This is a genomic window from Scytonema sp. PRP1, from assembly GCF_036697665.2.
Taxonomy (GTDB): Bacteria; Cyanobacteriota; Cyanobacteriia; order Cyanobacteriales; family Nostocaceae; genus Kalymmatonema; species Kalymmatonema gypsitolerans.
Genome location: NZ_JBAHYJ020000071.1, coordinates 1 through 45,423, shown reverse-complemented (window position 1 = coordinate 45,423; position 45,423 = coordinate 1). Strand labels below are relative to the sequence as shown.

General features: G+C 42.8%; 35 protein-coding genes and 2 pseudogenes. 14 read left to right on the top strand and 23 right to left on the bottom strand.

The features are described from left to right. Nucleotides 1–9: 9 nt before the first annotated feature. The 4 genes from V5G28_RS15475 to V5G28_RS15460 form a co-directional block, all read right to left on the bottom strand. Entirely contained in the window at nt 10–1,344 is a 1,335-nt protein-coding gene (locus tag V5G28_RS15475) for a phthiocerol/phthiodiolone dimycocerosyl transferase family protein (RefSeq protein WP_332997127.1), read from the bottom strand. Between the two features lie 366 nt (nt 1,345–1,710). Further along, on the bottom strand, nt 1,711–3,582 hold the full coding sequence (locus V5G28_RS15470; RefSeq protein ID WP_336230863.1) for a hypothetical protein: 1,872 nt from the start codon (nt 3,580–3,582) through the stop codon (nt 1,711–1,713). A gap of 258 nt (nt 3,583–3,840) precedes the next feature. Further along, on the bottom strand, nt 3,841–4,146 hold the full coding sequence (locus V5G28_RS15465; RefSeq protein WP_332997126.1) for an acyl carrier protein: 306 nt from the start codon (nt 4,144–4,146) through the stop codon (nt 3,841–3,843). Between the two features lie 702 nt (nt 4,147–4,848). Next, the gene (locus V5G28_RS15460; RefSeq protein WP_332997124.1) at nt 4,849–5,715 is read right to left on the bottom strand and encodes a TetR/AcrR family transcriptional regulator; all 867 of its coding nucleotides are present in this window, start codon (nt 5,713–5,715) and stop codon (nt 4,849–4,851) included. 174 nt (nt 5,716–5,889) lie between these two features. On the opposite strand from V5G28_RS15460, the gene V5G28_RS15455 reads away from it, so the two are divergent. Together V5G28_RS15455 and devC are read left to right on the top strand one after the other, a co-directional pair. Beyond that, on the top strand, nt 5,890–7,224 hold the full coding sequence (locus tag V5G28_RS15455) for an ABC exporter membrane fusion protein (RefSeq protein ID WP_332997122.1): 1,335 nt from the start codon (nt 5,890–5,892) through the stop codon (nt 7,222–7,224). Further along, nucleotides 7,221–8,396: an ABC transporter permease DevC gene (devC, locus tag V5G28_RS15450; RefSeq protein ID WP_332997121.1), complete on the top strand. Its 1,176-nt coding sequence runs from the start codon at nt 7,221–7,223 to the stop codon at nt 8,394–8,396. The genes V5G28_RS15455 and devC overlap by 4 nt, the downstream gene beginning before the upstream one ends. A 73-nt stretch (nt 8,397–8,469) precedes the next feature. On the opposite strand, the gene V5G28_RS15445 is transcribed toward devC, so the two are convergent. Further along, nucleotides 8,470–8,967 (bottom strand): hypothetical protein, encoded by a 498-nt coding sequence (locus V5G28_RS15445; protein WP_332997119.1) that lies wholly within the window; start codon nt 8,965–8,967, stop codon nt 8,470–8,472. A gap of 35 nt (nt 8,968–9,002) precedes the next feature. Further along, entirely contained in the window at nt 9,003–9,848 is an 846-nt protein-coding gene (locus tag V5G28_RS15440; RefSeq protein WP_332997116.1) for a fatty acid desaturase family protein, read from the bottom strand. 248 nt (nt 9,849–10,096) lie between these two features. On the opposite strand from V5G28_RS15440, the gene V5G28_RS15435 reads away from it, so the two are divergent. The 3 genes and pseudogenes from V5G28_RS15435 (at nt 10,097) to V5G28_RS15425 (ending at nt 12,545) form a co-directional block, all read left to right on the top strand. Further along, nucleotides 10,097–11,020, top strand: a complete 924-nt coding sequence (locus V5G28_RS15435) for a ribonuclease D (protein ID WP_332997114.1) — start codon at nt 10,097–10,099, stop codon at nt 11,018–11,020. A gap of 163 nt (nt 11,021–11,183) precedes the next feature. Further along, nucleotides 11,184–11,986: pseudogene (locus V5G28_RS15430) on the top strand (tetratricopeptide repeat protein). Between the two features lie 118 nt (nt 11,987–12,104). Then, on the top strand, nt 12,105–12,545 hold the full coding sequence (locus V5G28_RS15425; protein WP_096564272.1) for a VOC family protein: 441 nt from the start codon (nt 12,105–12,107) through the stop codon (nt 12,543–12,545). 43 nt (nt 12,546–12,588) lie between these two features. On the opposite strand, the gene V5G28_RS15420 is transcribed toward V5G28_RS15425, so the two are convergent. Further along, nucleotides 12,589–13,587: a CPBP family intramembrane glutamic endopeptidase gene (locus V5G28_RS15420; protein WP_332997112.1), complete on the bottom strand. Its 999-nt coding sequence runs from the start codon at nt 13,585–13,587 to the stop codon at nt 12,589–12,591. Between the two features lie 40 nt (nt 13,588–13,627). After that, on the bottom strand, nt 13,628–13,924 hold the full coding sequence (locus V5G28_RS15415; RefSeq protein WP_332997110.1) for a hypothetical protein: 297 nt from the start codon (nt 13,922–13,924) through the stop codon (nt 13,628–13,630). A 166-nt stretch (nt 13,925–14,090) separates the two neighbouring features. Between V5G28_RS15415 and V5G28_RS15410 the strand changes: the two genes are divergently transcribed. From V5G28_RS15410 to V5G28_RS15395, 4 genes are all read left to right on the top strand, one after another. Continuing rightward, nucleotides 14,091–15,260, top strand: a complete 1,170-nt coding sequence (locus V5G28_RS15410; protein WP_332997108.1) for a sensor histidine kinase — start codon at nt 14,091–14,093, stop codon at nt 15,258–15,260. Further along, nucleotides 15,257–15,892, top strand: a complete 636-nt coding sequence (locus V5G28_RS15405) for a response regulator transcription factor (protein ID WP_332997106.1) — start codon at nt 15,257–15,259, stop codon at nt 15,890–15,892. The genes V5G28_RS15410 and V5G28_RS15405 overlap by 4 nt, the downstream gene beginning before the upstream one ends. A 687-nt stretch (nt 15,893–16,579) precedes the next feature. Further along, a complete protein-coding gene (locus V5G28_RS15400) occupies nt 16,580–18,631 on the top strand; it encodes an alkaline phosphatase family protein (protein ID WP_332997104.1) in 2,052 nt (683 codons plus the stop codon). A 63-nt stretch (nt 18,632–18,694) separates the two neighbouring features. Further along, nucleotides 18,695–20,950, top strand: a complete 2,256-nt coding sequence (locus tag V5G28_RS15395; protein ID WP_332997102.1) for an alkaline phosphatase family protein — start codon at nt 18,695–18,697, stop codon at nt 20,948–20,950. A 362-nt stretch (nt 20,951–21,312) separates the two neighbouring features. Here V5G28_RS15395 and V5G28_RS15390 read toward each other — a convergent pair whose 3' ends face one another. The 6 genes from V5G28_RS15390 to V5G28_RS15365 are packed head-to-tail and all read right to left on the bottom strand — an operon-like array spanning nt 21,313 to nt 25,844. Continuing rightward, the gene (locus V5G28_RS15390) at nt 21,313–21,990 is read right to left on the bottom strand and encodes a cytochrome c oxidase subunit 3 (protein WP_336230861.1); all 678 of its coding nucleotides are present in this window, start codon (nt 21,988–21,990) and stop codon (nt 21,313–21,315) included. Between the two features lie 25 nt (nt 21,991–22,015). After that, nucleotides 22,016–23,686 carry a cytochrome c oxidase subunit I gene (ctaD, locus tag V5G28_RS15385; protein WP_332997100.1) on the bottom strand — a complete coding sequence of 557 codons (1,671 nt, stop codon included), beginning with the start codon at nt 23,684–23,686 and terminating at the stop codon, nt 22,016–22,018. A 31-nt stretch (nt 23,687–23,717) separates the two neighbouring features. After that, the gene (locus V5G28_RS15380; protein ID WP_332997098.1) at nt 23,718–24,521 is read right to left on the bottom strand and encodes a cytochrome c oxidase subunit II; all 804 of its coding nucleotides are present in this window, start codon (nt 24,519–24,521) and stop codon (nt 23,718–23,720) included. A 25-nt stretch (nt 24,522–24,546) separates the two neighbouring features. Then, the gene (locus V5G28_RS15375; RefSeq protein ID WP_096564282.1) at nt 24,547–25,152 is read right to left on the bottom strand and encodes a DUF2231 domain-containing protein; all 606 of its coding nucleotides are present in this window, start codon (nt 25,150–25,152) and stop codon (nt 24,547–24,549) included. After that, on the bottom strand, nt 25,149–25,643 hold the full coding sequence (locus tag V5G28_RS15370; protein WP_332997095.1) for a DUF2231 domain-containing protein: 495 nt from the start codon (nt 25,641–25,643) through the stop codon (nt 25,149–25,151). Before V5G28_RS15370 ends, V5G28_RS15375 begins: the two co-directional genes overlap by 4 nt. A gap of 24 nt (nt 25,644–25,667) precedes the next feature. Next, on the bottom strand, nt 25,668–25,844 hold the full coding sequence (locus tag V5G28_RS15365) for a hypothetical protein (protein ID WP_158054653.1): 177 nt from the start codon (nt 25,842–25,844) through the stop codon (nt 25,668–25,670). A gap of 664 nt (nt 25,845–26,508) precedes the next feature. On the opposite strand from V5G28_RS15365, the gene V5G28_RS15360 reads away from it, so the two are divergent. Next, nucleotides 26,509–28,353, top strand: a complete 1,845-nt coding sequence (locus V5G28_RS15360) for a glycoside hydrolase family 15 protein (protein WP_332997094.1) — start codon at nt 26,509–26,511, stop codon at nt 28,351–28,353. A gap of 42 nt (nt 28,354–28,395) precedes the next feature. On the opposite strand, the gene V5G28_RS15355 is transcribed toward V5G28_RS15360, so the two are convergent. The 7 genes and pseudogenes from V5G28_RS15355 to V5G28_RS15325 all read right to left on the bottom strand — a co-directional run. Continuing rightward, complete coding sequence (locus V5G28_RS15355; protein WP_096564285.1) at nt 28,396–29,769, bottom strand: NAD(P)/FAD-dependent oxidoreductase; 1,374 nt, start codon at nt 29,767–29,769, stop codon at nt 28,396–28,398. Nucleotides 29,770–29,826: 57 nt separating this feature from the next. Beyond that, complete coding sequence (locus V5G28_RS15350; RefSeq protein ID WP_332997091.1) at nt 29,827–30,078, bottom strand: hypothetical protein; 252 nt, start codon at nt 30,076–30,078, stop codon at nt 29,827–29,829. 559 nt (nt 30,079–30,637) lie between these two features. Continuing rightward, nucleotides 30,638–33,229, bottom strand: a complete 2,592-nt coding sequence (locus tag V5G28_RS15345) for a chloride channel protein (protein ID WP_332997089.1) — start codon at nt 33,227–33,229, stop codon at nt 30,638–30,640. A 115-nt stretch (nt 33,230–33,344) separates the two neighbouring features. Further along, complete coding sequence (gene rppB, locus V5G28_RS15340; RefSeq protein ID WP_332997087.1) at nt 33,345–34,694, bottom strand: two-component system sensor histidine kinase RppB; 1,350 nt, start codon at nt 34,692–34,694, stop codon at nt 33,345–33,347. Nucleotides 34,695–34,722: 28 nt separating this feature from the next. After that, nucleotides 34,723–35,412 (bottom strand): two-component system response regulator RppA, encoded by a 690-nt coding sequence (gene rppA / locus V5G28_RS15335; RefSeq protein WP_073631987.1) that lies wholly within the window; start codon nt 35,410–35,412, stop codon nt 34,723–34,725. Between the two features lie 366 nt (nt 35,413–35,778). Next, nucleotides 35,779–36,072 carry a hypothetical protein gene (locus V5G28_RS15330; RefSeq protein WP_332997083.1) on the bottom strand — a complete coding sequence of 98 codons (294 nt, stop codon included), beginning with the start codon at nt 36,070–36,072 and terminating at the stop codon, nt 35,779–35,781. 3 nt (nt 36,073–36,075) lie between these two features. Next, nucleotides 36,076–36,279 (bottom strand): annotated as a pseudogene (locus tag V5G28_RS15325) (zinc ribbon domain-containing protein); the annotation flags it as partial. A gap of 17 nt (nt 36,280–36,296) precedes the next feature. Here V5G28_RS15325 and V5G28_RS15320 point away from each other — a divergent pair. From V5G28_RS15320 to V5G28_RS15305, 4 genes are all read left to right on the top strand, one after another. Beyond that, on the top strand, nt 36,297–37,418 hold the full coding sequence (locus tag V5G28_RS15320; RefSeq protein WP_332997081.1) for a VMAP-C domain-containing protein: 1,122 nt from the start codon (nt 36,297–36,299) through the stop codon (nt 37,416–37,418). Between the two features lie 3 nt (nt 37,419–37,421). Next, nucleotides 37,422–38,570 (top strand): AAA family ATPase, encoded by a 1,149-nt coding sequence (locus tag V5G28_RS15315; protein ID WP_332997079.1) that lies wholly within the window; start codon nt 37,422–37,424, stop codon nt 38,568–38,570. Next, the gene (locus tag V5G28_RS15310; protein ID WP_332997077.1) at nt 38,567–41,452 is read left to right on the top strand and encodes a formylglycine-generating enzyme family protein; all 2,886 of its coding nucleotides are present in this window, start codon (nt 38,567–38,569) and stop codon (nt 41,450–41,452) included. Before V5G28_RS15315 ends, V5G28_RS15310 begins: the two co-directional genes overlap by 4 nt. A gap of 243 nt (nt 41,453–41,695) precedes the next feature. After that, entirely contained in the window at nt 41,696–42,532 is an 837-nt protein-coding gene (locus V5G28_RS15305; RefSeq protein WP_332997075.1) for a formylglycine-generating enzyme family protein, read from the top strand. 73 nt (nt 42,533–42,605) lie between these two features. On the opposite strand, the gene V5G28_RS15300 is transcribed toward V5G28_RS15305, so the two are convergent. Then, nucleotides 42,606–44,480 carry a VWA domain-containing protein gene (locus V5G28_RS15300; RefSeq protein WP_332997073.1) on the bottom strand — a complete coding sequence of 625 codons (1,875 nt, stop codon included), beginning with the start codon at nt 44,478–44,480 and terminating at the stop codon, nt 42,606–42,608. After that, nucleotides 44,477–45,160: a vWA domain-containing protein gene (locus V5G28_RS15295; protein ID WP_332997071.1), complete on the bottom strand. Its 684-nt coding sequence runs from the start codon at nt 45,158–45,160 to the stop codon at nt 44,477–44,479. Before V5G28_RS15295 ends, V5G28_RS15300 begins: the two co-directional genes overlap by 4 nt. Nucleotides 45,161–45,423: the final 263 nt, after the last annotated feature.

Here is a 45,423-nt window from a genome sequence, read left to right as displayed (position 1 = left end):
GGGAATGGGTTACTTGTGAATTGGGGTGAAAACAACATTGAAATCGCAAACCTCAATAATACAGGACACGACGTTGTTCACAAGAGTCTCCATAGTATCCTGACTGATTGAAGGCAGAGAAAAAACAAAATTTAACAGCATTTTTCCTTGAAAAGTTGAGGCGTTTGTAGCGAAAACACCTGCATACAAAGAATTAGAGCCAAGGTAGCTGATTTCTTCTAGTTCAAATGCTCCGTAAACGTTGGGGATGTTGACTTTGCCAATATTAGAGACAGATACAGTGGCAGAGACTTCGTTCGGGACGGCGAGAAAAAACTTGATGAAATCCTTGGACATCAATATCATCTTAAAGATATCGTTGTGCTTTGTAACAGCTTCAAGGTGTTGTTTCACATCCCGAGCTAATTCCCAGAAAGATGTATTGGTATGTATAGTGTGAAATCCCAAAATAGATGATGCTAACACACCCATATGCTCATCGGTGATTGCAGGTTCTAGGCGTTTCCTCAAATCAAAATATGACAGGCAACTCACTCGTACATCTTTTCTCTTACCTTTAGCTATTTTTCTCGCTACAGTAAACAACAGTGCAGCGCACAAAGCACTCTGCACTGTCGTATTTTCCTGCCTGCAACGATTTACCAGCTGTTGAGTCAACTCTGGATCAAGCTGTCTGTGAACCATGCCACAAGTACGCTTCGCAAGGGGTGCATACTTTTCAAAACCTAGTGTTTCCGGTCGATTCCAGATTTTCTGAAACCCAAGCCGTAAAAACAGGAACACGCCACTTATCCTACCACTGAAACTTTTTGTCCATTTGGGTAGTAGTTCTTCAATTGGTGGAAGCGCGTCTAAGCTAGCAACTGGATTCATTACCTCGCCGGACACAATTTTATGACAGTACTCTAATATTTCTGAGTGAAGCCGGACGCATGATAACGCGTCCGAAACCCCGTGGTGTACTGTTGTAATCAGGTAACTGACATGGTCTTCGCTTAAGATATGAACAAGCACTGCTCGCAGCAGATTTTTGCTACTATCAATTTCCTCGTTTAGCTCTTCATGAACGACTTCTTGCCACTGCCAATTGTCTAATTTGTTCACAACACGCAAAGAAATCTTTGCTGTTCCTTCAGTTTGAAAGCGGAGGCTATTAAGAGAACCAACAATCCGAGAATTAAGACGAGGGTGACGATGCTGGATTAGATCTAGAGCCTGTCTGACAACTTCTTCACTTAGAGGTCCTTTGATCCGACTAATAGTGATTACATTCCAGGTTTTAGCACAGCGATTTAAGGTTTCCATCGCTTGCTCGACGCGTCCCAGTTTTCTGTTGGCAATCATGATTAGTTGCGATTCCACATTCAAATCAACTTTACTTAGGACGCATCAGAAAGCAAATTTATATTCCTGACTTTTCACGTCATGTGGAAAAGTCCACAAAAAATCTAACTTTCTTTCCCCAACATTCAAAGTCTCTCTCCTTGTAGGAGAGAGAAATAGAAGCGAGGTTTTCCAGATACCGTGAAAACTAAGAGGATGTTTTAAAAGTCCTACTGTCGGTAGCAAAGTGTTCTAGATCCCCCTAAATCCCCCTTAAAAAGGGGGACTTTGATTCCGGTTCCCCCCTTGGAAAGGGGGGCTAGGGGGGATCAATAAGTGCCAAAAATCACAGCCAACCACTTTTTAAACAACCTCTAAGATTTATATTCAACTATCAGCTATCTTTGTCTTAAGAGAAGCAAAATGTTTTCCACCTAGTTCTATTTCTCCTTTTTCACACCCAGTCTTCACTCTTTCTACGAGATATTCCAAATCAGAAGCTATGATATTCGTTCCATGATCCGGTTCTATCAAACTGGCTAAGGAAATATTCCCACCATGTTGATTTACCAAGTTATAAATACTCAAAAAATTGAAGACTCCAGATTCATAGGTTCCACAAGGCACTGAAGGATTGTTAACTCCAGCATAATGTTCATTCATCTGAAACCACTCAGCTGTTGGGTATCCGTGAAAATGGATCATTGGCAGACCATTTCTCATTAAGTTTGGTGCATACAAAGCTGCGGACATAGCTATTCCCAGCATTACATAGACATCATAGGAAGGCTTGATATCTACGACTTGAGAATCAACTAAGAGCGGTAACTGTAGCAATAACCTGTCTGTCAAACCAATTCTAACTATGTCACTTTCAAGACTCAAGTTAGTTTTATTTGACCCAGAACGAGCACTTAAAATCCAAATATCGGGAATCTGCTTAAATTTATATTCTGTTCCTATCTTAGTTTTTAAATAACGTCTACCTATCGAATTTTTGCGGACTTCATCAATACTGAATCCTTCAACAGGATATAGATTTTTCCACTCCCGTTCAGTTATCTCAATTTGTCCAACGTAATGTGGTGGCTCTGCATACGCAACAAAGCCATAAGAAACACCTGTTCTGCCATTTACAATGACGTTAACGATATCTCTATAGGACTTTCTTTTAATCACCTCGCTTAGCTTTGAACCAGAAGGAAAGAGATTGGTTTCTGCAAGCTTATTACCTAAGGTAACTAATTTTTGTGCATAAGTTGATTGCAGAGAGTCGAATTCTTCTATTTGAAATTTGCTCAATGGCAAAGGTAATATGGGAACGTAGACCTTGGGAATGAGTGAATTTAAAACAAAACTATCTATCTCATTTATAGAAAATACGGAATCTGAAAGATTCATATTCAGAATTGAAAAATGTGAATGAGACACTCCAATCACAATTTCTGAAAATGTCCTGATGAGAGTATTCAACCCAATCTTTATCTTCTGTTGATAGGGAGTTTCGGAATTAACAAACTCTTTATCTAATTCCGTGAGTACAATAACCTGAGTATTTGTCGGATCTTCAATGTATTTAGCTGCACAATCTTCAGCCCAACCGATTAACTGAGCAATTCTCGTTACCGAGATTTTTTGCCCCTTCACAATAAAACGAGAATAGATTTGATACAGCTTTTCTGCTAAATTTTTCTTAAATCGACTTATTAAAGAAGGTGGTCTATCTACATCAATGACAGCATTTACCCCAGATTTCACCACCCTGTTTTTGATGGTTTTCTTCCAGTTAAGAAACGGGATATTGATTTTATAATGAAACTCTGTTATAGCTTTTTCCCACGGTAAAACTTTCACCCCATATGAGTGCAGTTTCAGTTCTAGTTCTTCTCTAAATCTGAGAATTTCTTCATTTTTGTATCTATTTGGCACAGGTCTAAAGGTGACAGTTAGCCTTTGAGCCATCAGTCTAGGATCGATAATCGGTTGCTTACACTCTAGATTTAATTTATCGCCTATTTCCCCAATTAAACGACCGATTGTTTGCAGACTGAGATCATTATCCCGCGATATGGGATGAGAACTAATGGCAACATTACCCTGACGTAAAAATGCCATAATTTCCGGCTTGTTTGCAGCTATTTCTGCCTGTAGATCTGGCGTTAATATTCCTTTGGGAGAACGGATCTTGAGTTTGTCATTCTCAACCCAGATCTGTACAGACTGTTGCCTGAGAGTTGCCAAAATTTCGGATGTATTCATAGTTTTTTGCAATCTCTTTAAAAACAACTGCAGCGTTTACATTTCAAGACTTATAGCAGTCCTATTTGATTTATGAAAATTATTAACCGCCAAGACGCCAAGGACGCCAAGAAAAGAGAAGAGAGAATTTCACGAATCATTTAGGATTGCGTATATGTACCAAATACTAGAAAATCGGTTTCTTCGTAGGTAGCTGATTGCTAAACCTACGATTTTTGCTCTTAACCGAGTTTCTTTGCGTAAAAACAACTGCAAACTTTAAATTTGAAAAAGTTCTGTCTCCGAACCACCAAATTCTTCGGCTAAACGCTGGGAAAGTGATTCAATAGTGGGGTAATGCCACACCAGCAGGGGAGATAACTGAAATCCGAGCAATTTCTCCACTTTACTAGCAATAATCATCACCTGGGCTGAATCCAAACCGTAGCTGTCGAAAGGCTCTTGAATGTTTATCTCTGCTGGTTGCAGTCCTAGTAACTCAGCAAAAAAAGACGCCAGCCATACTTGAAGGTCTTTTGCGGTATAAGAAGGTTGTGGAGTTGAAGCGGGATTGGATAAACTCATAGAGATTCGTAAAATTTAGAAGGAACTCGGTGATATTAGTCTTTTGTCAAACAGGGAAAAGCCAAATCGCGCACTCAATTTTCTTCCCATAATGCTTTAAGCCCATTCGCAACTTTCAAGATTGACACACATAGGAGAAAGCGCATAACCCTTTGCTTGTAAGCATTTTCAATTTCGTCTCGACTAAGCTGACACACATAGGGGTCTAGCAATCTGATTTTAAGTTGAGAAAGGTGCAGCAACCTTGAAAATAGGCAGTTTTAAGTAGTAGAGGAAGCTAATCTGATAACCCTTCACTAAAGATAATTTCCTCAAAATTCAAATATATTTCCGCCTAGTTAGGTTGCCAAATTGGCAGAAATCAGGCTCTTGACGAAACGGCTGGGTAAATTTGCCATGCCTACGCAAGCAGAAAGTCTTCCACCTTTTCTCACCATGTATATACAAAAAAGTCAGACAATGACAGATGTAAATAGGGCTGGTTGGAATCGAACCAAGCAGACACTCGAATTTGTCATGTATATACAATTTTGCACAAGTGCATTGGTGTGAACAATCACGTTCAAACGTTTACCCCACCCCGGTTTTGTGTAAGCTGGGGTGGGGTGAAGCGAAAATTATGGGCAAGCATAAGGGCATATGATGTAACCTAATGACAAGGTTTTCAGCTTCAGTTGACACAGATGACCTCTTCCTTGCTCCTCAGGTTAATCCTTGATTGCGAGCAATGATTTCGATCACCTCACTGCGGGTGAGTTGATTTTTAGCGGCGATCGCAGCTAATTTTTCCCAAGCTGTATCTGTGAGTCTCATAGATCTTAAACGTTTCGGCTCAGAATCGTAGTCTCGCTCAAATTTACCTGAATCCTTACGGTTGCGCCGAGGAGATTTTTGCTTTGTGCCTGAGTACTGATCTGCGCTTATATGTTTTACACTCTGATTAATAGTCTGATTAATAGTTAACAAGTAAATCAAGTTGTCAACCAGGCGATCGCGCTCCATTGGTAGAATATCATTGCTATGCAGTACTTCCTGAATCAGGATGAAATGTACTAACGTTCCCATAAACACTCGCGCCGCAACTTCTGGATCAGGTAGGTTGAGTTCCGTACGAGACGCAAGAAATTGACACAAATCCTCCAAAAATGATTTTTCAAGGTTAAGAACAAAGGCTCGCGCTAACTCCGGAAAACGTTCAGACTCACCAATTATCAAGCGAATTAATCCTAACACCTGTTTGTCAGCTATAGAGTTATCTAGCATACAGAACGCTAAATGGCGCAGGATTGTAGATGCTTCACCTTGCATCAATTGTGCTTTTTGGGGGTTAAATACTGCGTAATACTTGGATACAATCAATTGCTGTATGAGAGCAGTAAACAGTCCTTCCTTGTCTTGAAAGTGATTGTAGACGGTTGTTTTAGACACACCTGCTGCTGCTGTTACCTGATCCATAGTTGTAGCAGCATACCCATGTGCCAGAAACTCTTGCATTGCACCTGCCAGAATGGCATCCACTTTTTCTTCTGATGGCTTACGATCTAGATTATTTGTTTGTGTCTTTCTCATTTTTCGGTTCTTCTACTTTTACCAGGTTATAGCTATAAGGTTGGCTGTAGGGACACAACCATCCTTTCCTAACACCGGTGTATGACACCAAGCACTGGGGTGAAAATCTTTCTTGACATAATTGTACTGTACCGTCTAGTTTAGAATAAAGAAACTAAACTGTATAGTTTATTTATGTCCCAATTGAATCAGGAGGCACCTTATGTGCGCGATGCAACAGCTAACGGTTCTGCATCCTTTAAGCATAGCCGTCGCCCACTGATGATACTGGCAATTGCTACAGCTTTTGTTGTTGCTGGGCTGACAACTTACAGATTCTGGCGATTACAGTCACAGCAATCTAGTGTGACGCAAACATCTAAGCTTAGCATCCCCAAAGTCACAAAAGTGGTTGCTTTAGGAAGACTAGAGCCACAGGGAGAAATCATTAAAGTTTCCGCTCCAACATCGAGTCAAGAGAATCGAGTTGAGCAATTGTTAGTCAAGGAGGGGCAAGAGGTAAAAGCAGGGCAAGTGATTGCCATTCTTGATAGCAAAGACCGTCTTCAAGCTGCTGTCATGAAAGCACAAGAACAAGTGAGAGTCAAGCAAGCAAACCTCAAGAAAGTACAAGCAGGTGCAAAACGCGGTGAAATTGCCGCGCAACAAGCTCAAGTTGAGCGCTTGAAGGCACAGTGGCAAGGTGACAAGACAGCGCAAGCAGAAGCGATCGCCCGACTGAAAGCGCAGTGGGAAGGCGACAAGATAGCGCAACAGGCAACCATGAGAAAACTAAGAGCCCAACTCAACAATGCTCAAGCCGAATACAAGCGCTATCAGCAGTTATATTCTCAAGGTGCAATTTCTCTATCTTCATTTGATAGTAAGCGCCTGAGTTTAGATACTGCAACACAGGAAGTTAGAGAAGCTGAAGCAGTCCTTAGTCGTATTGATGGTACAAGTAGCAGGCAAATCAGCGAGGCTCAAGCTGTTCTTGCACGGATGAACGCGACTGGTAGCAAACAACTGGGCGAGGCTCAAGCGACACTCGAAAAGATAGCTGAGGTGCGCCCAGTGGATGTGGAAGTAGCAAAAGCAGAAGTTGATGATGCGATCGCCGAAGTGAATCAGGCTAAGAAAAATCTGGAACAGACTTACGTGCGATCGCCTCAAGACGGACAAGTATTGGATATACATACACGTGCTGGTGAAGTGGTATCAAGTAATGGCATCGTTGAAATTGGGCAAACCAGCCAAATGTATGTGGTTGCAGAAGTTTACCAAAGTGATATTAGTAAAGTCCGTTCAGGACAGCAGGTGCGGATAACTAGCGATGCTTTACCAGATGAGTTGCAAGGAACAGTTGATCGCATAGGCTTACAGGTGCGTCGTCAGAGTGTCGTCAACACTGACCCTAGTACCAATATTGATGCCAGAGTGGTTGAAGTTCATGTCCGATTAAATACAGCATCAAACCAAAAAGCTGCTCAGTTAACCAATTTGCAGGTTAAGGCAATGATTAAATTATGATTGGATTTATACAACAGTTACAGCGGCGAACACCTCTGGGATGGCTGCAACTAAATCATGAAAAAAGTCGTTTGTTGGTAGCATTGTCAGGTATTGCCTTTGCCGATGTTCTGATATTCATGCAGCTTGGCTTTCAAAACGCACTCTATGACAGTAATACTCGCCTCAACAGAGTTTTGCATACAGATATTGTTTTAATCAGTCCCAAAGCTCGTAATATCCAAAATTTGTCTACATTTTCGCGGCGGCGGCTGTACCAAGCATCCTCCATATCAGGAGTGAAATCTGCAGAAGGACTGTATCTAAGTATGATCACCTGGAAAAATCCCCAAACCCGTAGCGAAACATCAATTCAAGTTATTGGGGTTAATCCTGACCAACCAGCTTTTCAGTTACCAGAAGTGAACCAACAGTTAGATAAGATTAAGCTGCCGGATACTTTGCTATTTGACCATGATTCTAAAGGAGATTATAAACAGACAATTGCCCAAATTGAACAAGGTAAAACTGTTACCACTGAAATAGAAAACCACACCATCACTCTCGGTGGCTTATTCAAATTGGGAACTTCCTTTGGGGCTGATGGTAACTTGATTACCAGCGATCAGAATTTCTTACGGCTCTTTCCTGGACGGCAAGCAGCCAGTATTAATTTGGGTATGATTTATCTTGAACCAGGATATGACCCGAAGCAAGTTGCAACAGCATTACGAACCTACTTACCTGATGATGTCAAAGTTCTCACCCATGAGGAATTTATCCAGTTTGAGGAAAACTACTGGCAGAAAGAAAGCCCCATCGGCTTTATCTTCGGTCTAGGCGTGTCGATGGGGTTTATAGTCGGCATCATTATCGTTTATCAAGTTCTTTCCACTGATGTGAATGCTCACATCAAAGAGTACGCTACCTTGAAGGCAATGGGGTATGACAATCTCTACTTCTTAGGAGTGATTTTTGAAGAAGCAGTTATTCTAGCATTTCTAGGCTTCATACCAGGAGCAATAGTTCCTTTGGGACTTTACCATCTCACCAGGAATGCGACAAATTTGCCCATTTACATGACCTTAGCACGAGCCTTGTTGGTGCTGGTGCTGACCATCGTTATGTGTCTTATTTCCGGAGCGATCGCCACCCGCAAACTTCAAGCTGCTGACCCTGCTGATATGTTCTAGAAGTCAAAAGTCAAAGTGTCTACTCATCAGTTCAAAATGGCTAAATTTACAATTGTATTTTGGGTCGCTACAGCTACAACTTACGTAAAAATCGTTTTCCACAATTTCCCAAGTAAACTTTTCTGAACCGACAAAATACATCAGTTCCAAGTTCGCCAACTCTCTTTGTAATGTCGTCAAGCAGAGATGAATTGGCGTCAATGTACTCGCAAGCCGTACAGCATCTAGTTGCAACACGAAATTCAAGATTTTCTGGTTCTGTACCGTAGATTTGCACAGGCCACCAAAAGCACTCGGATGGTTTTACGCCTTCTAGATGCAGCCTGCACAGATTCGTTTCGGTTAGGAACTGACAACAATCTTTTTGATCGTATAGGTAGAATCCGTCGTGCTTAACACATCGGGACTCGAACTCATCAAGTTCACTTGGTGAGTTGTCAGTTAGCCATGAAACAATTGCTTTATATTCGTCTTCAAGCAAGAACAACAAACCCGTTTTGCAGCAGCTAGCTTCAGCTTGCTGACAAGCACTGGCGAGTCTGGAGTTTACAGGATTAATGGGTGTTTTCATCTATCACCTCTACAAATAGATAAACTCCAATCGACTTAACTAACTGTTTTTAATTGCCGATAGGCTTTTAATTGCTGATAGGTATCGAAAAAACTATGAGAAATATCAGTCACTTCTGAGCACAAAACCTTGTGAGCTTCAGGCAGCTTATACCAGGGTATAGTAGGGCAGAGATGGTGAACGTGATGGTATCCAATGTTATGTCCAAAATAATTGATTAAAAAACCGATGTTCGTTCGCGTTCCAGATTCAGTGCCATAATGCTGGTCTACACTTTGCCAGTAAAGAAAGCTACTAAAAGTCCACATTAGGGGAACAAACCAGTACAACAATAAGATGTGGAAAATACCTGTCCAATAAAACAAGGAAGCAACAGATATCCAAAACAGAAGAACCTTTCGGTCAAAAAATCTATTGTAATCTGAATTAAAGGTCAAGAAATGGTGTTGGAAACCAGCATATCCAAGCATCGGCTTGACAAACCAGAGGAAGAAAAGGCTGTTTCGAGGATTTAAAAAGCCCAGATTCTCATAAGAAGATGGTTTTAGATCTTCGGGTTCCCCAAAATACTTATGATGATGCGAGTGTAGTTCTCGATATTTAGGCACTCTAGTAAAAAAAGGAAGTGCATAGAGAAACTCTAACTGGTCGTTCCACGAATGCTTCTTAAAAAGATTGTAGTGAGAAGCTTCATGTACGAGAGCTTCTCCTAAGCCGTACTGAAAGGCTCCGATTATCCATATCGAAATGATATAAATCGGCAAACTATTTGCCCAAACACTGAAAGCAGTAATCAGGAAAATACCGCTCCAGTTCCTAAATAGCACAAGGAAGGCTCTATAATCACTGCGTTCGATAAAGTTTCTAGCGTGATTTCCCATTACAGAAGTTCCTAATTCGTCAGCTATAATTATTCCACAACTTTGCAGCCGCTCAAAAACACGTTAATTGTGTAACCGAGAATTGCCAAACGCGATGCTGAGGTGGCTCCTCGGGAGCATCGCTCTGCTACATAAGTACAATCGACCGCTTCACGTAGATACAACCACAGAAAAATAACCAAGAAAATGCTAAAAATGGAGAGCTATAACTTGATACCCCTTCCGAATTTTTCAGGAAAACTCAACTCATGCCATACCTAACATTAGCAAGCGAAATCCGTTCTCTTGTCGCTGAATATACCAAAGCTAGCATTTTGTGGATTGATACAGAAATCGCAGACTATAAAAGTCGCAATGCTAGACTGTCGCTGATTCAGGTATTGGACGATCCACAAGATTTGAGTGGCGATCGCACCTTTGTTTTGGATGTACTCAACCATCCTGATGTTGTCGCTGAGTTTATTGACAAAATTATGCTCAATACCAATATTGAAAAAGTCTTTCATAATGCTAGCTTTGATCTGAAATATCTGGGTAACAAGAAAGCAAAAAATATCACTTGCACTTTAGAAATGGCAAAAAAAATTCCCTACTATGCCTTGCCATTACCTAACTACCAACTCAAAACTCTAGCTGCAGAACTTTGTCATTTTAAGAATATAGAGAAACAAGAACAAGGTAGTGATTGGGGAAGGCGACCCCTAAGCGAAGAACAAATAGACTATGCTTACCTAGACTGCATTTATCTTGCTCAAGTCCATCAACGTTTGATAGAATTAAACCAAGAAATTCACCCAGAACCCGCAACGGAAAACTTAACATCACTGAATGCAAGATACGCACAACTTGAGCAACAGTGGAAACTGTTAGACTCAGAATTCGCAAATCTCCAAGAGCGAATAAAAAAAGCTATGCTTGCTCAAAATGTAACAGAAAGCTCTTATTTCAAGCTAAGTTGTTACGAGCGAAAAACGGTGAAAGTACCGTTTACACAACTTGCAAAACTAGTACAAACTGAAGATATCGATTTAGATTTTCCAATCACATTGACTCAGAAACTACAAAAAGATTTAGGAGAAAACCTAGAACAACTGTCTGTAGATATTGAGCAAACAACTGCATGGCGACTGACCCCTAAAAATCAAGAAAGTGACGAAAACAGTGATGATTAATAAATGCTAAGTACATGATTGCATAAATTCATAGCGGAAACTTACACGAAAACTCTGCGTCCCTTTGCGCTTACTTAGCGGTCCTCTGCGTTTAAAAACATTACGAATTAATGAAATACTGTACTAAATATTAAATGGTTAGTATAAGGATGAATCGTCAAGAATGAATGCTGTCCGCATAGCTGCGCTTACTGCATTTATTGCCCTTGGAACCGTTTCCTGTAGTAACGCTAAGGATGTATTGGTTACAGAAATCGGAGTCCGTCCTGCTGGACGTCCAGCAGCACGACCATCACAAGCGAGAGACTTTTATATTCAGGGTCAATATCAGCAAATTAAAGGAGACTCACAAGGGGCGATCGCTTCTTATTCCAGAGCAATTAACCTCAATCCCAACTATGGAACTGCTTACAATAGCCGGGGACTGGCTAAATTTGATTCTGGAGATCAGCAGGGGCGATAGAAGATTACAACCAAGCGCTTAATATCAATTCCAATGATGCTCAAGCGTATAATAACCGAGGCAATGCTCGCGCCGCACAGGGAGACACAAACGGGGCGATAGAAGATTACAGCCAAGCAATTCGCCTCAATCCCAACTATGCTGAGGCGTACAATAATCGCGGGAATGCGGTTGCAGCAAATGGAGACAGAAACGCGGCGATAGACGATTACAGCCAAGCTATTAATGTTAATTCTAACTTTGCCGTTGCTTACAATAACCGGGGAAACGCCCGCGCCGCCCAAGGAGATAGAGAGGGGGCGATCGCCGATTACAACGAAGCCATCCGTCTTGCTCCCAACTTTGCAGCAGCATACAATAACCGAGGAAATGCGTATGCTGCGCTAGGAGATAAACAGAAAGCTATAGAAGATTTGCAGCGAGCCGCACAAATTTTTGAGAAACAGAATAATAAACAGTTATATCAACAAGTGATGAACAATATGCAAGAGTTAGGGCAGTAACTAAAGATATATCTCACGCGAAGTGGACTTATATAGAAGTACAGAATTGGCTCTTGAAACAGTCCGTTTGGATAACCTACTCTGACAGTAACAGGCATTCTTGAAGAGAGTGTATCCTATGACTGAGAAGCAAACTGTCAACGGTATTGTTGAATCGGTGCTATATGTTGAAGACTTGGCACGCTCGCTTAAGTTCTACGAAGACCTATTCGGATTTGAGAAAGAGGTCATGGATGAGATGATCTGTGTACTCCGGGTGCCCAACCGACAAGCCCTGATCCTGTTCCCCAAGAGCATAGCTCAGGAGCCGGGGAGGACAACGTCTCCCGTCGGTACGGTAGAAGGGGTGATTCCTCCTCATGGTGGAAGTGGTCGCTTGCACATGGCATTCTCAATTGCGGCGTCCGAACTAGAGTTTTGGGAACAACGACTGGCTGAGCGAGGTATCCCCATCGACAGCAAAGTTCATTGGAAACGGGGCGGCTGCAGCCTGTATTTCCGAGATCCGGATGAGCACCTCCTTGAATTGATCACCCCAGGATTGTGGACATTTTATTGAGGTTGTTGTGACAATCCCGCTACACCGCTTGCAGTTAGCGGAGCTAGCGCTGCAGGAGGGTTTCCCTCCGTAGGCGACTAGCGTTGGAGCATCTCATGTCACACCCTGTTCTGAAGCCAAGCCGACCTTTTGTTTTAAGAATTAATCCGATCGCAACGACAATCATTGGAATCACTAAGTTGATTTCAGTCATTAGATAAACTTTGGTACTATCTGACAAAATTTCGCCACCTAACCTGACTGAATCATTTGATAGCCCATGCATGGCGATCGCAATAATCGTAGTCCCACCAACTCGATTAAAGAAAAACGTCATGATAATTGAAAGTAAAACAAACTTAATCATCAGAATAGAAAAAATGGCTATCGCATTTCCAATTCCGTAAAAAAAAGTATCCACTTTAACAGGAATGTGCCACGCAAACCACATTAATCCTAGTATAATCGAGGCTTTGAGAGGGCTAAAACGGCTCTGTAGCAAAGGTAAAGCAAATCCTCGCCAACCATTTTCCTCAAATAAACCACCGGCATCTAAAAACATAGCAACCAAAAACTTGAACAAAAAGACGATTGAGAAAAAATCAATATGCCAACCGAATTCCTTTTCACTTAGCAGTAGTTTGTTGAGTGCAGCCGTCGCCAAATTCATCGCACTAAAAGTTAATATGCAGACTCCCCAAACTCTCAAGCCACGGTGCCAAAAAATATCTTTTCTCCAGAAGCGAAAGCGAGCTTTAAGGGTTGCAAAACCTTGTTGTCCATAAGCTATAGCAATAAGAAATACGGCTACATCGACAGCAGCAACTTGCACAAGACTTAGGAAAATTCCCAAAAATGCTTCCGGTGCTGCCAATACAACTCGAAACGCAGTTACTAAATCCGTATTAAATTGTAAACCTGATTTCTCAAAGCCTTTGAGTAATCCGTTTTGTGCATCTGTAAAAAGGAAAATTGGAATGATACAAACTTCAATTAAAATTGAAAATACATAAAACCATACAAGCGGACGCTTTTTGATGTTCTTCTTGAAGCGTTGAATCATATTAGGAATTCTAAATACAACAGTGTGAAAAGACAAGAATCTATTTGGAAAGACTACTGAGTGCTTTCGGACAGTTAAAGTTAAATTCAGCAAACGGTATGACTTGATTTGCTGTCTGTTGTACTTTCTCTCTAGCCTGATTTAAGACTCTATCAATCTCGGTTGGAGTCATTGCACCTTGCTGTTTGGCAATTTCAGTTGTTAAACAGACTCCCATTGGCACACCATCGCTTATCGTCCAAACCGTCTTTCCGACGACTGTACCTCCTAGAAATCCTATCCCTCCACTCATCAGGGCTGTAGTGATAACCATCCAACCAACGTGAATTCGTTTCATGTTCGTAAAACACCAGTAACTTAATTACTAAGGTGCCAAATCAAGTTTCTGCATACCATAGATTGGTGTCATGAATTAACATGACAAATGTCATAGATAAATTCAAAGGGAATACTATAGTGTAGTTTCTAGTATCTTTTAGCTAATATTTTCTGCTTGAGTTGCTATGAAACTGAGTATGATCTCTTCTCCATCATTCCGCTCAAATTTGCGTTATAGCGAGTGGGTGATGATTGTTGGAGTGAGTTTAGCCTTTTTGCTGGATGGCTCGTTTCAAGCTTCAATCGCAACATCTCTACAGGTTGTTTTCTGTCTTGTTGGATATGCGCTGTTGAGTTTAGTCTTTCCAATTAACCGTCCGCTTTGGCAAAGGCAAGTCTATGTTCTTGCAGGAATTATATTAGCAATTTTCATAAGGCTAACAGGAATTGGAATAGAATTGTTTCTCTATTTATATATTGCGAAAAGCTGCTTTTTATTGAATCGTAAAAATCTGATATTGACTGTAACATTAACGTTACTCCTAAATTTATTAACCTTTGTATGGGCGCTTCCTAAATCTGCTCAAATGAGTGCAGCATTATGTGTAGAGCTAGGCGAGCGCAACCAAATCCAACAGTTGATTTGGTTGCTATCAGATAATCTCGTCGTCACTGTCTTCATAATTGCTTTTAGTTTTATGGTAATTGCAGAACAAAAAAGCCGAAAACGTGCAGAAGCCTTAGCTGAGCAAGTAGAAACACTAGCGGCTACACTAGAGCGCACGCGGATTGCTCGCGATATTCATGATTCTTTAGGACATAGTCTGACAAACCTCAACAGTCGGTTAACTGTAGCCCAAAAAAAGCTACAACAACACGATATTAATGCAGTCTGTGAAGCTGTAGACACAGCTAAATTTCTGGCTAGTCAGTGTATTGAGGATGTGAATCACTCGCTGAAAACAATGCGGCAATCGGATTTTAATCTCAATCAAGCTTTAACCAATTTAGTCGAACAGCTTCGCTACAATCAAGCTTTGAGTGTGCAATGGGAGATAAACTTACCAAAGTTGCCGTTGCAAACCAGCCACCACATTTACTACATTGTCAAAGAAGGATTGATTAATATTCAAAAATATGGTCATGCTTCTGCGGTTCGTTTCCGAGGTTTGTCTACGCCGGAAGGTATCCTGATAGAATTAGCAGATGATGGTCAAGGGTTTGATCCGAAACTACCGCATTTAGGTTTGGGATTGCAAGGCATTGAAGAACGAGTCCAACTATTGAGAGGTGAATTGACGATCAACAGTACTCCAGGCTTAGGCACGCAGATTCAAATTATCCTTCCGCTATGATTCGCCTGTTAGTTGTTGATGACCAGGATATTTTTCGGCAGGACTTAGCCATATTGCTATCTGCTGAAGCGGGCTTGGATGTGGTTGGACAAGCGAGTCATGGACGTGAGGCGATCGCCCTCACCCAACACCTACAACCCGATGTCATTTTGATGGATGTCCGAATGCCAATTTGCGATGGCGTTACAGCTACTCGTGAGATTATTCAGCGTTATCCTTGGATACGGATTTTAGTGCTGACGACATTTGATGATGATGAGTATGTCTGGCAATCACTCCAAGCAGGCGCACTTGGTTACTTACTCAAACACACTCCAATTGAACAGATTGTGACAGCCATTCGTTCAGTTTATCTGGGGTACTGTCAACTCGGACCATCGATTGTTCCGAAAGTCGTTGCTCAGTTAAAACCTAATTCCTCACGACCAAAGCATGATTCTGACTACCTGTTAAGTCAACGTGAACTGGAAATTTTGAAGTTAATGAAACAGGGAAAAAATAATCGTGAAATTGCTCAAGAACTGCACCTTACAGAAGGAACTGTGAGAAATTATGTCTCTCAAATTTTCAGCCAGTTAGGTGTTCGTGACCGGATTCAGGCTGTGCTTTGGGCACAACAACATCTGCCATGATTTTGTACTCTCTTTCTTCTTTAAGTCGGCGACAAGATTTTGCTCATTCATTTGAATTATAACTATAATCATTTTTTATAATTTAGCTACAAAAAATTCAATTGAGAACAATAATAATTATTATCAGTTTTTACTAATTTACAAATGAATCTTTCTAAAGAATGATTTTAAAAAAAGTTTTTATTAACCTTAGCTTAAATAAAAAACTACCGAAAATTAATTGGATAAATATTTAATTTGTATTATGTTGATAGATGGGCTATTACTGGTAGTAAAATCTGGAAAATCAACAGATAATCTACTGAAATCAATTGCTAATGTTAAGAGGAAATATCTGAAATAGAGAATTAAAGCCGCTTTTCAGATATTATTAATAGTTTGACTAACAGATGACAGATGATAGTCTCTGTAACTAGCAATTTTGAAGAAGAGGAAATTTCTATTTAAAAGAAGTTGAGTTGAACTGAATTTCCGAAGAATTTAAGCATTAACAAGTAGAGATTTACAAGAGGTTAGCAGACAGAATCTCTTGTAGATGGTTGAGTGAAAAAATTGTCTCCTGAATTATTTAGTACACAAATAAAACATAGATTAAGCAATTATGCAATCATGTACTAAATTCATCAGGCAATAGAGGTATTTTTTTCCCAATTTGCCATTTGTCATATTTTGAATGGAGTCAAAGACATGGATGAATATTTAAGTAACAATTCTGTGAATCCCAGCGCCAATGCTTATGGCTTGGGTAACACTTCAGATTTGCAAACCAACGACCAGCCTATATTGGGTCAAACTCCGACTGGTAGGAACGTAATTATCTTTGTGGCAGATGGGTTGCGACCGAGTTCAGTCAATCCAGAAGATGCACCAACCCTCTATCAGTTGCGTCAGGAAGGAGTGAACTTCGTCAATAGCCATTCTCTGTTTCCCACTTTCACAACTCCAAATGCGTCGGCGATCGCCACTGGGCATTACTTAGGTGATACAGGCGACTTTAGCAACACAATCTACGTAGGGTATCCTGTCTTTGCTGGTGGAGGAAATGGGACACCAACACCGTTTATTGAAAATGACGCGATTCTCAGTGACATCGACGAACACTTTGGTGGTAACTATCTAAACGAAGAAACACTGCTAGCGTATGCCCGGCAAAACGGTTACAACACCGCTGCGGTTGGGAAACTCGGACCAACATTGATTCAGGATGTTACCCAGGGGAATGTCGGAGCAGATGGGAAGATACCAACACCGGACACGATCATTATTGATGACTCGACAGGCAAGACAGGTGGGGTTCCTCTCAGTTCAGAAATCACCAGACGATTGGTGGATGCAGGGGTAGGTATCACAGCCCCCGACCGTACTAATGGCGCAGCGAGTACCGACCAGCTGAGCAACGGCTATTCAGGGAACAATACCACTCCCGGAACGCTTGCGGCGAATACAGTTCAGCAGCAGTACTTTACCAATGCAGTTACCAAGGCAATCCTGCCTGACTTCACTGAAAAAGGCAATCCCTTTGCAATGGTCTACTGGTCACGAGACCCGGATGGTACGCAGCATAACCAAGGCGATAGCCTCAATAGCTTGACTCCTGGGATTAATGGTCCTACCTCGAAGGCAGCAGTGAAAAATGCCGATAACAACCTCAAGCAAATTCTGGACTTCATCAATAGCGATCCGCAGCTCGCAGCCAACACCGATATCTTCATCACCTCGGATCACGGCTTCTCCACAATTAGCAAGCAATTAACGGATACCCAAGGAGGAAAAGTTAGTGATTATGCGTCATCACAAACCTATCCAGGAGTGACTCCTGGCTACTTACCTCCTGGATTTGTCGCGATTGACATTGCCCACGAATTGGGACTACCCCTGTATGACGCCGACACGCCAACTGCTGATGGCAAAAACTATACCTTGGTAGACCCTACTCAAGGACAACGTCCTAGGAATGGTGATGGGTTGATTGGTGGTAGTGGTGTGATTCAGGACAAGCCTGATGCCAAAGTTGTTGTTGCTGCCAACGGCGGTTCTGACCTGATTTATGTTCCAGATCAAAATCCAGAAACCGTCAAGCAAGTGGTGGATTTCCTCAGCAAACAGGACTACACCAGTGGCATATTTGTGGATGATCAGTTCGGCACTATCCCTGGAGCATTACCGATTAGTTCAATTAATTTGAAGGGTTCCACGCAACTACCTACACCTTCCATCGTCTTGAACTTCCGGACATTTGCCACTGACAGTAACAATCCCTTTGGCTCCCAGGTAGAGATTGCTGACACAGGCTTACAGCAAGGGCAAGGGATGCACGGCAGCTTTGGTCGGGGCGATACTTACAATAATATGATTGCCTTCGGTCCTGACTTTAAGCAGGGTTACACCAGTTATGCTCCGGTTAGCAATGCCGATGTTGCAATTACGCTGGCAAACGTTTTAGGATTTGACATTCCTAGCAATGGTGAACTGACAGGACGCGTTATCAATGAAGCACTGGTGGGTGGTCCTGACAGTGTTTTTTACACTCAAGATACCTTAAAGTCTGACCCAACTGCTGATGGTGTGAGTACATATCTCAATTACCAGCAGGTAGGTGACACCAAGTACTTTGATGCTGCTGGGTTTGAAGGTCGGACTGTTGGGTTAACGATCCTCCCGTCAAATGTCACTTCAACTCCTGATCTCCTCTATGCAGGAGCGCAAACCGAACAGGAATTAATCCTTAGCCAGCGCTAATAGACGCCTCAAGATTGACTCTCGATATCGGAACTTTTTTAATCTGGGTTGAAGGTAGTGTTTATGATTCAATTCCTGAGACGTCATCTACGAACATTGATCTGGTTTGCAGTTGGCTTGGTCTGTGCGCTCTTGTTAGCAACAGGATTTTCCTTGACTCGGCTCACTGCAACAGCGACCAGACCCAAGCATCAAGGTTTTTCGCATACATACACTAGTCATCGTGACTTGACAGGGCGCGTCATTGCTAGCGCCGACACTAAAGTTCCCAAAGTTATTCTGATTTCCCTAGACGGTGCAACACCACGACTGATTAATCAATACTTTGCCGATGGAGTCCTTAGCAAAAATCAGGGTTTAGGGTTACTACAAAGCAAGGGAGCTTTTGCTCAACAAAATATTACAATCACCCCATCCCTTACTGCTGCCGCACATATTGCCATTGGCACGGGTTCTACAGCAGCAAACAATGACATCAACTCCAATTCGTTCCATTTAGTTGCCAGTCCCTTTAACCAAAATATCAGTGGCTTTGCTGCCCCGATTGGTGGTTATGAATTTGACATTCATGGACCCTCTGAAAGCGTAAATCCAACAGCTCAACCACTGTGGTTAGCTTTGAGAGAAAATGGCAAGAAAGTCGTAGCAGCTACATTTCCAGGTGCAGATGGAGCAGATATCACTGTGCCAGGTTTAACAAACAACCCGATTGTGCAGCCAGCCAGTAAAAGAACCGTAGATTACACAATACCTTACGGAACCTTTGGTGGAGTTGGAGCGCAAGGTTTTAGCTTAACAACCGCAGACTTTGCTCCCGCGCCCGAGACCATCCTTGACCAATTTCTTGACCAATTTAAAGAGGCTGGCAAAGTATCCTACAGCCCCATTTTGGAAACCAACAAATCTTTTGATAAATTTACAGTTGGTGGGGTGAATTACGATATTCAGGTGGCTGCCCTCGACACTACAGATGATAAGCAAGTAAATTACGATACTTTAGTCTTCTTTGATGCTACCCAAGGTATTCAGCCTGGTTCTTTCAGCTTGCCTTCCACTGGACCTGCTTACGTGCGCGTCAATGACCAAAAGTCCAGTCCATTCTACTTAGAGGGTAGCTCCAACAAAGCAGGAACTGCCTTTTACGCAACAACCGTAGCACCTGACTTATCCACTGTCCGTTTTATTCGCTACTCTGCAAATTACATCCCACGAAACCCAGCAGTACTTGCAGATGTGGACGACATCAATAATAATGTTGGCTTCTGGGGAATCGAGCCTGATTTCCGCATCACCGAACGACTTAGCCCTGGACTTGGGAATTTTTCTGACAGCGAATTAGAAGCTGTTTACCAAGACCAGCTTCAGACGTTCGTTGACTATCAATCTCGTGTTGGTTTACGGGCAATCAACAAGAATCCCAATGCTGATTTAGTATTACTCTACATCGAGCAACCCGATGGTGCAGAACACCAATTTTTTATTACTGATCCACGTCAAGCAACTGATTTTAGCAATCCCAACTCCATTGGAGAAGGTCAGGATAAAGAAAAGATAGCCCGTTATCAAAGCTATGTCCAAGCAGCTTACCAAGCAAGCGATCGCGCAGTTCAACAAATCATTGACGCGGTTGGTACTGATAGACGTGGCAGACCCAAGAGCAATATTATAGTCGTTTCCGACCACGGGTTTGACCCTTTCCACACAACAGTTAGTATCAACAACTTCCTGCAGAACCAAGGCTTTGACCCCAACAAAGTTCGAGCAGTTTCCTCTGGTCCTGCGGTCAACATTTACATTAACCTCAAAGGACGCGAACCTAATGGTAATGTGAGTCGTGAAGAGTATATTACCCTGCAACAAAAGGTAGCAGATGCGCTCAAGTCCTTTGTAGACAGCAACCCATACTATGCTTATGGTAATAGCGTACCTGTCTTTGACAAAATATATACCCGACCTATCCCTGAATTGAATGACCCCTCTTTTGGTCTAAGCACCAGCGATTTTATTGGTCAAGATAGCGGCGATGTCTTTGCCTTACTTACAGAAGGTTACAACTTCGACGGTGTTCAAACTCCAGTCGTGCAGCGTTTAGGAGATTCCGTCTCTAGTACTTCTGTATTATCTATACCCAATTTCTACGGCGCACATGGTTATGACCCAACACTCCCAAATATGAGTGCGATTTTCTATGCAGCTGGTCCAGATATTCAACCAGGCAAGTTGGAGCAAGTGCGTAATATTGATATTGCACCAACTATCTTACGTCTATTGAATGTTAATCCTGCACCCACAGTTCAGGGGAAAGCAATTTTCGAGTAATTCAAAGACCTTTCTCCTTGAGGAGAAGACAAAAGGCAGGTGGCAGATCCTTGCAAGTTCTTTCGTTCTGCTTCCTGCCTTTTTGCTTTGCAACTCAAAGCTGATAAAAATTCTGGCGTTGCTGAATTCCGGATATGAATTATATAGCGGTTTGCAACCCTTGTAAGCTACACAAAGAAATAATGAACCACAGATGGACACTCATGGGACACAGATAAATCTGTACTTCATTCATATGAAACGCGCTATAAATTCATGGGTGTGTAGAGACGTGCCATGGCACGTCTCTACAAGGATTTCGTATCAAACTACAAAAATGTATACAAAAATAATTCATGACAAAATTAGCAACGCCAAAATTGCTATGGTTGCCAAAGATAAAGAAGCGAAAACAGAATGACCCAAATCACGTCAACAAAGTGCCAGAACAAGGTTGTCGCACTTACGCCAAAGTGTCCTTTGTTATAGTTACCCCGAATAAAAGAACGAATCAGCATCAGTATCTGTAGAAGAACACCGACAAGAACGTGCAGACCGTGGAAGCCTGTCAGGACGTAGAATGTCCCCCCAACCAGCCCCGTAGTCAGACCGAAGTTGAGGTTGTTCCACTCAATCGCCTGACCAATGAGGAAGTAGATTCCCATAACAGATGTAATCAGCCACAGCAAGCGAAATCTGGTAATTTTGCGACGCTTGAGGGCGTTTTCTGCTGATTGGATGACAAAGCTACTGGAAAGAAGGACTACCGTGTTAAAAATCGTAAATGCAGATAATTCCGGTCCCGAAACACCAGGCGGTAGCCAATTGGCACTCGTCAATCTTAGAGCAATGTATGTGAAGAAAAAACTCAGGAAGACTATGCTTTCCGACAGTAGAAATACGGTAAACCCGAATAGTGTTCTGCCATGCTCATCTTCCGCATTTCCCCCACCTATTGGCAGGAACCGTTGCAGCCAATTTGGTAGAGATCGCCGCAACTTATCCAAACGGATAGGGCTTTCATCTAATATTTCCTCTAATAAATCAATAGGATTTTCCATGATTGCTTATCCGATGAAATTGCAGCTATTCTTGAGTGGCAGCTTCTGGTGTTGATCGGGATCTACCGTCGTAGTTGTAGGGCGGTTCGGTGACAACTGGAATTTCCTCGAAGTTCTCTCTTGGAGGCGGTGAAGAAGTTTTCCACTCCAAACCTGTAGCGTGCCAAGGATTGTCAGATGCTTTAGAACCCAGTAGTAAAGAACCTATCATATTTGCGATGAAGGGCAATGTCGCCATCCCCAACAGGAACGCCCCAAGGCTGGCGATGACGTTCCAGCCCTGATACCTTGGATCGTAGGAGGAGATTCGGCGCAACATACCCTGTAAACCTACGGCGTGCATAGGGAAGAAGGTGAGATTGGCACCGATGAAGGTTAATAAGAAATGTAGCTTGCCCCAGCCCTCAGCGTACATTCGTCCGGTTATTTTAGGGAACCAAAAGTAAATTGCGGCAAAGATTGCCATCGTAATGGTATTGTGGACGATGTAGTGAAAGTGACCTACGACGAAATAAGTGTTGTTGACGTGAATGTCAAACGGTACTGAACTGAGCATCACGCCAGTGATACCGCCTAAAATAAACATCACTACACCTCCTAAGGCAAACAGCATCGGTGTCAAAAGATGCAGTCTGCCATTCCAGATGGTAGCAGTCCAAGCAAATACCTTAACGCCAGTGGGTATGGCGACCAACATTGAGGACGCCATGAAGAGAATCCGCATCCAGTCAGGCGTAGCACTAGTGAACATATGATGCACCCAGACGAAAATGCTAACCAAAGCAATACCGAAGGAGGCGATCGCCACTGACCGATAGCCAAACAGGGGATTGCGGGAAAAGGCAGGGAGAATCTCCGAGAAAATACCGAAGGGAGGTAGTGCCATCACGTACACTGCTGGGTGAGAGTAGAACCAGAACAAATGCTGGTAAATAATTGGGTCACCATTCTGCAACGGTTTGAAGAAGTTTGTCCCGAAACTTAGGTCGAAAAATAGGAGTATCAATGCGCCGGTGAGCGAGGGCAAGCAAAATAGTTGCAGGATCTGAGCGCTGAGAACCGTCCAGACGAACAAGGGCATACGGAAGAACGTCATCCCTGGTGCGCGCATCCAAACAATGGTCGTGATAAAGTTGACTCCCCCGATAATTGATGAGATGCCCAGCAGTATCACACTTAGAATCCAAATAAATTCGCCGTTGAGCAAGTTACCGGAGGAGTTCTGGATGCTAATCGGCGGGTAAGACCACCAGCCAGCTTGCGCAGGACCATTAGGCAGCAAGAAACTTGAGAGTAGCAGAATACCTGCTGGTGGAATGATCCAGAAGGCGATCGCATTCAGGAGTGGAAAAGCCATGTCCTTTGCCCCAATCATTAGCGGCACTAGGTAATTGGCAAGACCTGCCATGAACGGGATAATCCAGAGGAAAATCATCACCGTGCCGTGTAGGGTGAACAAGCCATTGTAGAGCGAGCGATCCACCAGATTTGATTCAGGCGTCACCAGTTCGCCACGGATAATCATAGCTAACAGCCCGCCTATCAAGAAGAAAATGAAGGTCGTCACCATGTACTGGACACCGATGACTTTATGGTCTTTGCTGAAGCTGAAGTACTCCCGCCAGTGTGTCCCAAGGTTGTTATGGGAATTTTCGGACTCGCTAGTGCCGCTACCTTCAATAGAGTTATTTGTCATTCATCACCTTCTTTTCAACTATGATGATTCATTATTTTTGAAGAGTTGATTTGCCCGCAGCAGCCTGGGAAAGCCACTGGTTATAAGCTTCCGGAGAATCAACGTACACATCCGCCTGCATCAAGGCGAAGTCAGTACCACTGAATTGGGAATCACTCAGCTTATACTTACCCTCGCGAGTGGGCGCTAACACAATCTGAATGTTGCGGTTGGGGACAATGTCCTGTTTCAAGCGGAACTCCGGAACGTAGAAACCGTGGATAACGTCCTCCGAATGCATATCTAAACGAGTACGCTGATTGAGCGGCAGGTGCAATTCGTTACTGGTAACATTCCCTGGATAGCGGAAAGACCAAACCCACTGTTTAGCGACAACCTCAATGTTTTGAGCCACAGGTTTGATATTCTTGCTAACCGTGACAGCGTAAGCAGGTTCTTCAATAGGTATATGCAGGTGTACCACCTGTGTTAAACCAAGGATATCCAATTGCTGATAAATTTTGTAGCTTTGGGTTGCGAGCCATAACACCAGTAGAGTCGGGGTTACTGTCCAGAGAATCTCTAACCTCACATCATTTCTGGCAGGATGACCGTGGCTCCAGTCTCCCTTGGGAGCACGACAGGTGAGAAGCGAATATACTATGATCCCAGTAAGCCCCAAGAAGATGAACGCTCCAACTGATACCAGAAAACTAAATATCTCATCCACCCGTTTCGCTTCTGCAGTTGCCTGAGCAGGCATCCAAGAGTATGCTTGTTGTCCGAGCCAACGACTGGCAATGAGAATCGCCGCTATAAAAGCAGCTAATAGCAGTGTGTTTAAAATTTTTCTCATATAACTTGTAGAAACCCTTACACCCTTACTTGAGAAGCATATTGGGGTTTTCGCCCCGCCGCAGCAAACCTGCAGCTGTATTGTGAATTGCAAACTCGCTGCCCATGTGCGCCCCCAGCGTTCCGTGGACATACAAAATACCCAATAGCGCAATGCCCACTAACAAATAACTCCACTGTACCTGCCTAGTGGCATTCTTACGCCAGCGATAGCGCTGCAACCCCCTCCACACAGTCATTGCAACGAAAGCTGCCAACAACAAAACACCACCTACACCATGCAAAAGCATCGTTGCACCAGCCCCCAACCCCCAAGCACTCTTCACATCAGTTGGCGGATTTGCTAGCAAAAGCTCGAAAAAACCTGCTGCTACAGTAAAAAATGTGATCACTGTACAAGCTAGCAGGTTGTACCAACCCACATCATAAAAGCCTGAACGAATGGCAGTCAGAGACAAAAATTTGAGGATTGGTTTTTCTATGGGAAAAAGTGTACCTGCTATGTCAAAAACTATGGCGATAATAAATAAACCTAGCGTGAGATGCACCAAATTTGGATGTATGGGAATCTCGTATGGTAGCCCATTTGCACCCAGCTTGAACCACAACTGGTCAATAAGTTGCGAGTTCATCGCAAGACCCCCTGCTTTGTCGCTTCAACGACTGGTTCCACATGCAACCCGTAAACCCAAAATAACTTGCTTCCCAAATAGACCTGTAAGGACACCAAGCAAATCAAAAATGTGGCAACACCTAGGTAAGCAACTGGTATCTTTAGTGGGTCTTGGGCGCGAATTGCAAAACGCCATGCTGTAATGGCGACAAGGATCGCCGCAAGCGCCCAGCCAGTTATTGTATGTGAATTCAGTATTGGCTGAACTGCGTTGTAAGATTGGGCTAAACCAGCTTCAAACTGACCAAAGATAACAGCAGCGAAGATGGCGATCGCCGCAACAAACATATTCCAAAAACTCACCTCAAACAAACGGTGGTTACGGGTTAGATATCCCACCACGTCGCAGAAGAAGGAAAAAAACACCATCGCAATCACGAAATGAACAATGATCGGATGGATGGGGTCAGGGTATGGTAGATTCTCACTATTGAGAGGCAAAGCAAGCATTGCTTTCTCCTTTCAGCAATTTGGTTATTTTTGGGCTTTTTCTAAAAGGCGATATATGCTCGTCGCATCTGTTGCTCCCGCAGCGATCGCCCCTCTCTCAAAGCGATAGAGCAACCGCTTTGTAGGAACAGTTAACGGCTCATCCACCGGGCTTTGGAAATAACTATCCAGTTGAAAAAGGTTAAAAATTTTACTGTACAAGCAATATTCCTACCCTACAGCTATTCCACTATTCTTATTCAAATAAGTATTTACTTATAAATGTATAAAAACAAATCTATCTTAAGATTGATATCAATAACAGTTTGACAATTTACCAGTTAAATTTTTCCATAAAAATAGTATGTCAATCAATGACATATCTTCTACATAGAAATGTGATATAAATGTGTTAAACGAACCTCAATCTTTCAAACGAGTCATTTGTTTTTCTACTTTGAGACTTTGAAAAGTTATATTTTTGATTCCAATATAAATATTATGAAATTAGGATAACATTTTATTTTTTTATTAGAAATATCATGTTTATTACTTCGTAAGACAGAAGAAATAACTTGACAAAATGTTTAATTTAAACATAAGAATTTAAATCTTTTTTACTTCTTCACACCGTAATACCAATTCTTTATGAAGATGCATAGAATATTAAAAAACGTAGACGCGCAGCGGCGTGCCGCAGGCTACCGCCAAGCCTGCCCTCGAGCGAAGCGAAGGGACGCCAAGAGCGCCAAGAATGGAGGTTATTTATTTAGTGCAGCTTCACATTAAATTGGTATAAGTTAGGGGCTTGCATCCTTTCTTTTTTTGAATTTAGTTAAAGTGCTTGCCCGTAGGGCATATTTTGAATTTCAGCAAAGTGAGGGTCATGGGATATCAGCCAATCCAAAACTATGGAATTATTGGGAACATGTACACAACAGCCTTGGTGGGGCTGAATGGATCTATCGACTGGTTTTGTTTTCCTTTTCATGACTCGCCCAGTGTCTTTGCGGCACTACTGGACCATCAAAAGGGCGGGCATTTCAAGATTTCACCCAGGACTTGTGAGGTGACTCACAAGCAGTTCTACTGGCCTGAAACCAACGTCTTAGTAACCCGCTTCCTGACACCAGAAGGCGTTGGAGAAATCACCGACTTTATGCCTGTAGGGATGGCTGCACAAGAGGTTGGAGCTCACTGGTTAATCCGGCGTGTTAAGGTGATTCGTGGCTCCATGGATTTCCTTATGGAATGCCGTCCCGCTTTCAACTATGCCCGAGATGAACACCAAACAATACTTAGTTCTGGAGGTGCGTGCTTTCACTCACCAAAACTCAGCCTCGAACTTTTAACAGATATCCCACTACAGCAAGAAGACAGTGGAGTTTTTGCCAAGTTTAACCTTCAGGCAACACAGACAGCGGTTTTTGTGGTGCGGGAAACTGAACCCAATCGTGGTTGTGGACATCCTCTCGACCAGTCACAAGCGGATGAGCTCTTCAAGGAAACCGTTGATTACTGGCGTCGCTGGCTTGAGCAATGCACTTACATGGGTCGATGGCGCGAAATCGTTCACCGTTCAGCACTGGTGTTAAAGCTACTAACCTATAAACCGACCGGAGCAATCATAGCAGCGCCTACCTGTAGTCTTCCAGAGAGTATTGGCGGTGAACGCAACTGGGACTACCGCTACACCTGGATCAGAGATGCAGCTTTCACGCTTTATGCGTTAATGCGTATTGGTTTCACCAAGGAAGCTGCTGAGTTCATGAATTGGATAGAATCTCGTTGCCATGAGTGCAGTCCGAACGGCTTATTGCAAAATATGTATGGAATTGACGGACGGCATGACCTGAGCGAAGAAATCTTAGATCATCTGGAGGGTTACAAAGGTTCAAGCCCGGTTCGTATCGGCAATGCTGCTTACAAACAGTTACAACTGGACATTTATGGGGAGTTGATGGACTCGGTGTATCTCTACAACAAGTATGGAGCACCAATCTCATATGATATGTGGACCAAAGTGCGCCATATGCTCAACTGGGTTTGTGACAACTGGCAGCGACCAGACTCTAGTATCTGGGAAGTGCGTAACGAACAACAACACTTCGTGTACTCAAAACTTATGTGTTGGGTGGCTTTGGATCGCGGCTTGCGTTTAGCAGACAAGCGCTCATTCCCAGCAGAAAATCGAAAGCGGTGGATCGAGGTTCGAGACCAAATCTATGAGGAACTCATGTCCAAGGGATGGAATGCCTCACGTCAGGCTTTCGTGCAATATTACGGTAGTGATTCTCTAGACGCCGGAAGCTTAATTATGCCTCTGGTATTCTTCCTCTCGCCAGTAGATCCCCGTATGCTGGCTACTTTGGATGCCATCAATCAACCTCCGAAATCAGGAGGGTTAGTCTCTGATAGTTTGGTATACCGATATAATTTGGAAGAAACGCCCGATGGTATAGAAGGAAATGAGGGCACCTTCAATATCTGCACGTTTTGGCTGGTTGAGGCACTAACCCGCGCCGGAGTTAAGAATAAGGAGAGTGCCCGGCTCGATAAAGCCCGACTCCTATTTGAAGAAATGCTGGGCTATGCCAACCATCTGGGGCTTTATGCCGAGCAAACGGGACCGAGTGGCGATGCATTAGGGAATTTCCCCCAAGCTTTTACACATCTGGCTTTGATTAGTGCAGCTTGGAACTTAGATAAAGCGCTTGATGGTAAACGCTAGTAATGAAGATAAGAAATTCCTGGATTTGGAATTTTTCTCAAATCATGATTTCTTGTTTTTTTCATCGTCTCCTAATATTTGAAGTAATTTTCTGGCAGCCAAAATTCCCACAGCTACACCACCAACTAATTCCACTGCCTGCACCACTTTCTTGCCCACATCGTGAGGGTCAAGGTGGCGGTGGAAAATCTCTTCATCTAGCCATTCTACAGTGGCTTTAAAGTCATGAATCGGCGTCGGCAAGAGTTCTAGATAAGTGCCTTGACGGATTAAATGACCGGGTTTGCCAGTCACTTCAAAAACGTTGTAAACGTTAGCAGCGGCATCGTTTAACCCAAGTTTTAGCAAAGTGCCACGTATGTTAACCCTAACAGGTTTGGGGTCATTTCCTAAAGCGATCGCTTTCAAATTTTGAGCAATTGTCGCTCCTTGTTGATATGCAACTTGTGCAGTCGGCGGAAAGGAACTGTCCTCGACTGCGGCACAATCTCCGCCTGCAAAGACTTCTGGAAAATCCGGCAGTTGTAACGTTTTGGTGACTTTTAATCGACCGTGCTTGTCTCGGTGTTCCTCTGGAATTGCCAAATCTTTAATGAGCGGATGGGTAGCAGTGCCAGCTGTCCAAATTGTGGTATAAGTTGGCAGTGTCTCAGACTTGCCATCGCGTTTATACTCGATTGCGTTGGAACGGATAGCTGTGGCTTCTGCCCCCAAAAGCATTTCTATTGGAACGGTGCGTTTTTGCAATTCTTGCTCAGCAGTTTCACGCAGATGACTGTTAATATCACCTTTTAGGATTTCCTTGCCATGGTTAATGAGTACCACCCGCACTTCTTGAGGATTGCCTTTTAGTGCGGCATACCAATTTGGTAACAAATCGGCTAAAGTGGCTGCCATTTCCACACCGGAAGGACCACCACCAATAATTGCAACTGTAAGCAGTTTACGACGTTGTTCTGGATCTTCAGTTTGCGCGGCTTTTTGCAAACAGTCACGCAAATGTCGATCAATGGCGATCGCATCTTTTTGCGTCCAAAAAGGTAGGGCATTTTCTTTTGCCCCCTCAACACCAAAGTAGCCTGTGACGCTCCCTAAGCCTAAGACTAAGTTGCTGTAGTTGTAGGAAGTTCCTGAAGTTAATTTGACTTGTCGTTGATGCAGATCAATTGCTTGCACTGTATCTTGAACAAAAATCACACCACTCCCTTTCAGCAATTCTGTAAAACGCGGGACTACCTGAAAGGTATCCATTTCACCACTAAAATACTCGTAAAGTAATGGCTTAAAACAAAAGCGATCGTTGCTATCAATCAAAATGACAGAGCGAGGATAGTGTTCATGTGCAAGGTGCAACGCTGTAAATAGCCCGGTAAAGCCACCGCCTAAAATAACCGTTTGATAAACTGGATTGTTCATAAAATAATTTTTCTCCATCATCTTGTTTGGAGATACGTTGATTAATAAACCGCTCTGCTATACCGTTAAAAAGAAAGTAATTAAAATCACACTCAGGGTAATAGCGAACAAGATAGCGTATTCAACTCTACGACTAAAAAATCCAACCACAGCAATCAGGATGATACCAAGAGCGAAAATGCCAATGTACTGCTCCTTTTGCAACCCTTTAGCAATCAGTGGGTCATTTTGCGTCCCCGGTGGGGGAGTTTCCTGAGTTGTGCCTACATACTGATTTTTCGGTTGCAATTCTCGGGTTGGTAAAGCCATAAAACTATTCCTTTCAAAAAATTTAACCAACTTGTCAGACGAGATAGTGATTACTTCCCCTTGCATTCAAGCGTTCCATCATTACTGACTAGAGCCACCTGAAACGTAGCGTTGCAGCGGTGGGCGCGCAAGCTACCCCCCTACGCGTGAACGCATGAGAGGACAAGAAAAAAAGGTATCAAGGCTCCTTCAACATTGCTATATATTGCATCTTTTTGCTGTTGCAGGAGTTCCACGACAGACAGAATTTTTAATATTTATTTTTGGTGAAGAATAACTACAAACAATACTATCCAAAGGGTGATTTATTTTGAAAAAAAGTTTTTTAACGGAAAATTTGAATATTTTTTATATTTTACTTTTGTCACATAAGATTTACATCTTTGTCATATAGAATTCACATCTCGAAATGCTATTAGCGAGCATCAAAATCGTTATAGAAGCCAGCTAAATTGGTGAAAAGTCTTTAGCTGGCAGTTCAATTCAACTTGTCGCGGCAAGGAGTCCCTAATCCCCAATCCAAGGGTCCCCTTTACTTACAAGCTAAGAACTCAACAGATTATGCAAGGGCAGTGCGTACCAAAATAACAGTGCAATGACTTTTACGAGAAATAGTCTCTGGAATATTTCCTTTTATTGCTTGTTGTAAAAGCTTTTCACGGCTAGCACCTAATACAATGACATCACTGTGGTCCTTTTCGGCACACTCCATCAATGCCTCAGGCACAGAACTGGCGCAGACTGAAGTAGCCATGACCTTACCGCTCACTTTACCTTTGAGAAAGCGAAGAGATTTATCTAGTAATTTTGTATCAATAGCAGATTCATCAGGCTGGAAAACTTGACATAGTTTAATTTCAGGCGTCGAACTGAGAGTTGCGAGGGCAGGTAACAGTTGAAGGGCTTGACGGGAGTTAGGACCGCCTGCCATTGGCACCAACCAGCGGTTAAAAGTTCTTTTACCATTCAATTTCACCAAGACAACATCACAAGCAGCTTGGCGAATCACAGTGTCTACAACTCGGCTGAAAACTCGTCCCGGCGTGGCAGTGCTGCCTTTCCAGCCCATCAAAAGTACGTCAATGTGTCGTTCTTTGACCGTCTCCAAAATTGCACTAGCCACATTATGGGCAACTCGAATTTGCGTGTGAACGGGAATCTGTTTATCTTTCAGGTGCTGCACCGCCTGAGTTAAAAGGCGATCGCTGTGACTGGTTGATACTGCTGTTTGATCTGGCGTGCAATTGCGTGGTACAACAATCACAGAAAGGCATTCTATTTCGTAATTCCGCTCTAAGGCTATAGCAGTTGCCATCTCCAGTAAAGTCTGGGCTGTATTTGGATGGGATAACGGTACTAACAACCGTCCTTTGCCTGTAGCCGGGGAACGGGTTTGATAAACGACATAAGAAGGTTCAGGTTTTGGTCCGGTCTGTTCAGTATTGCCACTCAGCCGTTCTGCTTCCACCCGAATAATATCGCTGCGTGTAATAATTCCTACTAGCCTTCTGTTTTCTGTCACTGGCAAACAGCTCAGATTATAACGGTTGAGTAGGTGCAAAACATAAGCTAGCGTAGCTGTTGGACTCACCGTCACTGGTTCAGGTGTCATGATTTCGCTGATGAGTGTATCCCCATCTACCTGTTGTGAGGTCATATTTGCGATGTCTTTCTGAGTGACGATACCAACAACTTTGCCATCCTCTATGACTGGAAAGTTACGATGGCGGGATTGGGAAAATGCCTGCACTGCTTCCTCAACAGTCATCTGACTAGATAAAGTTTCCACACGCCGTTGCATGACATCTGCTGCTAAAAGTTGCGCTAAAAAACCCTCTTTGTTTGGCTCTTTTTCCAAATGAATGCCACTGAGTTCTAACAGGCGATCGTAAAGCGAACCAGGCACCACTTTTTCCGCCACCAAATAGGCGACAACCGCGCCAATCATCAGTGGTAGCACCAAATTAAAATCTGTGGTCATTTCAAAGACAATAATGATGCTGGTAATTGGCACTCTGGCTACGGCACTCAAAAACGTACCCATTCCCGCCAAGGCATAAGTTGTGGGAGAAGTGATTCCCAAGAAACTATGCTCTGCAATTCCCACCAAATAACCAAGCGCAGCTCCCAACAGCATTGGAGGAACTAACAACCCTCCCGGCGCTCCTGAACCGTATGCAATTAATACTAGAATAAACTGTGAGATAAAAGCCACGAGAGTGACACCAGCGCTGAGTTCACCAGCCGTCAAAGTTTCTCGCAGTCCTGCCGTATCATGGAAAGGCGCTGGCAAAAAAGCAATTGTTACACCACAAATTAACCCTGCTAACCCCACCCTCACAGGTAATCCAAAAGGTAAAAAACGGCTGTTAAATTTTATAGAAGCAATAATTCCTTTGTTAAACAGTGCGCCTAACAGTCCTGCCAATACTCCTAACAGTAAATAAAAAGGAATTTCTTGAGGCGAAAAGTTTGTCTGCAATGCAGTCAACTCTAAGGTTAAGCTATGTCCTCCTAGCCATCGCGAAATCACCGCACCAATGAAAGAAGCGAGTATTGCCGTACCTAGAGTAAAGCCGGAGACATCTTGAAGGAGTTCTTCTACAACAAACAAAAAACCGGAAATCGGGGCATCGAAAGCTGCAGCTAACCCAGCCCCTGCACCTGCAGCAATGATTTGGCGACGATAATCTGGAGAACTGGGAAACAAGCGATTGAGTTGATTAGCTATGGCAGCTCCCACCTGTAGTGTTGGACCTTCCCGACCTAAGGGCAAACCCGAACCTAGTGCTATGAGTGCGCTAAACAGCTTGACTAGTGCTACCCGCAAGTCCAGCGCCATTGGAACTTTGGCAAGTACAGCCTTGACTTGCGAAATGCCGCTACCAGAAGCCTCAGGAGCTACATATTCCACCAACCAACCAGACAGTAGTCCGCCACCTAAACCAATTGCTGGTAATACAAACCATGCTGGTAGCAGATGAGTTGTATGGATTCGCCATCCGCCTAAAGCACTTACGCCTTGCTTTAAAAAGATTGCTGCTAGCGCCGACACTAACCCAATCAGACAAGCTTGAAAAATTGCCAGGCGTTTTGGTTGCAAAATTTGTCGGTAGAGCTTGAGCCAAAAAATTTTTCCCCTGATTAACATCTTTTTGGCAATTACTTTTAATAATATGAAATTTACGGTTATCTATTGATAGCTTTTCACTAAAAAATGAAAAGAAAATGAAATTTATTTCTACCAAAAGACAGATGTTAGTAGATCAAGGTTGCAAGGGGAGTTTTACTGTAAACGTACTGCCTAATCCCTGCTGACTTTGTACATGAATACTGCCTTTGTATGCTTTGGCGATCGCCTGTGCAATTGCCAATCCCAATCCAGAACCCCCAGAGGTGCGGGAGCGGTCTTTATTAACTCGGTAGAAGCGGTCAAAAATTCGGCTTTGATGTTCTCTTGCAATGCCTATTCCCGTGTCTTGCACTTGAATCAAAGCATACCGTTCACCGCGTTCTAAAAAAACAGTGACGTTTCCGCCGCAAGCTGTGGCTTGAATTGCATTCACTATTAAGTTGGAAATTAAGCGATAAAGCTGTTCTTCATTTCCTAAAACGTAGAGTTTTTCTGGCGTCTGGATTTGTGCCAACTTCACCTCAGCCTCGACTGCCAGAAATGCTAATTCCTCAACTAAGTCGCTAATCAAATCGTTAAGACAGCAAGAATGATATTCTACTCTTTGTTGTTGCTGATCTAGCCTTGCCAACAGCAGCAAATCTCCCACCAATTGCGACAACCGAGTATTCTGCCGCTTGAGGACTTGCAAAATTCCACTTGGCGACTGAAAACCAGACTCTGAGCCTGCTTGTCCGTGTAATCTAAAAGCAGCATCGATGGTGGAGTGCATCGCCGCTAAAGGTGTGCGAAACTCATGAGCTGCATCAGCGGTGAACTGTTCCATTTGTTTATATGAGCGATACACAGGCTGCATTGCTAAACCTGCTAACCACCAACTGCAAATCCCGATGAATATCATGGTAATCGGGCATTGCAACAACAAAGTTAATCTCAAAGCTGCCAAATGCTGGTCTAGGTCTTTGAGACTTCGCCCTACTTGTATGTAACCGGAAACCTGATTCTGGGTATACAGTGGTAAAGTTATTTGATGATAGTGAATGCCCGAACGGTCTTGGGGCATTTGCCAATGCTTTGTTGGTGAGGTTAGCGGTAATTCCTCAAGATGTATACCCGCTAACGCTATAGGTTGTCCTGAGCGATTTAACAACCGCATATAGTAGTTAACTGTGCCAGCTGCCTGTGCAATCTGGTTTTTAATGACTCCTGTTTGAGTCAAGCAATCTGCCTGAGTTACACACAGTTCTAAAGAAAGTTGCTTGGCAAGTTGTTGTAAGTTTTTGGGTTGTTGCAAAACAGGTTCAATAGTGTGATGCAACGCGTTTGCTACTGACTCCAGCCCCTTGTCTATAGTTTCACGATAGGCATGGGCAACTACATGATAGACTCCCAAACCAGATGCCCCCATAATGCAGCCCATAACAAGCGCATACCAAGCCGCTAGTCGCAAGCGAGTTAGGCGGAAGAGTTCATTGCCTTCCATGTATTAGAAAAATGAAAAAATTTGGATTTTAAGCCTTGAGGCGATAGCCCACACCATAGATGGTTTCAATCAAAGATTCGCTCTCTACTTCTCCAAGTTTACGTCTAAGTAAACGAATTTGTGCAGCTACCACATTGCTAACTGGTTCTACACCAATTTCCCAAAGCTGATTGATGATTTGGTCGCGGGTGACAATTTGGTTATGATGCTTCATCAGGTATTCCAGCAATTGGAATTCTTTAATAGTTAACGAGTTGATTTGCTTGTTTCCAGTGGGGTATTGACGAATGACTTGATGAGTGCTGTAGTTTAGAGTGAGACACCCTACCTGGAAATGACGAGGTTGGAGTTGAGGAGAACGCCGTCGTAATGCCCGTAACCTTGCCAGCAGTTCTCCCATGTCAAAAGGCTTGATGAGATAATCATCTGCCCCAGCATCAAGTCCAATAATCTTTTCTTCCAGTCGGTCTTTAGCGGTTAGCATCAACACAGGTAAAGGATTGTTTTGCTGACGTAGCCATCTACATAAGTCTAATCCTGACACTCCTGGCAGCATCCAATCAACAATCGCCAGTGTGTACTCAGTCCACTTGCTTTGCAGATATTCCCAAGCTTGAGTGCCATCGAGAAACCAGTCTACTACATACGCTTCATGGTTCAAGACTTGTTTAATTGCAGCGCCTAAATCTGGCTCATCTTCAACTAATAGCAATCGCATATCATTCTATTTTTTCTATTACTAAAAACCCTCTATAAATAAGCTTGACTTGAAAAATGAAATTATTATGAAATTTTTATGTAACTTTGGATAGAAATGCTAACTCAACACCAGAAATAATGAAATTAGCATGAAATTTTTATAGCTATTGCGACAGAAATGCTGTTTCCTCCAAAAGCGTGAAGTTATTGCTATTTTCAATCCCTACACTCATGCCAGAACTAGCAATTTGAGATTTTTGCAAAATAAATCTCAAATTGCTTGTTTTTTTGTTTTTCTGGCTAAAATCAGCCTACCGCATATGATTGTCACAGATAAATTGTACAGAAAAGATTTGTTGATGAAGGGGTAGTAACCTGGTTTTGTTCAATTTTGCGTGGGAGTCGCTGCTGGTGCTTGTTGTGCTTGAACGTTTTGGCTTGTGGCTGGTGCCATATTACAGCGAGCAAGAATACTGCTGCTACTGCTGGTTGTGCTGTAGGGCTGCGAGCGCTGGTAGTAATGGCAATTTCGGGCAGGTTGGTGGCGATCGCCAACAGAATTAACCGTTACATAACACCTACCCAAAGCTACCCATAATTGGAAATATCTACTTTGGGCTTCGTTTACTTCCTGCTTCATCCTGGAGAAGTCGGCTTCAACCAGTCCACAGGCTAGCATCGTCTAACTGACGACTCTTGACAAATTGATTGCAGCGTTCAAGTCTCTGTCTAAACTGAATCCGCACTCGGAACATTCAAACACTCGCTCATCCAAAGTGAGTGTTTCTTTTTTAGTTCCGCAGTTTGAACATGTCTTGCTAGACGGAAACCAACGGTCAACTACGACAAGCTTTGAGCCATACAACTCACATTTGTAGGTCAACTGGCGACGAAACTCAAATTTTGTCTCCTAATGCTGATTCAATCATCACCCATATCAAAAAAGCCTATCAAGCTTGCTGTCCTGAAGGTTTTACTCAACAGCCCGATACTGTAGAAGGCATACTGGAAATTTTACAAGATATCAGAGACAATGCACAATTTAGTCCTATTGAACGGTTTGTAGGACATTTAGTTGTTGATTCTAATGTGCCTCAGCATTTGGTTAAAGAACTTCAGGTATGGGGAAGAAAGAATATTAAACAGTTTGATAAGTTATTAAATGATATAAAACAAGTTTTTAGTGAGAAGAGTCTAATCTCAGATTCTTACCTATTAGTTAAGATTCAACCCTCAGGGAAAAAATCAAAATCAAATCAATTTCAGCTTAGTGCTTGGTTAATTCCTGATGTTCAAAATTATCAGCCGGAGATGGAGCAAGGTTATAAACAACTTTATGTATCCGATTCCTTAGATGATACTTTTACACTTGATGATATCCCCAATATTTTGGATTCACTTTTAGATCAGAGTGACGAATATCCTCTAAGAAATCTTACTCTAGAATTTTTCTTACCTTACGAACTGCTTAGTCATCCAGTTGATAGATGGATAAAAGAGGAGTACGGTTATCAAGAAAGTATTGGTAAAAAATACCGCGTCAGTGTGCGTGCATATGAACGTTTAGACAAAAAATACCGCAGCAAGAATGAATTCCTTTGGCGTGAGAAATGGCAGAAGGTAAAGCAAGCATGTAAATGTAGAGAGACATTTGTGTTCTCACAAAATCATAATATAGAAACCCTTCGTAATTTACTAGATGAGGCAGTAGGTTTGATACTCACTAAATTTCCAGAGTCAACAAAGAAGGACAGTATATTTTCTGTGTTGCTCATCACAGCTACTCCCGTTGCTATTTGCCTAAGACAGGAGCTTAAGACTGTGGAAACTCAAGACGAAAACTTAATTGATTTTTTAGAATACTGTATTCTGGAACTTCCTGAAAGTGTGAGAAAAAAACGTCTTGACGCATCACAAGATAAAGATGACCATATAGGACATCATCTTTCCTTGGTCTGGGAAGACCCTGAGCGTCTGACTCCTGATGCAGAATACTTTTATTCATTACCACAATCTGTGTCCTAATTTATGAATGATTGGAAAATCTTTAAAGGAGACGGAAAGCAACATGAAGACTGGAAACTTCCAGAGCCACCAAGTTGGCGAAATTTCAGCAGCGATAGTGACGGCGGTGCTAGTCAAAAGCAAAGACGGGGTGAAACTTTCCAAGCACGTCCTGAAGAAATTGAGTTAGTCAATGCAGCTTTATATTTACGACGACCTTTATTATTGACTGGTAAACCAGGAACTGGTAAAACATCTCTAGCTTACGCAGTTGCCCATGAACTGAAGTTGGGAGAAGTGCTACACTGGTCGATTACAACTCGCACTACACTTAAGGATGGGCTTTATCGCTACGATGCGATCGGGCGGTTGCAGGATGCAAAAGGCGCAGTTCAAGATAATCTGCAAGAAATTGGTAAGTATATTGACTTAGGTCCATTGGGAACGGCTCTACTTCCCTCCGAAAAGCCGCGAATATTGCTGATTGACGAAATTGACAAAAGCGATATCGATTTACCTAATGACTTGCTGCACATATTTGAAGAAGGGGAGTTTGAAATTCCAGAACTCAGGCGGATTGTTGGCAAATTGGATGAAGTGGAAGTGCAGACAGCATATACTGATGAAACAGAAACAACTTACAAAGATGTGAAAGTAAAAATTCGCAAGGGACGGGTTCGTTGTCAAGCCTTTCCGTTTGTGATTTTAACCAGTAACGGCGAAAGAGATTTTCCACCGCCATTTTTGCGTCGTTGTCTGCGATTGAATATTAGAGAACCTAACCGGGAAGAGTTAAAGCGTATTATTACAGCACATCTGAGCAAAAAAGAAGAAGGTGAAAAGGAAGAAATTGCCAAACAAGCGGATAATTTACTCATGAATATTAGAGAACCTGAACGGGGAGAGTTAAAGCGTATTATTACAGCACATCTGAGCAAAAAAGAAGAAGGTGAAAAGGAAGAAATTGCCAAACAAGCGGATAATCTACTCAAACAAGCAGATAGTTTGATCGCTGATTTTTTGAAGAAACGCGATAAAGGAGAGTTGGCAACCGATCAACTGCTAAATGCAATTTACTTGGTCACAAGGGAACATTTCCCAATAGGCAAGAATAGAGATGATTTTATTGACAAGTTTATATTAAAGTATTTGGATAGCTCAGAAGACTCATGATTGGGCAACTCATTGGCCGTCTAGAACAGACAGGGCTGGAACTGAATGCGGAAGAAATTGCCGATGTTCTCTGGTTAGCAAACCAGATAAAACAAGCTGCACCTGAGTCTGTTCAAACTGAGCAAGCATCTGAACAACCTATTCAACCCTCTACACCGACATCACCTACTTCAGCAAACGTTGCACAAACCCCGCTTTCATCCTCTACTTCCTCTAGAGAGCAACCTGCCGTTTCTGCTTACTCGTCTGATACAATCCCTGAATCTAGTTCCTCTGACAAATCATCACCCACACCAGAAGGACTCCCCTTTAAAGCACCAGCTGCACCTGCTTTACGAAATTCATTGGCTTTAGCCAGAGCGCTTCGTCCACTCATGCGAAAAGTCCCATCCCGAACAGAATCGGTTTTGGATGAAGAAGGTACACCTCGACAAATTGCAGAATATCAGGTTTGGTCGCCTGTTTTGCAACCTGCACGGGAACGCTGGTTGGAGTTGGTGCTGGTGGTGGAAGAAACCCGCACAACAGTTGTTTGGCAAGAAACTATTGCAGAATTCCAAAAATTAATGGAGCGACACGGGGCATTTCGCAACGTATACACTTGGAGTTTACAGACAAAAACAGATGGAACACCCGAGCTTTTTCCGTTTCAGCAAAAAAAGCCGCAAAAAGTACAAACAAAACAACTCTCCCGTAGTCCAAGAGAGCTATTGGATGCCACAGGTAGACGATTGATATTGCTAATTAGCGACTGTATTTCACCGTTGTGGTGGCAAGGGGAAATACACAAACTCTTAGAGCTTTGGGGAAATCACGTTCCGGTGGCAGTACTGCAATTGTTACCAGAGCAACTGTGGGAGCGGACGGTGTTGGGATTAGGAACCTCAGTGCAATTGGGTGCGCTGGCTCCTGGTGTCCTCAATTCACAACTGATTGAAAGTGGGCTACCCATTTGGCACGAAGAAAAACCGACAATGGCGCTGAAGTTTCCTGTGGTGACGTTAGAACCTGAGTCTTTAACAGAATGGGCACGGGTGGTTGCTGGATTTGGTAGCGTTCAGACGCTAGGTGTTCTGTTTGAGCAAAATTGGAAAGAACTTGTCCCAAAATCTCCGTCTCCGACTCCTCAGCAACCAACAAAGCCGGACTTATTAGTTAAACGGTTTCATGCTACAGCTTCCCCCCTAGCCAGAAAATTAGCAGGTTTCATGGCGGCTGCACCTGTAAGTTTGCCTGTCATCCATCTCATTCAGCAAGAACTGTTGCCAGAATCCAGACAAATTCACTTAGCAGAGATTTTTATGAGTGGATTGCTGCAATTTGTTCAGAGTCATAAACCGAGTCAACCAGAACGCTGGCAATATAAATTTGTAGATGGAGTTCGGGAAATTTTGCTGAGTTCTGTAAGGATTACAGAAATTGATGCTGTGCTGGAAGCAGTTTCCCAATACATAGCTCGTAAGGCGGGGTTACAAATCAAGAGCTTTGCAGCATTACTGGCTCCTAACCCCAACTGGGATATCAGCACAAGACAAGAGGTTATCCCCTTTGCCAAGATTGCTATGCAGGTGTTGCGTCAACTAGGTGAAGACTATGCTGCTTTAGCAGAACAATTAGAACGAACATCTCAAGTTATTCCTGAGTTTTCGGAAGAATCTCATAATCCTCCTAAAATATTAACCTTTGAATTTGAAGTCGCAACCGTCACTATCGAAGCGGAGACGGAAACTCCTCTAGGTATCAACCTGCAACCTTTTGAATTTGAAGTCGCACTTATAGAGGTTAATAAATCTGCTCAAATCACTGCAGGTAGTTTTCCCGAAATTGTAGATGAGATGATTTTTACAAAAACAGGAAAACATCTGGACGATACTGAACGGTTGATACTACAAGGAACATTAGCTAATCAAACTTATGAGCAAATTGCAGCGTCAACAAAATACTCTGCACGTCATCTGAGGAATCTAGCTCTCAAGCTCTGGGAAGTTTTATCAGAAGTGCTTGGTGAAAAAGTCACTAAAAGAAATCTTCAAAATGTCCTAAAACAATGGGCTGCTCGTCGTCGTTTAAGCATTCATCGTCATCGTCAGCAAGCTCAGGAGTTTATCGAAGACTTAGGGAATGGAGTGCAGCTAGAAATGGTAGCCATTCCTTCTGGAAGCTTTGTGATGGGTTCGCCAAAAGATGAACCTGAGCGCCATGAATGGGAAAGCCCTCAGCATACAGTAACGATTAAATCTTTCTTCCTGGGCAAGTATCCAGTGACGCAGGCACAGTGGCAAGCTGTAGCTTCTCTCCCACAAGTCAACCGCGAACTTGACCCTGATCCATCTCGTTTTAAAGGAAAAAATCGCCCTGTTGAGCAAGTTTCCTGGTATGATGCTATTGAGTTTTGCGATCGCCTGTCTCAACACACTGGTAAACCCTACCGTCTACCCAGTGAAGCCGAATGGGAATATGCTTGTCGTGCGGGTACGACGACTCCATTTCACTTTGGTGAGACAATTACATCTGAGTTGGCAAACTATCGTGCTGATTACACCTACGGTGCTGGTGTCAAAGGACTTTCTGATAATGAAACTACGCCTGTAGGCAGCTTTGGTGTAGCGAATGCCTTTGGGCTATACGATATGCATGCGAATGTCTTGGAATGGTGTGCCGACCATTGGCATAGTAATTACGAAGGAGCGCCCACAGACGGAAGCACGTGGTTAAACAATGATAATGATTATAGGTATTCCGTTATGCGGGGCGGTTCCTGGCTCGACGATCCTGAACTCTGCCGTTCCGCGTCCCGTAACCTCTACGTTAGGGCGGAGCGCGGCAACCTCGACCTCAATATTGGTTTTCGTGTTGCCTGTGGGGTTGGGAGGACTGAGTAGCCCTTTATACTTTTACTTTTTTGCCCTTTACCCTTTTTTCTTTCTTCTTGCGAGCGGAGCGAGGCGAATTTTTTTCGAGAAAGTATTAGCTCACAAAGTTTCTCAGTAAACTCCTAGGATACCAGGGCGCAAAGTTTTTTTGGTTAATGAGTGCGATGCCTCAATAATAATATCATATTTTGGGAATAGCTCAATCATCACAAACAAAGTATTAGAGAGGGACAATCAAGCAGGTAAGAATCAATGCCAAAAATAGTCATTAACCGTTCAGGGCGGACAGCGCAATATTTTGTAGAAGACTTGGGCGATGGAGTTGAGCTAGAGATGGTGCTGATTCCTGGGGGCAGTTTTGTCATGGGTTCACCAGAAGATGAAATTGGGCACCATGAATCGGAAAGTCCTCAACATGAAGTAACCATTAAACCTTTTTGCATGGGTAAGTATCCTGTCACTCAAGCGCAATGGAAAGCAGTAGCTTCTTTCCCAAAAGTGAACAGCGAACTCGATGCTGATCCATCTGAATTTAAAGGAGAAAATCGCCCCGTTGAGCAGGTTTCATGGCATGATGCGGTTGAGTTTTGCGCTCGCCTCTCCTCACACACCAAAAGACCCTACCGTCTACCGAGTGAAGCTGAATGGGAATACGCTTGTCGTGCTGGAACTACGACTCCATTTCACTTTGGTGAGACAATTACAACTGATTTAGCGAATTATCGAGGTACAGATAACGAAGAACATAAATGGTCAGGTTCCTATGGTCAAGGTTCCAAAGGGATTTACCGGGAGGAAACAACACCTGTGGGTAGCTTTGGTGTAGCGAATGCCTTTGGGCTATATGATATGCATGGTCAGGTATGGGAATGGTGTGCTGACCATTGGCGCGAAAACTATGAAGGAGCACCCACAGACGGAAGTACATGGCTAGATGATACTGATAATGATAAGCGCCTGCTGCGCGGTGGTTCTTGGAACAACAATCCTGAATTCTGCCGTTCGGCGTCTCGCAGCATCTTCGTTGCGGGCAACAGCTACAACGATCTCGGTTTTCGTGTTGTGTGTGCTGCTGCGTGGACTCAGTAGCCCGTTCTCAATTGCATACACTACACGGTAGGGGCTTTCATCTAGCCGTGCCCTATCACCTGTTCGCTGTCCCCTACTCCTCTACTCCAACGACAATCTTCTTGGTGTAATACTCAATCTTCCCATACACGCTGATAATACTCTCACCGACCTCAAAAAACGTCCCTTCTATCTCATCTTTAGAAAACTGCAAGTTTAGGTATTTTGCAGCAAGTTCCTCTGCAGTGGATGCTACGGCGTCCATTTCATCTGGCAAAAGCCCAGTAGAACCAATGTAGAACACCAAAGGACAAATCTTATCCCGGTAAATTCTCTCTCCATACGCCACCAATTTGGTATTCGCCGCTGTCAAAGCGTCAACCATTTCCTCTTTGCTGACAGGTTCGCCATTCCATTTATCTTGCAACACCCGTACAAGATTCTCCGCACCAACTTTTTCAAGAATAGCTGTAACTTTACCGTTCTTTGCCAAACCAAGAAAATCATCAAAAATTGGTTTCATGAAGTCATCCACTTTTGTGATTTTTGTACGGGATGACAATTGTTTATGAGCAAAGGCAATATTTTCATTTAACGCCAGATCAAAAGAAGGTTTCTGGAAAATTTCCCCAGTTTCTTTGTCATAAAGCTGATACATCCTGTCAAGGAATTTATTAGCTGTATGCAGTTTACTAAGGTTAAGTATATCTTTGCTGCCAATGTCAATTTTATAGCTGACTCTTGAATCAAGAGTACCGTTGATTAACGCTTCCTTTATGTCGTCGTATTCGTTGGTTGTTGGGAAGTTGATGTAAAGGTTTTTTGAGATATAATGCTTCTTCAACTCTTCCAACTGTTCTGGTAAGAAGATATCTGACTCTTCTTTCAGATGAGCAGAAATAATACTAGAGAGAACCTTGATTTCTGCTAACTCATAAAACAAACCATCAATGCTACTGTACTGTTCATCAAAAGGCACAAGAGGTAAATGTTCTAGCTTGATAGTATATTCACTGCGGAAGTCAAATTCCTCTGCTGGCGAACCATCTTTTTCCAAGACACCTTTTGCTTTAAGTACATCAAAGGCTTTTTTACTGCTGATTTTGACTTTGAGTGACTTCACATTGACTTCGCCATCACTAACAATGGTGTAATTATTAAAGGTAGCCAAGTCATTCATCAGCAAACCAGCAACCTCAATAATTCGGGTTTTGTCCTCAGCTTTGACAAGTCTCACTTTACGGGTGATAAGCATATTGATAGTGGCGGTGTTGTGGTTAATCTCAAACGAACCCATGCCAACATAGCCAGCTTTATCTATATATTCACTTTTTAGCCAAGGTTGAATCAAGTTGCCATTTTTATCCCTGCAACCTTTAACTCTTTTGATTCCTTTTCTTTGATAATTATCCTGCAAGTGCTCGATGTTAACAATGATGCTATTGTTATGTTCTTCCAAGATTTTGATGAGTTCTAGCAGAGAAATCCTCTCGTTCACCTTCACTTTATCTAGAATTTCATGCTCTCGCAAGATATTCGGATAGAACAGTGCAATGTCAATGTCTTGTGCAAAATCTGCGACTTGCTCATTTGTCAGCGCTTTGGCGTGTCTTTCTGTTAAAGTGGCATCAAAGGTACTCGCAATAGCATACTTGGCAGTATTCAAATTTCCTTCTACCAAATTTGCTTTGGCAAATGCATACACAGACTCATCATTTTGAGCTACAGGTACATTTAATTGCTCATAAGCTTCTTTAGTAATCTGCTTATACTTGTAAATGATAAATTCATCATCTGGCTTCAAGCCAAAGATTTTTAATGTTCCTGCTGTACCATTAATTTTCTTCGCACTTGTTGAAAGTAAAATTTGATAGGTATAATCAGCAGCTAAAGGTTCTTCTATTGCTGGTGCGACTGAACCACCTAACAATTTTGCCGTGCTGTAAATAGCATCATAAACTTCTCTCACATCGCCAGCTTGAATGCACAAACCAGAGACAGGGCAATTTTGGAAAGCAGCTTAAAGTCAGAAGCGTTAGAATAAGCGATGGTGTTGACAAAAACATTCATGCTTTTAAGTTCTTCACAAATCGCCTTTAAAGCTTTTGCTTCTGCCCTAGGGCTGGTATCATTTGCATAGCCGTCGCTGTGCAAAGTTATGGCAGTAAGTTCTCCGTCTTGAATCAGAGATTTTGCCATCTGCATTGCTTGAGATATGCAAGTTAGATAAGTAGCCTGAATTCGTTTAATTTCTTCTACGTAGGGAGAACTTGGTTTCATCACTTCTTGAATGGGAATTCGCTGGAAGTGACACGTTACATCGCCTTTAGAAGAATAGGATATTAAAGTGATGACGAGCTGGTAGTTGATGTATTCATCAAGAGTTAAAAGCTTAATTAAAGTTTCTTTCAATGCCTGGATATCACAAGACATTGAGCCAGAACGGTCGATGATAATAATACTATGTGCTACTGCTTTTTGTGAAATATCACCCGGCTTTATTTCTAAATTTACTCTATCTACTAAATAGTAAGCTTTTTCTTTACCAGCAAAGTTATAAAGGGTGAATTTTGTTCTAGTATTATTAGTAAATTTACGGTTGATATTTTCCGACTGGACAACGTTATTTTTCCTAGCTTTTCTTGCCATATTTACACCTAGTTTAATTAAGTTTAACCATCATGTTAATTCATGGTTTTTTGTTGCGTCACCCTCGGCAAGAAAACCTTCTTACAAACCTTAAAATCTGAGGGGAAACACGCAAAATGCCATGCAAAAAAGGTATGTCAGCTTCTTGCTTACAACGCTGATTCTTATGATGAGACACCCTACAGAAAACCGCTGTAAGGTGGCATTTCTATTATAGTATATTTGTACTAAATATAGTTCAAGTAGGCAAGGTGATCAGGTGA

What these genes read in the sequence shown, in the direction of transcription:
- V5G28_RS15315 (WP_332997079.1), top strand. Translation starts at nt 37,422, where the DNA reads ATGAATGATTGGAAAATCTTTAAAGGAGACGGAAAGCAACATGAAGAC.
- V5G28_RS15360 (WP_332997094.1), top strand. Translation starts at nt 26,509, where the DNA reads ATGGGATATCAGCCAATCCAAAACTATGGAATTATTGGGAACATGTAC.
- V5G28_RS15460 (WP_332997124.1), bottom strand. Translation starts at nt 5,715, where the DNA reads ATGAGAAAGACACAAACAAATAATCTAGATCGTAAGCCATCAGAAGAA.
- V5G28_RS15375 (WP_096564282.1), bottom strand. Translation starts at nt 25,152, where the DNA reads ATGAACTCGCAACTTATTGACCAGTTGTGGTTCAAGCTGGGTGCAAAT.
- V5G28_RS15445 (WP_332997119.1), bottom strand. Translation starts at nt 8,967, where the DNA reads ATGAAAACACCCATTAATCCTGTAAACTCCAGACTCGCCAGTGCTTGT.
- V5G28_RS15415 (WP_332997110.1), bottom strand. Translation starts at nt 13,924, where the DNA reads ATGAAACGAATTCACGTTGGTTGGATGGTTATCACTACAGCCCTGATG.
- devC (WP_332997121.1), top strand. Translation starts at nt 7,221, where the DNA reads ATGATTGGATTTATACAACAGTTACAGCGGCGAACACCTCTGGGATGG.
- V5G28_RS15405 (WP_332997106.1), top strand. Translation starts at nt 15,257, where the DNA reads ATGATTCGCCTGTTAGTTGTTGATGACCAGGATATTTTTCGGCAGGAC.
- V5G28_RS15465 (WP_332997126.1), bottom strand. Translation starts at nt 4,146, where the DNA reads ATGAGTTTATCCAATCCCGCTTCAACTCCACAACCTTCTTATACCGCA.
- rppB (WP_332997087.1), bottom strand. Translation starts at nt 34,694, where the DNA reads ATGGAAGGCAATGAACTCTTCCGCCTAACTCGCTTGCGACTAGCGGCT.
- V5G28_RS15425 (WP_096564272.1), top strand. Translation starts at nt 12,105, where the DNA reads ATGACTGAGAAGCAAACTGTCAACGGTATTGTTGAATCGGTGCTATAT.
- V5G28_RS15305 (WP_332997075.1), top strand. Translation starts at nt 41,696, where the DNA reads ATGCCAAAAATAGTCATTAACCGTTCAGGGCGGACAGCGCAATATTTT.
- ctaD (WP_332997100.1), bottom strand. Translation starts at nt 23,686, where the DNA reads ATGACAAATAACTCTATTGAAGGTAGCGGCACTAGCGAGTCCGAAAAT.
- V5G28_RS15380 (WP_332997098.1), bottom strand. Translation starts at nt 24,521, where the DNA reads ATGAGAAAAATTTTAAACACACTGCTATTAGCTGCTTTTATAGCGGCG.
- V5G28_RS15310 (WP_332997077.1), top strand. Translation starts at nt 38,567, where the DNA reads ATGATTGGGCAACTCATTGGCCGTCTAGAACAGACAGGGCTGGAACTG.
- V5G28_RS15350 (WP_332997091.1), bottom strand. Translation starts at nt 30,078, where the DNA reads ATGGCTTTACCAACCCGAGAATTGCAACCGAAAAATCAGTATGTAGGC.
- V5G28_RS15295 (WP_332997071.1), bottom strand. Translation starts at nt 45,160, where the DNA reads ATGGCAAGAAAAGCTAGGAAAAATAACGTTGTCCAGTCGGAAAATATC.
- V5G28_RS15355 (WP_096564285.1), bottom strand. Translation starts at nt 29,769, where the DNA reads ATGAACAATCCAGTTTATCAAACGGTTATTTTAGGCGGTGGCTTTACC.
- V5G28_RS15395 (WP_332997102.1), top strand. Translation starts at nt 18,695, where the DNA reads ATGATTCAATTCCTGAGACGTCATCTACGAACATTGATCTGGTTTGCA.
- rppA (WP_073631987.1), bottom strand. Translation starts at nt 35,412, where the DNA reads ATGCGATTGCTATTAGTTGAAGATGAGCCAGATTTAGGCGCTGCAATT.
- V5G28_RS15330 (WP_332997083.1), bottom strand. Translation starts at nt 36,072, where the DNA reads ATGCTAGCCTGTGGACTGGTTGAAGCCGACTTCTCCAGGATGAAGCAG.
- V5G28_RS15470 (WP_336230863.1), bottom strand. Translation starts at nt 3,582, where the DNA reads ATGAATACATCCGAAATTTTGGCAACTCTCAGGCAACAGTCTGTACAG.
- V5G28_RS15390 (WP_336230861.1), bottom strand. Translation starts at nt 21,990, where the DNA reads ATGGAAAATCCTATTGATTTATTAGAGGAAATATTAGATGAAAGCCCT.
- V5G28_RS15475 (WP_332997127.1), bottom strand. Translation starts at nt 1,344, where the DNA reads ATGATTGCCAACAGAAAACTGGGACGCGTCGAGCAAGCGATGGAAACC.
- V5G28_RS15420 (WP_332997112.1), bottom strand. Translation starts at nt 13,587, where the DNA reads ATGATTCAACGCTTCAAGAAGAACATCAAAAAGCGTCCGCTTGTATGG.
- V5G28_RS15455 (WP_332997122.1), top strand. Translation starts at nt 5,890, where the DNA reads ATGTCCCAATTGAATCAGGAGGCACCTTATGTGCGCGATGCAACAGCT.
- V5G28_RS15435 (WP_332997114.1), top strand. Translation starts at nt 10,097, where the DNA reads ATGCCATACCTAACATTAGCAAGCGAAATCCGTTCTCTTGTCGCTGAA.
- V5G28_RS15400 (WP_332997104.1), top strand. Translation starts at nt 16,580, where the DNA reads ATGGATGAATATTTAAGTAACAATTCTGTGAATCCCAGCGCCAATGCT.
- V5G28_RS15370 (WP_332997095.1), bottom strand. Translation starts at nt 25,643, where the DNA reads ATGCTTGCTTTGCCTCTCAATAGTGAGAATCTACCATACCCTGACCCC.
- V5G28_RS15410 (WP_332997108.1), top strand. Translation starts at nt 14,091, where the DNA reads ATGAAACTGAGTATGATCTCTTCTCCATCATTCCGCTCAAATTTGCGT.
- V5G28_RS15345 (WP_332997089.1), bottom strand. Translation starts at nt 33,229, where the DNA reads ATGTTAATCAGGGGAAAAATTTTTTGGCTCAAGCTCTACCGACAAATT.
- V5G28_RS15440 (WP_332997116.1), bottom strand. Translation starts at nt 9,848, where the DNA reads ATGGGAAATCACGCTAGAAACTTTATCGAACGCAGTGATTATAGAGCC.